46 protein-coding genes and 4 pseudogenes (2 of these 50 cut by a window edge) are annotated in these 57,470 nt (G+C 70.1%); 32 read left to right on the forward strand and 18 right to left on the reverse strand.

Annotated elements, in window-relative coordinates; genetic code table 11:
- Nucleotides 1-866: the 5' portion of a GNAT family N-acetyltransferase gene (locus AB0G20_RS00260; protein WP_361293435.1), read on the reverse strand. Its footprint begins 4 nt before the window's first position; the window shows 866 of its 870 coding nt (coding positions 1-866); its start codon is at nt 864-866; the stop codon falls past the left edge of the window.
- A 75-nt stretch (nt 867-941) separates the two neighbouring features.
- Between AB0G20_RS00260 and AB0G20_RS00265 the strand changes: the two genes are divergently transcribed.
- From AB0G20_RS00265 to AB0G20_RS00285, 5 genes are all read left to right on the forward strand, one after another.
- Nucleotides 942-1,313, forward strand: a complete 372-nt coding sequence (locus AB0G20_RS00265) for a signal peptidase I (RefSeq protein WP_361293438.1) — start codon at nt 942-944, stop codon at nt 1,311-1,313.
- Nucleotides 1,314-1,410: 97 nt separating this feature from the next.
- Complete coding sequence (gene htpX, locus AB0G20_RS00270; protein WP_361293441.1) at nt 1,411-2,328, forward strand: zinc metalloprotease HtpX; 918 nt, start codon at nt 1,411-1,413, stop codon at nt 2,326-2,328.
- A 7-nt stretch (nt 2,329-2,335) separates the two neighbouring features.
- Nucleotides 2,336-2,920, forward strand: a complete 585-nt coding sequence (locus AB0G20_RS00275) for a hypothetical protein (protein WP_361293444.1) — start codon at nt 2,336-2,338, stop codon at nt 2,918-2,920.
- A 41-nt stretch (nt 2,921-2,961) separates the two neighbouring features.
- A complete protein-coding gene (locus AB0G20_RS00280; RefSeq protein WP_361293447.1) occupies nt 2,962-4,584 on the forward strand; it encodes an alpha/beta fold hydrolase in 1,623 nt (540 codons plus the stop codon).
- An 87-nt stretch (nt 4,585-4,671) separates the two neighbouring features.
- Nucleotides 4,672-5,856: a winged helix DNA-binding domain-containing protein gene (locus tag AB0G20_RS00285; RefSeq protein ID WP_361293450.1), complete on the forward strand. Its 1,185-nt coding sequence runs from the start codon at nt 4,672-4,674 to the stop codon at nt 5,854-5,856.
- 242 nt (nt 5,857-6,098) lie between these two features.
- On the opposite strand, the gene AB0G20_RS00290 is transcribed toward AB0G20_RS00285, so the two are convergent.
- Complete coding sequence (locus tag AB0G20_RS00290) at nt 6,099-6,722, reverse strand: TetR/AcrR family transcriptional regulator (RefSeq protein ID WP_361293453.1); 624 nt, start codon at nt 6,720-6,722, stop codon at nt 6,099-6,101.
- Between the two features lie 103 nt (nt 6,723-6,825).
- Here AB0G20_RS00290 and AB0G20_RS00295 point away from each other — a divergent pair, with 103 nt between their 5' ends.
- The gene (locus tag AB0G20_RS00295; protein WP_361293456.1) at nt 6,826-7,881 is read left to right on the forward strand and encodes an aldo/keto reductase; all 1,056 of its coding nucleotides are present in this window, start codon (nt 6,826-6,828) and stop codon (nt 7,879-7,881) included.
- 59 nt (nt 7,882-7,940) lie between these two features.
- Here AB0G20_RS00295 and AB0G20_RS00300 read toward each other — a convergent pair whose 3' ends face one another.
- Nucleotides 7,941-8,255, reverse strand: a complete 315-nt coding sequence (locus AB0G20_RS00300; RefSeq protein WP_361293459.1) for a hypothetical protein — start codon at nt 8,253-8,255, stop codon at nt 7,941-7,943.
- Nucleotides 8,256-8,483: 228 nt separating this feature from the next.
- Here AB0G20_RS00300 and AB0G20_RS00305 point away from each other — a divergent pair, with 228 nt between their 5' ends.
- The 9 genes from AB0G20_RS00305 (at nt 8,484) to AB0G20_RS00345 (ending at nt 17,845) form a co-directional block, all read left to right on the forward strand.
- Nucleotides 8,484-8,843, forward strand: a complete 360-nt coding sequence (locus AB0G20_RS00305; protein WP_361293462.1) for an arsenate reductase family protein — start codon at nt 8,484-8,486, stop codon at nt 8,841-8,843.
- A 127-nt stretch (nt 8,844-8,970) separates the two neighbouring features.
- Nucleotides 8,971-9,663, forward strand: coding sequence for a hypothetical protein (locus AB0G20_RS00310; protein WP_361293465.1), 693 nt, complete (start codon nt 8,971-8,973; stop codon nt 9,661-9,663).
- Nucleotides 9,664-10,021: 358 nt separating this feature from the next.
- A complete protein-coding gene (glnII, locus tag AB0G20_RS00315; protein WP_361293468.1) occupies nt 10,022-11,053 on the forward strand; it encodes a glutamine synthetase in 1,032 nt (343 codons plus the stop codon).
- A gap of 88 nt (nt 11,054-11,141) precedes the next feature.
- A complete protein-coding gene (locus AB0G20_RS00320; protein ID WP_361293471.1) occupies nt 11,142-12,080 on the forward strand; it encodes a hypothetical protein in 939 nt (312 codons plus the stop codon).
- Between the two features lie 330 nt (nt 12,081-12,410).
- A complete protein-coding gene (locus AB0G20_RS00325) occupies nt 12,411-13,001 on the forward strand; it encodes a winged helix-turn-helix domain-containing protein (protein WP_361293474.1) in 591 nt (196 codons plus the stop codon).
- 90 nt (nt 13,002-13,091) lie between these two features.
- A complete protein-coding gene (locus AB0G20_RS00330; RefSeq protein ID WP_361293477.1) occupies nt 13,092-14,102 on the forward strand; it encodes an SDR family oxidoreductase in 1,011 nt (336 codons plus the stop codon).
- A gap of 88 nt (nt 14,103-14,190) precedes the next feature.
- The gene (locus AB0G20_RS00335) at nt 14,191-15,450 is read left to right on the forward strand and encodes a sensor histidine kinase (protein ID WP_361293480.1); all 1,260 of its coding nucleotides are present in this window, start codon (nt 14,191-14,193) and stop codon (nt 15,448-15,450) included.
- Nucleotides 15,441-16,094 carry a response regulator transcription factor gene (locus AB0G20_RS00340; protein ID WP_361293483.1) on the forward strand — a complete coding sequence of 218 codons (654 nt, stop codon included), beginning with the start codon at nt 15,441-15,443 and terminating at the stop codon, nt 16,092-16,094. Before AB0G20_RS00335 ends, AB0G20_RS00340 begins: the two co-directional genes overlap by 10 nt.
- 203 nt (nt 16,095-16,297) lie before the next feature.
- A complete protein-coding gene (locus tag AB0G20_RS00345; protein ID WP_361293486.1) occupies nt 16,298-17,845 on the forward strand; it encodes a DUF1996 domain-containing protein in 1,548 nt (515 codons plus the stop codon).
- Between the two features lie 75 nt (nt 17,846-17,920).
- Here AB0G20_RS00345 and AB0G20_RS00350 read toward each other — a convergent pair whose 3' ends face one another.
- A complete protein-coding gene (locus AB0G20_RS00350; RefSeq protein WP_361293489.1) occupies nt 17,921-18,373 on the reverse strand; it encodes a hypothetical protein in 453 nt (150 codons plus the stop codon).
- Between the two features lie 162 nt (nt 18,374-18,535).
- Here AB0G20_RS00350 and AB0G20_RS00355 point away from each other — a divergent pair, with 162 nt between their 5' ends.
- The 3 genes from AB0G20_RS00355 to AB0G20_RS00365 all read left to right on the forward strand — a co-directional run bounded on the left by AB0G20_RS00355 (nt 18,536) and on the right by AB0G20_RS00365 (nt 21,818).
- Nucleotides 18,536-19,063 (forward strand): tetratricopeptide repeat protein, encoded by a 528-nt coding sequence (locus tag AB0G20_RS00355; RefSeq protein ID WP_361293492.1) that lies wholly within the window; start codon nt 18,536-18,538, stop codon nt 19,061-19,063.
- 48 nt (nt 19,064-19,111) lie between these two features.
- On the forward strand, nt 19,112-21,034 hold the full coding sequence (locus tag AB0G20_RS00360) for a hypothetical protein (protein ID WP_361293495.1): 1,923 nt from the start codon (nt 19,112-19,114) through the stop codon (nt 21,032-21,034).
- A 94-nt stretch (nt 21,035-21,128) separates the two neighbouring features.
- Nucleotides 21,129-21,818, forward strand: a complete 690-nt coding sequence (locus AB0G20_RS00365; protein ID WP_361293498.1) for a TetR/AcrR family transcriptional regulator — start codon at nt 21,129-21,131, stop codon at nt 21,816-21,818.
- A gap of 6 nt (nt 21,819-21,824) precedes the next feature.
- On the opposite strand, the gene AB0G20_RS00370 is transcribed toward AB0G20_RS00365, so the two are convergent.
- From AB0G20_RS00370 to AB0G20_RS00410, 9 genes are all read right to left on the reverse strand, one after another.
- Nucleotides 21,825-22,181 carry a 5-carboxymethyl-2-hydroxymuconate Delta-isomerase gene (locus AB0G20_RS00370; protein WP_361293501.1) on the reverse strand — a complete coding sequence of 119 codons (357 nt, stop codon included), beginning with the start codon at nt 22,179-22,181 and terminating at the stop codon, nt 21,825-21,827.
- A 30-nt stretch (nt 22,182-22,211) separates the two neighbouring features.
- On the reverse strand, nt 22,212-23,831 hold the full coding sequence (locus tag AB0G20_RS00375; protein ID WP_361293504.1) for a fused response regulator/phosphatase: 1,620 nt from the start codon (nt 23,829-23,831) through the stop codon (nt 22,212-22,214).
- A 72-nt stretch (nt 23,832-23,903) separates the two neighbouring features.
- Nucleotides 23,904-29,297 (reverse strand): pullulanase-type alpha-1,6-glucosidase, encoded by a 5,394-nt coding sequence (pulA, locus tag AB0G20_RS00380; RefSeq protein WP_361293507.1) that lies wholly within the window; start codon nt 29,295-29,297, stop codon nt 23,904-23,906.
- A gap of 145 nt (nt 29,298-29,442) precedes the next feature.
- The gene (locus tag AB0G20_RS00385) at nt 29,443-30,861 is read right to left on the reverse strand and encodes a glycoside hydrolase (protein ID WP_361293510.1); all 1,419 of its coding nucleotides are present in this window, start codon (nt 30,859-30,861) and stop codon (nt 29,443-29,445) included.
- Nucleotides 30,862-31,018: 157 nt separating this feature from the next.
- Nucleotides 31,019-32,392: an alpha-amylase family protein gene (locus AB0G20_RS00390; RefSeq protein ID WP_361293513.1), complete on the reverse strand. Its 1,374-nt coding sequence runs from the start codon at nt 32,390-32,392 to the stop codon at nt 31,019-31,021.
- A 119-nt stretch (nt 32,393-32,511) separates the two neighbouring features.
- Nucleotides 32,512-34,212, reverse strand: a complete 1,701-nt coding sequence (locus tag AB0G20_RS00395; RefSeq protein ID WP_361295740.1) for a glycoside hydrolase family 13 protein — start codon at nt 34,210-34,212, stop codon at nt 32,512-32,514.
- 146 nt (nt 34,213-34,358) lie between these two features.
- A complete protein-coding gene (locus AB0G20_RS00400; RefSeq protein WP_361293516.1) occupies nt 34,359-35,267 on the reverse strand; it encodes a carbohydrate ABC transporter permease in 909 nt (302 codons plus the stop codon).
- 14 nt (nt 35,268-35,281) lie between these two features.
- Entirely contained in the window at nt 35,282-36,286 is a 1,005-nt protein-coding gene (locus AB0G20_RS00405; RefSeq protein ID WP_361293519.1) for a sugar ABC transporter permease, read from the reverse strand.
- A gap of 127 nt (nt 36,287-36,413) precedes the next feature.
- Entirely contained in the window at nt 36,414-37,682 is a 1,269-nt protein-coding gene (locus tag AB0G20_RS00410; RefSeq protein ID WP_361293522.1) for an extracellular solute-binding protein, read from the reverse strand.
- Nucleotides 37,683-38,085: 403 nt separating this feature from the next.
- On the opposite strand from AB0G20_RS00410, the gene AB0G20_RS00415 reads away from it, so the two are divergent.
- The gene (locus AB0G20_RS00415) at nt 38,086-39,120 is read left to right on the forward strand and encodes a LacI family DNA-binding transcriptional regulator (RefSeq protein WP_361293525.1); all 1,035 of its coding nucleotides are present in this window, start codon (nt 38,086-38,088) and stop codon (nt 39,118-39,120) included.
- Nucleotides 39,121-39,213: 93 nt separating this feature from the next.
- The gene (locus AB0G20_RS00420) at nt 39,214-40,113 is read left to right on the forward strand and encodes a phosphatase PAP2 family protein (protein WP_361293528.1); all 900 of its coding nucleotides are present in this window, start codon (nt 39,214-39,216) and stop codon (nt 40,111-40,113) included.
- 6 nt (nt 40,114-40,119) lie between these two features.
- Here the strand turns inward: AB0G20_RS00420 and AB0G20_RS00425 are convergent, their stop codons facing one another.
- Complete coding sequence (locus AB0G20_RS00425) at nt 40,120-43,128, reverse strand: bifunctional [glutamine synthetase] adenylyltransferase/[glutamine synthetase]-adenylyl-L-tyrosine phosphorylase (RefSeq protein WP_361293531.1); 3,009 nt, start codon at nt 43,126-43,128, stop codon at nt 40,120-40,122.
- Between the two features lie 117 nt (nt 43,129-43,245).
- Between AB0G20_RS00425 and AB0G20_RS00430 the strand changes: the two are divergent.
- From AB0G20_RS00430 to AB0G20_RS00440, 3 genes and pseudogenes are all read left to right on the forward strand, one after another.
- A pseudogene (locus tag AB0G20_RS00430) lies at nt 43,246-43,425 on the forward strand (pyridoxamine 5'-phosphate oxidase family protein); the annotation flags it as partial.
- A 28-nt stretch (nt 43,426-43,453) separates the two neighbouring features.
- Nucleotides 43,454-43,900 (forward strand): VOC family protein, encoded by a 447-nt coding sequence (locus AB0G20_RS00435; RefSeq protein ID WP_361293534.1) that lies wholly within the window; start codon nt 43,454-43,456, stop codon nt 43,898-43,900.
- A gap of 64 nt (nt 43,901-43,964) precedes the next feature.
- Entirely contained in the window at nt 43,965-44,588 is a 624-nt protein-coding gene (locus AB0G20_RS00440) for a glyoxalase (RefSeq protein WP_361293537.1), read from the forward strand.
- Nucleotides 44,589-44,628: 40 nt separating this feature from the next.
- Here AB0G20_RS00440 and AB0G20_RS00445 read toward each other — a convergent pair whose 3' ends face one another.
- On the reverse strand, nt 44,629-44,745 hold the full coding sequence (locus AB0G20_RS00445; RefSeq protein ID WP_361293540.1) for a glutamine synthetase: 117 nt from the start codon (nt 44,743-44,745) through the stop codon (nt 44,629-44,631).
- Between the two features lie 603 nt (nt 44,746-45,348).
- The gene (locus AB0G20_RS00450; RefSeq protein WP_361293543.1) at nt 45,349-46,665 is read right to left on the reverse strand and encodes an ice-binding family protein; all 1,317 of its coding nucleotides are present in this window, start codon (nt 46,663-46,665) and stop codon (nt 45,349-45,351) included.
- Between the two features lie 673 nt (nt 46,666-47,338).
- Between AB0G20_RS00450 and AB0G20_RS00455 the strand changes: the two genes are divergently transcribed.
- The 7 genes and pseudogenes from AB0G20_RS00455 to AB0G20_RS00485 all read left to right on the forward strand — a co-directional run bounded on the left by AB0G20_RS00455 (nt 47,339) and on the right by AB0G20_RS00485 (nt 54,384).
- Complete coding sequence (locus AB0G20_RS00455) at nt 47,339-48,082, forward strand: IPT/TIG domain-containing protein (protein WP_361293546.1); 744 nt, start codon at nt 47,339-47,341, stop codon at nt 48,080-48,082.
- 213 nt (nt 48,083-48,295) lie between these two features.
- A complete protein-coding gene (locus AB0G20_RS00460) occupies nt 48,296-49,351 on the forward strand; it encodes an IPT/TIG domain-containing protein (RefSeq protein WP_361293549.1) in 1,056 nt (351 codons plus the stop codon).
- Nucleotides 49,352-49,683: 332 nt separating this feature from the next.
- Nucleotides 49,684-50,148 (forward strand): Ig-like domain repeat protein, encoded by a 465-nt coding sequence (locus AB0G20_RS00465; RefSeq protein ID WP_361293552.1) that lies wholly within the window; start codon nt 49,684-49,686, stop codon nt 50,146-50,148.
- A 239-nt stretch (nt 50,149-50,387) separates the two neighbouring features.
- Nucleotides 50,388-51,759: pseudogene (locus AB0G20_RS00470) on the forward strand (IS1380 family transposase).
- Between the two features lie 485 nt (nt 51,760-52,244).
- Complete coding sequence (locus AB0G20_RS00475) at nt 52,245-53,114, forward strand: hypothetical protein (protein ID WP_361293555.1); 870 nt, start codon at nt 52,245-52,247, stop codon at nt 53,112-53,114.
- A gap of 73 nt (nt 53,115-53,187) precedes the next feature.
- Nucleotides 53,188-53,577: a TIR domain-containing protein gene (locus tag AB0G20_RS00480; protein ID WP_361293558.1), complete on the forward strand. Its 390-nt coding sequence runs from the start codon at nt 53,188-53,190 to the stop codon at nt 53,575-53,577.
- Nucleotides 53,578-53,580: 3 nt separating this feature from the next.
- Nucleotides 53,581-54,384, forward strand: coding sequence for a hypothetical protein (locus AB0G20_RS00485; RefSeq protein WP_361293561.1), 804 nt, complete (start codon nt 53,581-53,583; stop codon nt 54,382-54,384).
- Between the two features lie 190 nt (nt 54,385-54,574).
- On the opposite strand, the pseudogene AB0G20_RS00490 reads toward AB0G20_RS00485, so the two are convergent.
- Nucleotides 54,575-55,248: pseudogene (locus AB0G20_RS00490) on the reverse strand (YdcF family protein).
- On the opposite strand from AB0G20_RS00490, the pseudogene AB0G20_RS00495 reads away from it, so the two are divergent.
- Nucleotides 55,243-55,675: pseudogene (locus tag AB0G20_RS00495) on the forward strand (tyrosine-type recombinase/integrase); the annotation flags it as partial. The pseudogenes AB0G20_RS00490 and AB0G20_RS00495 sit on opposite strands and share 6 nt — an antisense overlap.
- A 75-nt stretch (nt 55,676-55,750) precedes the next feature.
- Here AB0G20_RS00495 and glnA read toward each other — a convergent pair.
- On the reverse strand, nt 55,751-57,112 hold the full coding sequence (gene glnA, locus AB0G20_RS00500) for a type I glutamate--ammonia ligase (protein WP_033312643.1): 1,362 nt from the start codon (nt 57,110-57,112) through the stop codon (nt 55,751-55,753).
- Between the two features lie 294 nt (nt 57,113-57,406).
- On the opposite strand from glnA, the gene AB0G20_RS00505 reads away from it, so the two are divergent.
- On the forward strand, nt 57,407-57,470 hold the beginning of the coding sequence (locus AB0G20_RS00505; protein ID WP_361293565.1) for a globin domain-containing protein. The gene runs 1,124 nt beyond the window's last position; only the first 64 of its 1,188 coding nucleotides appear in the window; the start codon lies at nt 57,407-57,409; its stop codon lies off the right edge, out of view.

The raw sequence follows: 57,470 nt of genomic DNA on the forward strand, positions 1-57,470 counted from the left end.
ACGGCGTCGCGTCGGCGGTCACGGATCTCGGGGAGTGGCTCGAAGCCGGCTGCCTTGTAGGTGGCGACGGCGGCGGCGTTGGAGCTCGGGGTGCAGACGAGCGCGCTCGACGAGCCCAGCTCCCCCAGGGAGGCCGCCGCGGCGACGGTGATCGCCCTGCCGTGGCCCTGCCCGCGATGGTCCCGGTGCACGCCCATCGGTTCGATCAGCCCGGGCTTCCCCGGACCGGCCGACCACACCGTCACCGCCGCCACCGCGTCGCCCCGGTCGTCGTACGCGACCAGGCACCGGGCGTCGGCGTACGGCGGTCCGGCCGCCATCGCGTGCCAGTGCGCATCCGTGAACGTCGACCTGTCGAACGACGCCCGCTGCACGGCGGCCCGCACATGCGCCTGCTCCGGCCCGATCACCTCGATCCGCACGCCCGGGTCCTCGACCGGCTCCGTGAGGTCGCGGCGCAGCGGCATCCATGGCTCGTCGGTGTCCCAGCCGTCCTGGAACAGCAGGTCCTGGACCGGTGTGCCGAGAGGCGCCTCGACGTACGCCTTGCCCTCTTTCAGCACGCCGCGCTCCGGTTCGGCCAGGTCCCCCACCAGCCGTTGTGCCAGCTCCTCGTCCTGCTGGGCGTCCGGTGCGATCGTCAGCCGCAGCAGCTCGGGGCCGTCCAGCAGCCCGACGGCGAGGATCCTCCCGTCACGGCTCCAGGTCCGCACCGCCGCGGCCGTCGCCCTTGCACCGAACCGCCAGAACCAGCCCACGTCTCCCGGATGCAGCTGCATCGGCGCCCCGTCGTACTGCCACTCCCGCAGTACGCCCACAGCCTCGCTCAAGTCGTCGATCCCCGGCACGTTCAACACGATCGCCATAGCCCGATCTCACACCACCCCTCCGGCGGTGCGCATGGATATGGCGTCACGCGTCGACTGCTAGCGTCCGACCCCGTGAACGACCGTGTGTACGTGGGCAACGCCGGCAAGGACGCCGCGCTGGACCGGGGATGGATTCTCGGGCATTTCAAGGACGCCGGGGATCCGCGGCACAGCGAGGCCGTGGAGATCAAGTGGGGTGTTCATCCTCCGGGGGACGAGCGGGCGGAGTGGGTGCGCGGGGAGGAGCGCACCGCGCTGCTGGTGCTCGTCAGCGGGCGGTTCCGGGTCGAACTGCCCGGGCGCAGCGTGCTGCTGGAGCGGCAGGGGGACTACGTCGTGTGGGGGCGCGGGGTCGATCACTCGTGGGTCGCGGAGGAGGAGTCGGTCGTACTGACGGTGCGCTGGCCGTCCGTGCCGGGGTACGCGGTGGCCCCAAACGGCTGACGGCTTTGCCGGTCCTGGGGCCGATCGCGACCCGTTCATGGGGAGCCCCGGGTGCACACTGGCTGTGGGACGAGTGCGTGACTGCGGGGTGATGCAGATGCACAGCCGGTTCCGGAGCGATCGGCGGTTGACCACCCGGATGGGGGTCACGCTGTTCCTGCTCGGGTTGCTGTACGTGGCGTTCGTCGCCGCGTTGATCGTGCTGCTGAAGTCGTGGGTGCTGGTCGTGGTGATCGCGGCGGCGCTGCTCGGCGCGCAGTACTGGTTCTCCGACCGGATCGCGTTGTACGCCATGCGCGGGCGGGTCGTGGAGCGCGAGGAGTATCCCGAGCTGCACGCGGTGATCGACCGGCTGTGCGCCCTGGCCGACATGCCGAAGCCGGTGGTGGCCGTGTCCGGTATGGACATGCCGAACGCGTTCGCGACCGGGCGGAACCCCGATCACGCGGTGGTGTGTGTGACGACCGGGCTGCTGCGGCGGCTGGAGCCGGCCGAGCTGGAGGGCGTGCTCGCGCACGAGCTGTCGCACGTGGCGCACAAGGACGTCGCCGTGATCACCGTCGCGTCGTTCCTCGGGGTGCTCGCGGGGCTGATCGTGCGGTTCGCCTTCTACTCGCAGCTGTTCGGCGGGGGCAGGAGGGACCAGAACACGGCTGCCGTCCTCGCCGCGGTGATGGGTGTGGCGGCGGCCGTCTACGCGATCAGCTTCCTGCTGATCCGGGCCCTGTCCCGGTACCGGGAACTGGCCGCGGACCGTGCGGCCGCGCAGCTCACCGGCCGGCCCTCGGCGCTGGCCTCCGCGCTCACCAAGGTCACCGGCGACATCGCCCGCATCCCGACCAAGGACCTGCGCACCGCCCAGGCCTTCAACGCCTTCTACTTCACGCCGGCGCTGGGCCGCGAGCCCGGGATCGCACGGCTCTTCTCGACCCACCCGAGCCTGGAGCAGCGGCTCGGCCAGCTGGGCCGGATCTCCGCCGAACTGGGCGAGGCGGCGGCACCCGGAGGGGCGTGATCGACACATGGGGCTGCTGGACATCCTGCTCGGCCGGACGAAACCGGTCGTGGCGGATCTCGACCGGCTCTTCGCGCTGCCCTCGGCGGCCGTGACGCTGGAGGCCGCCGCGGGCTTCACGCCGACCGGGCAGGGCGCGGTGTGCTTCGCCACCGTCGAGGGCGCGGCCTTCGAGCAGTCTCACCGCGAGGTGCAGGCCCTGCTGGACGCCGACACCGACCGCGACGGCCCGCCGGTGGAGCTGCGGCAGGACGACTACGGCTACTCCTGGCTGGTCTCCCGCCGCGACCCCGGCCGGCTCTCCGCGCTCGTGAACGACCTGCACGCCGTGAACAGCCAGCTGGAGGTCAACGGGTTCGGCCCTCAGCTGCTGTGCTCCCTGGCCGGGTTCGAGGACCTCTCCGGCCGGCGGCTCGCGCTGGTCTACCTCTACAAGCGCGGTACGTTCTACCCGTTCGCGCCCCTGCCGGACGGCACGCAGCGGCGCGACAACGCACTCGAACTCCAGGTGCGGGCCGCGCTCTCCGACGATCTGCGCATCGAGCAGGATCTGAGCCGCTGGTTCCCGGTGTGGGGAGCGCCCGGACTGTGAGCGCCCCTCAGGGGGGCGGGGCCACGTGAGTGAATGGCCGCATGAGTGAGCTGATCCCCTTCACGCACGTCTTCGGCGGCGAACGGCTCAGCGGGCTGTCCAGCGGCGGCGGTGAGCCGGGCCGGGCGACGGTCGTGCTGTTGCACGGCGCGGGCAACGGCTGCAAGGAGCGGCTGGTGCCGCTGCTGGCGGAGTTCGCCGCCCACGGCTGCCACGCCCTCGCCTTCGACTTCTCGGGGCACGGGGAGAGCACCGGCCTGCTGCGGGAACTGAGCCTGCGCCGCCGCTTCGAACAGGCCGTCTCCGTCATCGACGCCCGGGCGCGCGTGGACGGGCCGCTGGTCCTGGTCGGGTTCAGCATGAGCGGCCAGACTGTGGCGGATCTCGTCGGGCACTACGGGGACCGGGTGGCGGCCCTGGGGCTGTGCGCGCCGGCGGTGTACGCGGGCGAGGCGTGGGACGCGCCGTTCGGCGCGGGCGACGGGCGGTTCAGCGAGATCATCCGCAGGCCCGGGAGCTGGCACGCTGCACCCGCGCTCGACGTCCTGCGAGGGTTCGAGGGAAGGGCCGTGCTCGCGGTGCCGGGCACGGACGAGGTCATCCCGCCCGCCGTGACGGAGGCGTTCTCCCAGGCGCTGGCCCGGCGCGCGCAGTTCACCCACTGGGAACTCCCCGACGCCGGGCACCGGTTGGGCGTGTGGTTCCGCGACCATCCCGACGACCGGAGGGAGTTCGTGACCGCCGTCCTGACCGGGCTCGGCGAGCAGGGCTGGACGGCGACCCGCGCATGGGTGGCCAAGCAGCTCCCGGAGGGCCGTACGGTTAGCACGTCGTCCTTTCTGACCGGCGGCTGGAGCGCCCAGATGCGGCGGCTCACCCTCGACGACGGCACCGAACTGGCGCTGCGGACCTTCGTGAAGCCCTTCTTCCGGCGGCATGCGACCGGGCTGCTGGCCCGCGAGGCGGAGATGCTCACGCTGCTGGCGGAGCAGGAGGGCGTGCCGGCCGCCGAGCTGATCGGCGTGGACGCGACCGGCGAACACTGCGACCATCCGTCCCTGTTGATGTCCGTGCTGCCGGGGCGGGTCCGGGTCGACGAGGAGGAACTCGACGCCCGGGTGGACCTGCTGGCGGGTCAACTGGCCCGCATCCACCGGGTCGTCCCCCGGGAGCGCCCGCGCGCGTACCAGGCGTGGACGTCGCCGGCGGCGGTCCCTCCGGGGTGGGAGCGGGCCGTGGATGTCATCCGCCGCGATCCCCCGCCCTACGACGGCTGCTTCCTGCACCGGGACTTCCACCCCGGGAACGTCCTGTTCACGGGTGCGGGGGCCGGTCTGCGGGTCAGTGGTGTCGTCGACTGGGTGGAGACCTCGTGGGGGCCCGCCGACCTGGACGTCGCCCACTGCTCCACGGCACTCGCGCTGCTGCACGGCCCCGAGTACGGCATCGGTTTCCGGGAGCGCTACGAGGCCCGGGGCGGGCGCCGCCTGGCCGACGGCCCGGAGCATCTGTACTGGCGGCTGCTCGACGCCCTGGCCTACGTCCCCGACGCGGCGAAGCTGGCGGGGCCGTGGCGGGAGCTGGGCCGGACCGACCTGACGCCAAAGGTGCTGGGCGGGCGGCTGGAGGCGTATGTGACGGAGCTGCTGGAGCGGTACGCCTGAGGCGTGCAGGCCGGTCGGGGCCGGTTGTCAGTGGCGTCCGCGATGATGAGCGGTGGGGTCGGAGGCACCTGAGGAGTGGAGGCCGGCATGGGCGGGGCGCGGTACATCGGCGTGGCGGAGCGGCGGGCCCGGCTCGCACTGCGTCAGCGGCTGGCCGGGCAGGCTCGGGTGGAGACGCCCGAGGAGGTCGCCGGTGCGCTGGTCGCGCTGCACGGCACGGACCCGGCGACGGTGTATCTGGCCGTGGGCGCGCGGCTCGCGGACCCCGCCGGGACCGTCGAGGAGACGGGGCGGGCCCTGTACGAGGACCGTTCCCTGGTGCGGATGCACGGCATGCGGCACACGGTGTTCGTGTTCCCCACCCGCCTGACGGCCGTCGTGCACGCCTCGACGGGTCTGGCGGTCGCCGCCCGGGAGAGGGCCTCGCTGCTCAAGCACATGGCGACGGCCGGGGCGCCGGACGCGGCCTGGCTGAAGGAGGTCGAGGAATCGACGCTGGCGGCGCTCGCCCGGCGTGGCCAGGCGACGGCGGCCGAACTCGCCCAGGACGAGCCGCGTCTGCGGGAGCAGTTCGTGTACGCGCCCGGGAAGAGCTACGAGGGGACGCACACGGTCTCGACCCGGCTGCTGAGGGTGCTGGGCGTCGAGGGGAAGGTCGTGCGCGGCCGGCCGCTCGGCTCCTGGACGTCCGGCCAGTTCCGCTGGGCCGTGGCACCCGAGCACGCCGAACGGGACACGGCCGAGGCGCAGGCGGAGCTTCTCGGACGGTGGCTCGCCGCGTGCGGCCCGGCGACCGAGGCCGATCTGAAGTGGTGGACGGGCTGGCGCGTGACGGAGGTCCGCAGGGCCCTGACCGCGATCGGAGCGGAGCCGGTGTCGCTGGATGAGGGGACGGGATACGTGGCCGCGGGCGACGCCGGCCCGGCGCCGTCACCCGAGGAGCCCTGGGCCGCGCTGCTGCCCGGCCTCGACCCGACGGCGATGGGGTGGCAGCAGCGCGACTGGTATCTGGCCCCGGAGCTGCGGCCCCGGTTGTTCGACGGCAGCGGCAACGTCGGGCCGACGGTGTGGTGGAACGGGCGGGTGGTCGGCGGCTGGGCCCAGCGGCCCGGCGGGGAGATCACCTGGCGGATCCTCGACGAGGAGGGCATCGGCCGGGAGGCCCGCGCGGCGATCGAGTCGGAGGCGGAGCGGCTCAGCGGCTGGGTGGGGACGACCAGGATCACCCCGCGCTTCCGCACACCACTGGAGAAGGAGCTGGCGGCGGGCTGAGCGGGTCGGCCCGGGCGGGCGGGCCCGAGCACCGGGCATGCACGCGTGACGCGCACGGCACCGGACGGAGGCGTCCGAGGCCGCGGGCGGCGCCGACCGCGCGCACGGGACCCGGGTGATCCCGCACAGACGTCCGAACGAGACCCCGGCAGCACCACGGCCGGGCGACCGCGAAACCCTGCGGCACATCGCCCGGGCGGCCGCGAAACCGGCGGCAGGGCGGGACACGCACGGGACCCGGCCTACACCCCGCCCCCGTCTCGTGCGTACACCCCCGCTCGCGCCGCCGTCACCGCGGCCTCGGCGGCCCGGGTGGCCGTGGTCTCGTCGAGCGGGCCCCCGCTGATCAGCAGGTGGTAGTAGAGCGGGGCGGAGACGGCGCGAACCACCTCGTGCGCGTCGGTGCCCTCGGGTACCTCGCCCCGGTCGACGGCCTGCCGGACACAGGGAGCCCATTCCCTGACTCGGATGTCGTAGAAGCGGTGCAGTGCCGCGGCCGTTCTCGCGTCGCCGGTCGCGGCGGCGATCAGCGCCTTGAACAACGGCCCCTGCCGAGGATCCGTCAACGTGCGTTGGACGAGGCGGGCGTTGGCCGTCAGGTCTCCGAGCAGCGAGCCGGTCTCGGTGCGCGGCGCGGACTGTTCGGCCATGTCCTGGAGGAGGTCGGCCACCAGTGCGGCCACCGTTCCCCAGCGGCGGTAGACCGTCGTCTTGCCCACGCCGGCCCGGCGAGCGACGTCGGCCAGGTCCAGGCCGGTGAGGCCCTGCTCGGTCAGGGCGTCCTCGGCCGCTCGCAGCACCGCCTCCCGCACGCGCGCCGTGCGCCCCCCGGGCCGTACGGTCCCCGGCTCGCCTCCGTCAGCCATAACGGCACTCCTGTTTCATTAGCGACCTCACCCTGCTACCTTAGTGACCACTAACGGAACCATAGACCCATTAGACAGAGGGCGTTCCCGAGAGGGGTCCGAGATGGAATACAGGCGATTGGGCGCGTCGGGGCTCATGGTCCCGGCGCTGAGCTTCGGAGCCGGCACCTTCGGCGGGCGGGGTCCGCTCTTCGGCGCATGGGGCACGACCGACGCGCAGCAGGCGCGCCGCCTGGTGGACATCTGCCTGGACGCCGGGATCACGATGTTCGACACCGCCGACGTCTACTCCGCCGGCGCGTCCGAGGAGGTGCTGGGGGAAGCGATCAAGGGCCGCCGCGACCAGGTGATCCTCTCCACCAAGACGAGCCTGCCGATGGGGGACGGACCGGGCGACGCGGGCTCCTCCCGCTCCCGGCTGATCCGCGCCTGCGAGGACGCCCTGCGCCGGCTCGGCACGGACCACCTCGACCTCTTCCAGCTGCACGCCTTCGACGCCGGGACGCCGGTCGAAGAGGTGCTGGCCGCGCTCGACTCGCTGGTCCAGGCGGGCAAGGTGCGCTACACCGGCGTCTCCAACTTCTCCGGCTGGCAGGTGATGAAGTCCCTCGCGGCCGCCGAGCGGCACGGCCGTCCCCGCTATGTGGCGCACCAGGTGTACTACTCCCTGATCGGCCGCGACTACGAGTGGGAGCTGATGCCGCTCGCCCTCGACCAGGGCCTCGGCGCGATCGTCTGGAGCCCGCTCGGCTGGGGGCGGCTCACCGGCAAGGTCCGCCGCGGCACCCCGATCCCGCCCGGCAGCCGCCTGCACCGCACCGCCGACTACGGCCCGCCCGTCTCCGACGAGCACCTCTACGACGTGGTCGACGCCCTGGACGAGATCGCGCGGGAGACGGGCAAGGCGGTGCCGCAGATCGCCCTCAACTGGCTGCTGCGGCGACCGACCGTGTCCTCCGTCCTCATCGGCGCCCGCGACGAGCGGCAGTTGCGCCAGAACCTCGGCGCCGTCGGCTGGAGCCTCACCCCCGAGCAGGTGGCGAAACTCGACGCGGCGAGCCACCGCCCGGCGCCGTACCCCTACTTCCCCTACGAGCGCCAGGAGGGCTTCGCCCGCCTGAACCCGCCGGCGGTCACGGCGCCCGGCCGGGCCGCATGAGCGAGCGCCGGGCACCCCGCGAAGGGGTACCCGGCGCTCCGGTCGTGGGCTGCCTCGACTCAGCGTGCGTACCGCATGAACGCGCGCACCATGTGGCACGTCGTGTCCGACGGCGGGTGGACGCCGATCAGTTCCGCCGTGTCGCGGATCGTCTCGTTGCGGGCCTGGTTCGGCATGTAGACGCCCGAGTCGAGCAGGGCGATGGCGAGGCGCATCGCCTTGAGGCGGCGGTTGTGCGTCACGTACCACTGGCGCGGCCGGCCCGGCGGCAGCGGCCGCTTCTCCACGGGCACGTACGGCAGGTCGAGCTGGACGGGGCGCTTCGCGGTGGACTGGGTGGGCAACGGCTTCGACTTCAGGGCGGCAGCGGGCACAGGCATCCTCCTGTCGCGGTCGGGCGGCTCACCGAAGACGTCGGCATCCCCGGCGCCACCCTCGAACACTGCTTACAGTTTACCGCCGGGCACTGACAACGGGGAGTCCGCAGAGTCCAGCAAACGCCCAGGTGAGCCGGGGAATTGACGTCACGTCACGGCAGGTCCGGGAGGTGCGGGTGGGGCGTCAGGAAATCGAACAAGCTGGTCGGCGCGTACCGTGCACACATGGAGATCTGGATCAATCCCGCGTGTTCGAAGTGCCGCAGCGCCCTGACGCTGCTCGACGCCGAGGGCGCCGACTACACCGTCCGCCGCTACCTGGAGGACGTGCCGAGCGAGGACGAGATCCGCGGCGTGCTCGAGCGCCTCGGTCTCGACCCCTGGGACATCACCCGCACCCAGGAGGCCGACGCCAAGGAGCTCGGACTCAAGGAGTGGCCGCGGGACGCCGGTTCGCGCGATCGCTGGATCACGGCGCTGGCCGAGCACCCGAAGCTGATCCAGCGCCCGATCATCACCGCGGACGACGGCACGGCAGTGGTCGGCCGCACCGACGAGGCCGTACGGGACGCCCTGTCGCGCTGACGCACTGACGACCCGCCGGCCTGCCTGTGGCACAGGTCACTTGAGTGACTCCTGTAACCGCTGAGTAACCTCGTTCGGTATCTCGTACATAGCGGCGTACGCTCCCCTACCTCTTCAGGAGGCGCGCATGTCGCGCAGGAGAACGCTCGGCACGAAGAAGAAGCTCGCACTGCTGGTGAGTGCGGCGACGGTGGCGGGAGGCGGGGCCTTCGTCATGGCGAGCACGTCGAACGCCGCCCAGACCCCCAAGTCGGCGTCGGAATCGACCGTCTGCCTGGGTCTCGCCACCGCCCTCGGCAACAATCAGAAGTTCATCGCGGACCAGCGGGCCAACCCCGACGCGCAGTCCGAGGCGCGGATCGCCAACCGCGAGGCGGTCGTCGCGGAGATCAAGCGGAAGCAGGAGGCGTCGGGGTGCGCTGTCGGGGAGTCGGCTCAGGACTCCCAGACCGCGCAGCCGTCGCAGCCCGCCCAGTCGGCACAGCCCTCGGACCCCGCCGCATCGGCACAGCCCTCGCAGCCCGCCGAGTCCGCCCCCGCCGCCGACCCCGGTGGCGGTGCCGCGGCTTCGGGGCAGCAGGTGTGCAACGGCTCCACGGTCACGCTCTCCGGCGAGGGCGGTGCGCCCGCCGCGTCCAGCAACCAGTTCCCGGCCGGCACGAAGCTGAAGGTCACCAACCTGGACAACAACAAGTCCACGACGGTGGAGGTCACTTCGGTCTCCGGCAGCTGTGCGCTGCTCAACAACGCGGCCTTCGAACAGGTCCGTGAGCCCGGCAAGTTCCTGATCCGCCGGGCCCTGATCGAGAAGGTGGGGTGAGGCCGTACGACCCGTTGAATCGATGAGGCGGCGGCCACCCCCTCGGCCGCCCCTCGTACGTGTCACCGGTCCTGCTGCCCCCGGCCAGGGGCAGCAGGACCGGCGCGTCCGGAACGTGCGGCGCCGGTCACCGGCTTGACGGAGGGGAGCCGGTGACCGGCGCCGCCTCCGGCAAAAACGCCCTCTCTGCGTGAAGTGCGGCACAGCATCACCAGGTAACACGGGGTTCACATTCGAGCAATGGCCGGGAAATCGCCTGTTGCGAGGCTGCCGGGCGGCAACAGACGCGGCGCCTCGGTGCCGCGGCGCCGCAGCACCCGCGATACGCGCCCAGACACACCCCCGAAGGATGTGGCCCGTGACCTTCAAGGCTGAGTACATCTGGATCGACGGCACCGAGCCGACGGCCAAACTGCGCTCCAAGACCAAGATCATCGCGGGCGCCCCCGCCGGTCTCGACGCGCTGCCGATCTGGGGCTTCGACGGGTCCTCCACCAACCAGGCCGAGGGCCACGCCTCGGACTGTGTGCTCAAGCCGGTCTTCTCCTGCCCGGACCCGATCCGCGGTGGCGACGACATCCTCGTGCTGTGCGAGGTCCTGAACATCGACCTCACCCCGCACGCCAGCAACACCCGTGCGGCGCTGGCCGAGGTCGCGGAGAAGTTCGCGGCGCAGGAGCCGATCTTCGGCATCGAGCAGGAGTACACGTTCTTCAAGGACGGCTACCCGCTCGGCTTCCCCAAGGGCGGCTTCCCGGCCCCCCAGGGCGGCTACTACTGCGGTGTCGGCGCCGATGAGATCTTCGGCCGTGACGTCGTCGAGGCCCACCTGGACAACTGCCTGAAGGCCGGTCTGGCCATCTCCGGCATCAACGCCGAGGTCATGCCCGGCCAGTGGGAGTTCCAGGTCGGCCCGGTCTCCCCGCTGGAGGTCTCCGACCACCTGTGGGTGGCGCGCTGGCTGCTCTACCGCACCGCCGAGGACTTCGACGTCGCCGCCACCCTCGACCCCAAGCCGGTCAAGGGCGACTGGAACGGCGCCGGTGCGCACACCAACTTCTCGACCAAGGCGATGCGCGAGGGCTACGACGCGATCATCACCGCGGCCGAGTCCCTCGGTGAGGGCTCCAAGCCGCTCGACCACGTCAAGAACTACGGCGCCGGCATCGACGACCGCCTGACCGGTCTGCACGAGACCGCCCCGTGGAACGAGTACTCCTACGGCGTCTCCAACCGCGGCGCCTCGGTCCGTATCCCGTGGCAGGTCGAGAAGGACGGCAAGGGCTACATCGAGGACCGCCGTCCGAACGCCAACGTCGACCCGTACGTGGTGACCCGTCTGCTCGTCGACACCTGCTGCTCGGCGCTGGAGAAGGCCGGCCAGGTCTGACCGGCGCGCTTCATCGCTCCCGAGGGGCGCTCACCGTTCGCGGTGGGCGCCCCCTCGCGTTGTCAGTGGGGCGTGCCATGGTGAGGGCATGGAGATGATCGACGGGGGCCTCGCGGTCAAGGTGCTGACGGAGAGCGGGCGGACGTACGCGCGGGTTTCGGCGCGGGAGCTGCGCGAGCTGGTGGAGCGAATCGGCGGTGCCGACGACCACTTCCTCGTCGTGCAGCGCATACCGGACCGGCCACTGGTCTTCATCCAGACGGCCCACGACGAGGGCGGCGTCTACGACCTCCAGCACCGCACGGGCTCCGTCCCGCACCTGTGGGTGGCGCGGGTGACCGACCCCGGCCTCGTCGCCGAGGTGATGGTGCGCTGGGCGCGGCAGGAGGACGGCTGGGACGCCGGAGTCACCTGGGAGCGCGAGGAGTTCGGGCTGCCCGAGAAGCCTCCCGCGCTCGCGCCCGAGGTCGCCGCGCGGGCCGAGGGGTACGTCCGCGGGATGCTCCGGGACGGATACGCGGGCATCGAGGCGCTGATCCGCGAGACCGTGTATCTGATGGAGGACGGGGAGGACTCCTCGCCCATATCCCCGGCGCAGGCCCGCGAGATCGTCGAGCGGCTGTGGGTGGAGCAGGTCGACGAGCAGGAGGCGTGGACCGGGCCGACCGATCCGGACCGGCTGGAGCGGGCCTTCGCGGCCCTGGAGGAGGGCGGGATCATCGCCCGTGAGGACTTCACCTGCTGCCGGGGCTGCGGCATGACGGAGATCGGCGCGGAAGTGGACGACGCGTCGACGGTGCGCGGCTTCGTCTTCTTCCACCGCCAGGGCACCCGCGCGGCGGCGGAGGGCCACGGTCTGTCGCTGTACTACGGGGGGTTCGACGGCTCCGAGCAGACCACCACGGCCGTCGGCCACGAGGTCGTCGCGGCGCTGACGTCGGCCGGCCTGTCCACGGAGTGGGACGGCGACCCCGGCAAGGCCATCGACGTCACCCCGCTGGAGTGGCGCAAGCGCCTGGTGGGATGAGGACCTGACGGGCCTGTCGGCCGGCCGGCAGGTGTCCAAGCAGTGAGAGAAGGCTCCCGGCGGGCGAGCGCCTCTGCTTCAATGGGCCCATGGCCAGCTTCCAGAAGTACACCGCGACGGGTCGCCATGACCTCGAGCCCTTCTGGCCGTCCCGCCAGGACCACGATTTCGACCGGGTGTGTTGCCGCGCGATGAACGCGCGGGCCCTCTAAAGCCGTACACCCCGGCCTTCGGCCAGCGCGAACCGCGTACGTCCCTCGGCGAGCCCGACCACGAATCGCGGCCGTCGACCTCCCCGACGAACTCCTCGCGCGAAAGAGCTGACCTCTCATGGCGACCACTCGTTCTCTGTCCACCGCCGCCCCTCTCAAGGCCCCCGCGCCGCACGGCCCCCGGCATCGGCTGCGCGCCGTCGACCGGGACGAGGTGGTGACGGTCGCGGACCTCCTCCCGCCGGGCGCCACCTGGCTGCCGGCGCCGCAGCACACCCTGCCCACGCTGCCGGGGCAGCCGCCGATGATCGGCTACCTGGTGCTCGTCCCGGCCGACCAGCAGCCGCCGTTCCCGGTGGCGGTGCCCGACCTGCCGCAGGCCGCCGGCCCGGAAACCGCTGCCGAGCCCGGCGGCGAGCCGCTGATCCGCGTCGACACCGTGCAGCGCACCGCCCGGGTGGCCGGGCAGCCGCTCGACCTCACGTACCTGGAGTTCGAGCTGCTGGCGCACCTCGTGGCGCACCCGGGCCGGGTGCACACCCGCGACCAGCTGGTCGGCACGGTGTGGGGCTACGGGCACGTGGGTGACGGCCGCACGGTCGACGTCCACATCGCCCGCCTGCGCCGCAAGCTGGGTGCGGAGCACCGCGACACGATCCGCACCGTGCGCCGCGTGGGCTACAAGTACGTGCCGCCGACGGCGCACTGAGGCGCGCGCCCGTCCCGCCCCCGCTCCGTCCTGTCTGCTGACAGCAGATCACCGTTCCCTCCCCTCGCCCCACCGGGCAGAGTCACCGGCATGAGACTTCTGATGCTGGGTGGTACGGAGTTCGTGGGGCGGGCCGTCGTGGAGGCGGCGCTGGGGCGGGGCTGGGACGTGACCGTCTTCCACCGAGGGCGGCACGACGCGCCGCCGGGCGTGCGGTCGCTGCTCGGCGACCGCACCGCGCCCGGCGGTCTCGCCGCCCTCGCCGACGACCCGGGCGAGTGGGACGTCGTCGTCGACACGTGGTCGGCTGCGCCCCGCGCGGTGCGGGACTCGGCGCGGCTGCTGCGGGGCCGCGCCGGCCGGTACGTGTACGTGTCGAGCTGTTCGGTGTACGCGTGGGCCCCGCCCGCCGGGTACGACGAGAACGCGCCCCTGGCGGAGGGGGCGTCGGCCGACGCGGAGCAGACCGCGTACCCGCAGGACAAGCGGGGCGGTGAACTGGCCGTGCTGGACGCCTTCGGCGCGGACCGGTCGGTGCTCGTACGGTCCGGGCTGATCCTCGGCCCGTACGAGAACATCGGCCGGCTGCCCTGGTGGCTGGGCCGGACGGCGCGCGGCGGTCCGGTGCTGGCGCCGGGCCCGCGTGAACTGCCCCTGCAGTACGTGGACGTCCGCGACCTGGCCGAGTGGATCCTGCTCGCGGCCGAGCGGGAGCTGAGCGGGCCGTACAACCTGGTCAGTCCGCAGGGGCACACCACCATGGGCGAATTGCTCGACGCCTGTGTCCGGGTCACCGGCGGTGACGCCGAGCTCCGCTGGACCGAGCCCGGGGTGATCCTGGAGGCGGGCATCGAGCCGTGGACCGACTTGCCGGTGTGGGTGCCGCCGGGCAGCGACCTGTACGACGCCCTGCACAGCGCGGACGTCTCCCGGGCGGTCGGGGCCGGGCTGGTCTGCCGGCCCGTCGAGGAGACCGTGGCGGACACCTGGCGGTGGCTCCAGGACCTCGGGGGCGTGGTGCCCCAGCGCCCGGACCGGCCGCGCTCGGGCCTCGATCCGGAGGTGGAGGCGAAGGTACTGGCGTCCGGCGCCAGTACCTGAACGACCCGTCCGGGGTGTACCCAGCACCACCCCCGGCCGGGTGTCCCGGCCCCGTGACCCGGCACGTCCGCTCGGCGAGACTGACGCCATGACCATGGACACGAAGAACGGCAACGGGCGGACGACAGGGCGGGGCATCGGGCTCGCCGCGGTGCGGGGGCTCGCGCTGGCCCTCGTCTCCCTGCCGGGGGCGGTGCTGTGCTTCTGCCTGTCCCTGGTCTCGATCGCGCTCATCCCGATCGGGGTCGGGCTCGTCACGACGCCGTACGTACTGACGGGGGTGCGGGCGTTCGCGAACGCCCGGCGGGTGCTCGCGGCGGAGTGGGGCGGGGTGCGGATCCCCCCGGCGTACCGGCCGCTGCCGGAGGACGCCAACCCCTGGGCGCGCACCTTCGGCATGCTGCGCGACCCGGCGACCTGGCGGGACCTGCGGTGGCTGCCGGTCGACATGACCGCCGGGTTCGTCACCGCGCTGCTGCCGGCCGTGCTGCTGCTCTATCCGCTGGAGGGGTTCGCGCTCGCCATCGGGCTGTGGCGGGTCTTCCCCGACGGGTACTGGTACGGGTTCGTGCCGGTGACGGGCCAGGCGTCCGCCTTCGGCGCGGCGGCCCTGGGTCTGGTGCTGCTGTTCCTCGCGCACTTCCTCACCCCGCGCCTGCTGGACGTCCACTTCCGGCTCACCCGGGCCGTGCTCGGCACTGACCAGGGCGAACTGGCCGAGCGGGTGCGGGTGCTGACCGAGACCCGGCGCGACGCCGTCGACGCCTCCGCCGCCGAATTGCGGCGCATCGAGCGGGACCTGCACGACGGGGCCCAGGCCCGGCTGGTCGCCGTCGGCATGGACCTCGGCACCATCGAGGCGCTCCTCGACAAGGACCCGGCGCAGGCCAAGGAGCTGATCGCGCAGACCCGCAAGTCCTCGGTGGAGGCGCTGTCCGAGCTGCGCGAGCTGGTGCGCGGCATCCACCCGCCGGTCCTCGCCGAGCGCGGCCTGGGCGACGCGGTACGGGCGCTGGCGCTGCGGCTGCCGGTGGCCACCGAGGTGAGCGTGGATCTGCCCGGGCGGGCCCAGGCGCCCGTGGAGTCGGCCGCGTACTTCGCCGTGAGCGAGGTGCTCACCAACGCCGTGAAGCACTCGGACGCCGACCGGATCTGGGTCGACCTGCACCAGGCGGACGGCATGCTCCGGGCGACCGTCACGGACAACGGCAAGGGCGGTGCGGTGATCGGGGCCGGTTCGGGACTGGCCGGGGTCGAGCGGCGACTGGGTACATTCGACGGCGTCCTGGCCGTCAGCAGCCCCGTCGGCGGCCCCACCATGGTCACCATGGAGATCCCTTGCGCGTAGTCCTGGCCGAAGACCTCTTCCTGCTGCGCGACGGGCTCGTCCGGCTGCTGCAGGCGCACGGCTTCGAGATCGCGGCGGCCGTCGAGACCGGCCCCGAACTGGCCGCCGCGCTGGCCGAGCTGGACCCGGACGTCGCCGTGGTCGACGTACGCCTGCCGCCCACGCACACCGACGAAGGCCTGCAGTGCGCGCTCGACGCCCGCAGGAAACGGCCCGGACTGCCGGTGCTGGTGCTCTCCCAGCACGTGGAGCAGCTGTACGCGCGTGAGTTGCTCGCCGACGGCAGCGGCGGGGTCGGCTATCTGCTGAAGGACCGGGTGTTCGACGCCGAGCAGTTCGTGGACGCCGTACGACGGGTCGCCGCCGGTGGTACGGCGATGGACCCGCAGGTCATCCAGCAGTTGCTGGCCCGCCGGTCGGGCGACGACCGGCCGCTGGCGCGGCTGACGCCCCGGGAGCGGGAGGTGCTGGAGCTGATGGCGCAGGGCCGGACCAACGCGGCGATCGTCGGGAAACTGGTCGTGACGGAACGGGCGATCGCCAAGCACACCGCCAACATCTTCGCCAAACTGGGGCTGGAGGTCTCGGACGACGACAACCGTCGCGTGCTGGCGGTTCTCGCGTATCTCGACCACGGCCGGTGAAACCGGACCCGCACGTTCACCCAGCGTGGATGATCAACAACTCCCGGTGCTCCAGCGGCTGTTGAGAACACAGAGTCCTCACGAATCTCGCATCAATTTCCGGGACCCCTGAACACCCGTGGGACGCCCTCCGTATGGAAGGGCGCCGCTTCACTCCTGTCGGGCGCCTCGATGCCCCCGAAAAAGGAAGTCAGAGGAGTTCCATGGGACGCAACACAAGAAAACGCCGTACGCCGCTGGCCACCAAGGCCATTGCCGCATCGGCGGCCCTAGCGCTCGGTGGGGGCGGGCTGATCTGGGCGAACTTCTATGCCTCGGCGCATGAGGAGAACTCGGCGAACCAGACGAAGTCCGCGGGCGCACAGATCGCCACGATCCAGTGCCCGGACGTAGGACAGAAGCTGACCGACGTGCCGGACGGTGCTCGCCAGGGGGTGGACAAGGAGCTGGCCAACCTGGACAAGCAGATCAGCGAGGCCTACACCCGTCTCGCCTCCACGCGTCAGGCCCAGGCCGGTGACTCGGGCTTCGTCGACAACGCCATCCTCGGCCCGCTGAAGTCGAAGCGGACCGCGGTCATCGACCGGATCGGCATCAACATCCGGCGGGTGGGCGGACAGGCCCCGGCCAACCTCGAGCAGCTGGCCACGTGCCAGGGCATGGCCGCCGAAGCCAACACCAATGACGGCCAGGCCGGCGGTGATCAGAACCAGGACGGCCAGAACCAGGACGGCCAGAACCAGGACGGCCAGGACCAGGGCGGCCAGGACCAGGGCGGCCAGGACCAGGGCGGTCAGGACCAGGGCGGCAACGGCGGGCAGGCCGACAACGGCCCGGCGGCGGACGACTTCATCAACATCGAGGACGTCCAGCCCAACTCCCGCAACCTGCCGAACGGTCTCGCCGCGAACGGTGACGGCGGTTCCACGGGCTCGTTCACCACGAACTGCGGCACCAACGAGAACGAGAACCGCAACTCGGACAACGTGATCGTCGCGCCCGGTGTCTCCAACGGCGCGCAGCACCAGCACGACTACGTCGGCAACCAGAGCAACGACGCCTTCGCGAGCGACGAGGACCTGGCCAACGCCGAGACGACCTGCCAGAACCAGGGCGACAAGTCGTCGTACTTCTGGCCGGTGCTGCGTATCCAGGACGGTTCGGACGACATCGACGCGGGTCAGCCCGGCGGTGGCCAGGACGGCAACGTCGGCAAGATCGTCGAGCCCGCCGAGGCGCAGCTGAAGTTCGTCGGCAACCGGACGAGCGACGTCGTCGCCATGCCGAAGGCCCTGCGCATCATCACCGGTGACGCCAAGTCCCTCACCAACGGCCTGAACAACGCCAACACCTCCTGGAGCTGCACCGGCTTCGAGGACCGGCAGGTGACGGACAAGTACCCGCTCTGCCCCGAGGGCAGCTCCGTGGTGCGGACGTCCAACTTCCAGAGCTGCTGGGACGGCCAGAACATCGACAGCGCCAACCACCGCACCCACGTCGACTTCGTCGAGGCGGACGGCAGCTGCTCGAACGGCTTCCAGGCCATCCCCCAGCTCCAGGTCCGCCTGGTCTACGACGTCCAGGCGCCGCAGATCAACAACGGGCAGGTGCAGAACGCCTTCGCGGTGGACTCCTTCCCGGAGCAGCTGCACAAGGCGATCACCGACCACAACGACTTCATCAACTTCTTCGACGAGAACGTGATGAACGAGATGGTCCAGTGCATCAACAACGGCGAGGACTGCCAGTAAGTCCGGACCCGATCATGCGGAAAGCCGGCGGTGGGAATTCCCACCGCCGGCTTTCCGCTGTTCCGGACTGCGCGCTCAGCCGTGGTGGCCGCTGCCACCGTCGTGACCGCCCTTGTTGTGGCTGCCACCGGGGTTCATGTGCTCGGAGCCCTCCTCCATGGTCCCGCCGAGGGTGCCCTGCAGCGCCGTGACGGTCTTCTGCTGGCCGACGGCGACCCACTTGCGGCCGACGAGGTAGTAGCCGCCGTAGTCCTTGGCGCTGTTCAGCCACTCGCGCTGGCCGCGGTCGGTGGCGAAGGTCGCGAGGACGTACTTCTCCTTGCCCTTCTTGCAGAGGGCCTGGCGGATGGTGTCGGCATCGGTCTGCATGTTCGGCTTGCAGTCGGCCTCGGCCGCGATGTGCTCCAGGCTGCCGGTCACCGCCTCCGGAACGGCCGCCTCGTCCTTGTCGCCGGATCCGCCGCAGCCGGTCAGCGCCAGTATCGCCACCGCGCCGCTCAGCGCGAGCATCGGTCGGGTCACCCTCATCTGTTCCTCCGGTCCTTGTCGGCACGGTCCTTGTCACGGCACGATCCGGACGCATGCCGCACGGAGCCCCGGCAAGAGGCTCTCGCCTTCGATACGGGTGCGGTGCCCGCCGTGCTCAAAATTCCGCTGACCCGCTGTGCACTCCTGTGCGAGGGTGTCCGAGTGGATCAGGACTGGGAAGACCGTGTGGCCGCCCTGTGGGACCGTTTCGACGACTACGCCGAGACGGAGGAGGACGAGGCCCGCTTCCGCGCCGACGTCGACGCCCTCGTCGCCGAGCTGCCCGAGGGCAGTCCGCTCGGCCCGTTCGAGCAGGCCTGCGCCTGGGACTCCACGGGCCGCTCCGACAAGGCGGTCCCCCTCTACCGGGAGGCGCTGAACAACGGCCTCGCCGACGTCAGCCCCTACAAGGCCCGCCGGACGAAGATCCAGCTCGCCAGCTCCCTGCGGAACATCGGCCGGGCCGAGGAGGCCGTCGCGCTGCTGACGCCCGAGCTGGTCGCGCCGTCCGACGAGCTGGACGACGCCGTACGCGCCTGCCTCGCCCTGTGTCTGTCGAGCCTCGGCCGCGACCGGGAGGCCCTGGCGCTGGCCCTGGGCGCCCTGGCCCCGCATCTGCCGCGCTACCAGCGGTCCATGGCGAACTACGCCCGGCTGCTCGTGGAACCCGGGGAGCACCCGGGGGCGTGACGCTCCGCAGCCAGGTGACCATCCAACGATTCGCTCGTTCTGCTGAACGTGCAGTCACAGGATGTCGCCCAGCGCCCCGCACCACCCTCCCCCGCCGGCCCGGTCGTCGACGTCGAGCAGGCCGAGGCCGCGCTCGTCGAGCACTACCCGCGGCTCGTCCGGCTGGCCTACCTGGTGCTGCCACCCGGTCTGGGCCGTAGCCGCCGCGTCCTGACTGCACACGCCCTCACCCAGCGGGCACTCCCCCGCAACCGCACCCCCGCTCCGGTGATCCCGGCCCAGTCCACCGGCCGGGACGGCGACCCGGGCTACGCCCTGGTCCGCCTCCAGGTGCTGCGCACGGCACTGGAGGCGGGGCTGCCGCTGCGGGCGAAGGCGTGGCCCAAGAGGTCCCAGCTGCCGCCGCTGCTGCCGCACGTGTGGGGCCTGAAGCTGTTCCCGCGCTCCGGCGGCGCCGACGAACTCGCCCTGGACCAGCGGTTGTCCACCCTGTCGGGCCCGGCCCGGGCCGCGTACGCGCTGCGCGGCATGGAGCGGCTCACGGACGACGGGGTGTGCAAGGTCCTCGCGGCGGCGGGCGTCGCCGACCCGGAGGGTGCGGTACTGGAGGCCGACGGGATCCCCGCCCAGTACGGGCTGCTCGACTCCCCCGAGTTCGACCCCTGCTCGCTCCAGGCCCGCCCCACCGACCTGATGCGCCGCCGCCAGCACCTGAAGGCCGCACTGGCCGCCGGTGCCGCCCTGCTGGTCTGCGGGGCACTGCTCGGCCTGCCCGGTGAGGGCTGGGGCCCCGACGGCGCCGCGGCACCTCCGTACGCGCGCAACCCGGCCGCGCAGGCCGCGCTGGACCCGGCGAAGCTGATGCGGGTCCCTCCCCTGGCGTGGCGCAGCTCGGCGCGCACCGACTTCTCCGTGTGGCCGGCCCGCGGCGACCGCACCGGCGACAAGGCCCTGCTGCGCCGCGCCCTGGCCGTGTGGGCCCGCCCCGGCGAGACGGTCCAGGTGTCGGCGACCCCCGGCACCCTCTCCGGCGGCCCGGCCGGGCCGCCCCAGCTGCTGTACGCGGGGACGGTCGACGCGGCGCACGTGGTGATCCTCTACGACGGTCTGCGCATCGCCCGGTACGCCGAGCCGAAGGACGGCACGCAGGGCGCCGCCCTCGACTTCGCCCGGGTCGACGGGGCCGGCCGGGCCGAGGCGGGCGCGGTGGTCCTGGGCCGGTCCGACGGCAACGTCCGCTATCTGACGGCCCCTTGGGTGAAGAAGGCGGGCGAGCGGGACCTGATGAAGCCCAGCTCCGGGGCGATGGACCTCGCGCTCACCGACGGGGTGACCGCACCGCTGGCCAGCCCGGCCCTGCGGTCCGGCCCCTGCACCTCGTGGAACGTGCTCCAGCTGACCGACGGCACCAGGACACGGCTGCTGACCGACCTCGGCGAACTGGTCCCGGCCCGGCTCACCGCCGGACGGCCGGGCTCCCCGGCAGAGGTGTCCGGCGCCGCGGCGCTGCACACCTGGCAGCCGTTCGCCTGCTCGCTCGGCACGGTGCGCTCGGCGGGAGTGCGGAGCGTCAACGCCTGGGCGTTCAACGAGCAGCCGCTGCCCGACGCGAGCGGCTCGGCGGCGTGGGTGTGCACGCGGGCCGAGACCTGGCGGGGCGGCGGGGCGCGGGTGCTGGCGCAGTTCCACACGCCGGGCGGGGCGTACGGGGCGGTGGCGGCCAAGGCCGAGAACGTCCCGTCGTGCGGGCCGCGCGACCCGCATGTGCTGGCCGGGGTGCTGTGGAAGTCGAAGGCCGGTGACTGGTACCTGCTGGCCGCCGGCGGCCGTGAGACCGCGTCGATCCGGGCGACGGGCGGGGTGAACGGGGCGGCGCAGAGCAGCCGGCTGACCGTGCCGGCCGAGCAGGGGGCACAGGCCCAGCTCAAGGGAGCCCTGAAGGACGGGCGTTCGCTCGGCGGACTGCGCTGACGGGGGCGGATCTCGGGTCCGTCCCGTGAGGTCCGTCGAACCCCGCGATCGATCCGGACCGTTCGAGGCCGGAAACGATCGGTAAGGTGTTCGTATGACTATCGGGGTTCGCCGCAGAATGGGAGTCGAGGAGCGGCGGCAGCAGTTGATCGGCGTCGCCCTCGAACTGTTCAGCCGCCGCTCGCCCGACGAGGTCTCCATCGACGAGATAGCGTCGGCCGCGGGCATTTCACGCCCGTTGGTCTACCACTACTTTCCCGGCAAACTCAGCCTGTACGAGGCCGCGTTGCAGCGGGCCTCGGACGACCTCGCGGCCCGTTTCGTGGAGCCTCACGAGGGTCCGCTGGGGGCGCGGCTGCTGCGCGTGATGCACCGCTACTTCGACTTCGTGGACGAGCACGGGCCCGGTTTCTCCGCCCTCATGCGGGGCGGTCCGGCCGTCGGTTCGTCGACGACCAACGCGCTCGTCGACTCCGTACGGCAGGCCGCGTATGTCCAGATCCTTTCGCACCTGGGCGTGACCGATCCGCCCGCGCGCCTCGAACTGGTCGTCCGTTCCTGGATCTCGCTCGCCGAGTCGACGGCACTGATCTGGCTGGACGGCCGGCGCATCCCGCGCGAGGAACTGGAGCCCCAGCTCGTCAACGACTTCGCGGCCCTCGCCGCGGTCAGTGCCGCCTACGACGAGGAGATGGCCGCGCTGCTGCGCGGCATCGTCAAGGACGAGCCGGCCGACGGCCCGTTCGCGTACCTGGCCGGCCGGCTCGTCGCCCTGGCGAGCTGAGCCGACTCAGCTCTCGAACTTCGCGTACGACGGGTCCAGGTCGCGGACCTCGGCGGAGGCGTGCAGCGCGAGCCCTTCGGCGGGCTTCAGGTGGGTCCGCAGCAGCTCCAGCACGGCCTGGGTGAGCCGGGCCTTGGTCTCGTCGGTGCGGCCGGCGAGCAGGGCGATGTGGACATGCACATGGGCGTGCCCCTCGGTTTCGGGGCCGACCACGATGTCCTCGGTCGGGCGGAACCGGGTCTTGCACGCCGGCGGCTTGGCGGCCGCGATCTCGACCGTCGCCTCGTGCAGCGCCTTCGCGAAGCCGGGCCGGTCGAAGCCGTCCGCGAGGTCGGCGGAATAGTCGACGGTGATCTGCGGCATCAGTGCTCCTGTTCTGGGCGGCCAACGGGCTCACCCTAGCCGCAGGGCCAGCATCGCGATGTCGTCCTCCCGGTCGCGGCCGAAACAGCCCAGCAGCACGTCGCAGAGGCTGTCGAGGCCGGACGGGGCGTCGGCGGCGGCCGTGCGGAGCTGCTCCATGGAGGCCGAGAGGGGGATGCCGCGGGTCTCGATGAGGCCGTCGGTGACCATGAGCAGGCGGTCGGTGCGCCGCAGACGGCACTCGGTCGCCGGGGGCCGCTCCAGGCCCAGCCCGAGCAGCGGACCCCAGGCGTCGGCGTACTGGGCGCCGCCCCCGTCGCGCAGGAGCAGCGGCGGGATGTGGCCGGCGTTGGCGATCCGTACCCGCCCGCTGCCGGGGTCGACCAGGGCCAGGCACACGGTGGCCGTGACGTCGGGGTGGTACTCCTGGAGCATCCGGTCGAGCCGCGTGGCCAGCACGACCGGGTCGCTCTCGTCGACGCAGTAGGCGCGCAGGGCGTGGCGGATCTCGACCATGACGGTGGCCGCGTCCAGGGAGTGCCCGACGACGTCCCCGACCGCGGTGAGCACCCCGTCGCGGGTGCGCAGGGCGGCGTAGAAGTCGCCGCCGATCTCGGTCTGCTCGGAGGCGGGCACGTAGCGGACGACGATGTCGACGCCCGGCAGATGTGGCAGCTTGTGCGGCTGCGGCAGGAAGCTGTGCTGGAGGGTGAGGGCGACATGCCGCTCCACCTGGTACATCAGCAGCGGTTCGGCGGCGAGCACGGTGGCCTGGGCGAGGCGGGCCCGCAGCCCGTCGTCCGCGGGGTCGCCGATCGCCGTACGCCGCACGGGCGTGGCGAGGCAGACCGTCGTCCGGCCGTCCTGGGTCGTCGCTACGGTCAGGCGGGCGTCCTCCTCGACGCCGGGCCGGAAGATGCCGGCCGGCCACAGCGGCGCGGGGACGACGGTGGTGTGCACGCCCGTGCGGCCTTCCGCGAGCCGGGTGACCAGCCGGGCCGCCGCCTGATGCCCGGCGCTGTCCGCGGCCGTGGGGTGGCACCTGGCCGTGCCGCGGTACGGCTCGCCGTCCGGGCCGATGACGAACACCACGGCGGGTGAGGCGGTGAGGCGTGCGGTGCCGTCGGCGGCCGCGGCGGCCAGTTCCCGCGGGCAGCGGGCCGACTGCACCGTGATGACGGCCTCGGCCAGCAGCGTCAGCCGGTGGACGACGGTCTCGGCGCCCGTGGTGCGGCGGGCCCCGCGTACGGCGGCCCGGACGACGGCCTGGATCTCGCGCGGTTCGGCGGGCACGGTCAGATAGGCGTCCCCGCCGGCGTCCAGTCCCCGGCACCGGTCGCCGGGTGCGGTGGCGGCGGCGGAGAAGTGCACGACGGGCAGCGCGGCCATGCGCGGCTGGGCCCGGACCCGGCGGCACACTTCGAAGCCGCTCATGTCGGGCAGACCCACGTCGACGAGGGCCACGTCGGGCAGGGTGCCGTCCCGCAGCCGGACGTCGAGTTCGACGAGCGCCTCGCCGCCGCTGGCGACGGGCACGACCCGGTGGCCGGCCCGTTGCAGCACCGCCCCCATGGCGTACCGGCTGGCCGCGACGTCGTCCACGACCAGCACGGTGGTGCCGGGGCTCTGCTGCGTGCCGCTGACGTCCATCTCGACGGCCCCTCGGGGCGTAGGGGGGTGGGGCAGACCGTAAGGCACGGCCTGCCCCACCAACGTAGTGCGCTATCCGGCGGCCCGGGTGAAGACGGCGACCGTGCGCCCCGGAACGGCGAACGTGCCCGATTCGGCCGCGTAGGAGGAGGACTTGACGGTAGAGTCCGCCCCCGCCGCCTGCACCGGATGCAGTCGGTAGCCGGCCCTGGCGAGTGCGGGGACGGGCTGCTCCTGGCGCTGAGGCGTGGCGTTGAAGACGACGACGAGGTCACCGAGCCGCATGGTGATCACGCCGGGTGTCTCGTCCTCGCCGGACAGCGGGAAGGAGAGCCGGGACTGCACCTGCCCGGCCGTGCCGAGGGAGAAGTCCTTCTCGGTGCTCCGGATCCGCAGCAGGTCGCGGTACGCGGCCGAGGTGCCCTCGATCTGCTCGCAGCCCACCTCGACCTTGCTCAGCAGGGGCTTGGAGTACGGCCACTTGTCGGTGTTGTCGGCCGCCATGGGCAGTCCGCGGCCGAAGCCGTTGCCGTCCTCGCACCTCCAGTGGACCGCGTTGAACCAGTCGCCGCTGTCGTAGGAGTTGCGGTCCAGGGACTTGGAGCGCAGCAGGTCGGTGCCCGCCTGGGAGAGGGCCGGGCCCTGCGAGAGGGTGGCCGTCGCCATGGCCAGGACCTGCATCCGGGCCCGGTCGGCCGCGCTCGTCGAAGCGGGCAGCTTGAAGGCGAGCGCGTCGAACAGGGACTCGTTGTCGTGGGCGTCGGCGTAGGCGAGCGCGTCACCGGGGGCGTCGGCGTAGCCGGCGGGGGCGCCGTTGTAGTCGACCTCGGAGCCCTTGACCTCCTTGCCGCCGGTGTCGGTGAAGCGGTAGCCGGCGAGGTTGCCGGAGAGCCCGACCTTGATGAGGTCCTGGTAGTGGAGCAGGCGGGCCTTCTGCTCGGCGGGAGTGCCGTTGTTCTTCGAGGAGTTGGGGTCGGTGTACAGGCCGGAGGCGAAGCCCTGGACGCCGGGGTCCTCGTCGAAGGGGCCGCCGCCGCGCACCGCGTCGCGGGCACGGTCGGAGAAGGTGGCGATGCCGGTGCCGGCCATGTTCTTCTGCGTGGCCTGCGTGAAGCGGGCGTCGTCCGCGATCTCGCCGAAGTTCCAGCCCTCCCCGTAGAGGATGATCTTCTTGCCGTCGACGCCGTCCTTCTCGGGGGTCAGCGCGTCGAGGGCCTTCCTGACCGCGAGGATGTTGGCCTTCGGGTGGTGGCCCATGAGGTCGAAGCGGAAGCCGTCGACCTTGTACTCCCGGGCCCAGGTGACGATCGAGTCGACGACGAGCTTGCCCATCATGGCGTTCTCGGTGGCGGTGTTGGCGCAGCAGGTGCTGTTCGCGACCGAGCCGTCGGCGAGGAGGCGCTGGTAGTAGCCGGGCACGATCCGGTCAAGAACGCTCGTCCTCTCCTGGCCGCTCGCGGCGGTGTGGTTGTAGACGACGTCCATGACGACCCGCAGCCCGTCGTCGTTGAGGGCCTTGACCATCCTGCGGAACTCGACCGTGCGGGCGGTGCCGTCCGGGTCGGTGGCGTAGGAGCCCTCGGGGACCGTGTAGTGGAACGGGTCGTAGCCCCAGTTGTAGGCGTCCTTCGCGGCGATCTTCCCGACGCACTCCTGCTGCCGGTCGGAGTCGGCGGGGAAGGAGGCCAGGTCGCAGTCGGTCTTCGCCTGGTCGGCCTTCTTCTCCGGGATGGTGGCGATGTCGAACGCGGGCAGCAGATGCACGTACGAGGTGCCGGCCTTCGCCAGCTCGCGCAGGTGCTTGCTGCCGTCACTGTCCTTGTCGGTGAAGGCGAGGTAGGTGCCGGGGTGCTTCGCCGTGCGGTCCTCGACGGAGAAGTCCCGGATGTGCAGCTCCTGGATCTGCGCGTCCCTGAGCGGTACGGCCTTGGGCTTGGTGTACGCCGACCAGCCGGAGGGCTTGAGGGCCTTGTCGTCCAGGTCGACCACGAGGCTGCGCTTCGAGTCGGCGGTGAGGGCGAGGGCGTAGGGGTCGGTGACCTTGTTGGTGACGACCTTGCGGACGCTGGGCGCCCAGACCTTCACCACGTACCGGTAGGGCTTGCCCTTCCAGGACTTCGGGCCGGTGACGGACCAGACGCCGGTGCCGGCGTCGCGTTTCATCGGGGCGGTGGTGTCACCGATCTCCAGGGACACCTGCTGTGCGGTGGGTGCCCACACGGACAGCGTGGGGCGGCCCTTGGAGAACGTCGGTCCCAGGTCGGCCTGCGTCGCGTCGTACAGGTCGTCGAGGACTCCGGCGATCTGGACGCCGGTCGCCGCGAGCACAGCCCCGTTCGCGGCGTGCTGGGTGGCGACGACCTGGCCGCGCAGGGCCTCGCGGACCCGGTCGCGGTCGCGCGGGTCGACGGTCCAGGCGTCGTACTCCTTCAGATGCGGGAACTTCGCCTTCTGGGCGTCGGTCAGCTCGCTCTTCGACAGGCGCAGCCACTTCGCGTCCCCGGTCAGGGCGCCGTCCTGTACCGCGATGGAGCCGTCGCGGGCGTACAGCAGCTGAGTGGAGGCGGCGGCGTCGGAACCGTTCCAGGCGAGGGTGTTCCGGTCGATCCAGACCGCCTTGGAGGTGGTCGGGTCGAGGGCGGCCGCGCTGCCCGCGGGCTGCGGGAGCAGGTACTTCTCCTGGCCGTTCACCAGCCACACCTCGTGGCCGTTCGCCTTGAGGTCGAGCGACTGGTCGGTGGGCAGGTCCTTCTCGTCACCCTTGTGCAGGATGTAGCTGAGGCTGGTGGCTCCGTCGGTGAGCGGTACCTCGAAGACTGCGCCATAGGAATCAGTCTTGACCGGTTCGAGGGGCTTCGACCACTCGGTGGGGTTCGCGGCGCCGGTCCAGACGTGCAGGCCCCAGCCGTCGTAGTTGCCGTCGGCCCGGTGGTAGTGCAGGACGGCCTTGCTCTTGTCGGGCGCCGGATACGCGGGGCGCTCGGTGGTGACGGTGTCCTTGCCCTGCTCGATCCAGATCTCGCCGGTCTTGGTGACGTCGATCGTGCGGTCGGTGGAGACGTCCTTGGTGCCGTCCTTGTCGATGACGAGGAAACCGACGTTCGAGGCGCCGGGCTTCAGCTTCACCCAGGCGAAGGCTCCGTAGGCGTCGCGGCCGGTGAACGGGTGGCTCTCCGGCCACTCGGTGGCCTCGCCCTCGGCGAGGTCGCCCCAGGCGTACAGACCCCAGTCGGCGTAGTCCCCGTCGGCGCGCTTGTAGTGGACGATCGCGTAGTCGCGGGAGGACGCGGTGGGCGGCTCCTCGGCGGGCGGGGTGCCGGTGGTGGAGGCGGCCAGGGCGCTCGCGGTGCGGCCGGCCGAGTCGATGACGACGGCCTTGTAGCGCAGGGCGGTGCCGGGCGCCACGTTCTTCCCGATGGTGTGGGTGACCTTGTACGGGGCGTGGTCGGCGGAGCCGAGGACCTGCCACTTTCCGTTTCCGGTCTGTGCGGCGAAGACGACCCGGTTCAGCTGCCCGCCGTCGACGTCGGCGGTGAGCTCGACGGTGCCGGTGGCGCCGGCCGCCGGGGCCTTCAGGGTGAGCGTCGGCGCGGTGGCGGACTCGGCGAGCCTGGCGGACGCCTTGAGGACGATCGCCGAGCCGGCCGGGACGGTGACGGTGAGCTTCTTGTCGCCGTCGCTCTTCGGGGAGGCGTCGGTGCCGTGGATGCCCTTGAACGTCATGCCGGCGGAGCCGGTCGGGAAGGTCGCCGTCTTCGCCTCGCCCGCGTTGTTGAAGGCGACGACGTACTCGGTGCCGTTCTTGACGTCGGTGCGGGAGAAGGCGTAGACGCCCGGGCCGTCGGCCGCGTACCGCTGCTGCTGGACGCCGTCGGTCAGGGCCGGGTTGGCCTTGCGGAGCTTGGCGAGCGTACTGATTTCCCGGTAGAGCGGTGCCTTCGTGTCGTAGGCGTCCTCGGCGTGGGTGCGGTCGGTGCCGATGCGGTCGTCGTCGAGGTAGTCGGCGGTACGCGAGGCGAACATGCTCTGCCGGGCGTCCTTGTCACCGCCCGGGCCGGTGAAGCCCTGCTCGTCGCCGTAGTAGACGACGGGGTTGCCGCGGCTGAGGAACATCAGCTCGTTGGCGAGCTTGTCCTTCCTCAGCAGTTCGGCGTCGGTGGCCTTCGGGTCGTCCTGGTTCAGGAAGGACCCGATCCGGCCCATGTCGTGGTTGCCGAGGAAGGTGACCTGCTCGTACGCGTTGGCCTTGCCTGTCGTGTACTTGTAGTCGTCGCCGAAGACGCCGGCGAGCTTCTGCGCGCTGCCGCCCTGCGAGGCGTACTGCCGGGCCGCCTCCTGGAAGGGGAAGTCGAGCGTGGCGTCGAGCCGGCCCTGGGTGACGTACGGCGAGGTGACGGACGTGTCGGCCGAGTACACCTCGCCGAACATGAAGAAGTCGTCCCGGCCCTGCCTGGCCGCGTAGGCGTCGAGGGCGGTGGCCCACTGCGTCCAGAACTCCATGTTGACGTGCTTCACGGTGTCGATCCGGAAGCCGTCGACGTCGAAGTCGCGCACCCAGCGCTGGTAGATCTTCTCCATGCCCTCGACGACCTCGGGCCGCTCGGTCCACAGGTCGTCCAGGCCGGAGAAGTCGCCGTGCGCGGAGCTCTCACCGGCGAAGGTGGAGTCGCCGCGGTTGTGGTACATCGTCGGGTCGTTGAGCCACGAGGGGACCTTGTTCTTCCCGGCCACCACGGGAGTGCGCGGGAAGGAGCCGGTGTCGACCTCCGGGAAGTCCCGTCGCCCGTCCGCGTAGTCCGCGTCGTCGAAGGGTTCGCCGTCCTTCGTCAGGTACGGGAAGGCGCCCTTGGAGAGGTAGTCGTACGACTTCTCCTCGTAGTCGACGACGTCCGCCGTGTGGTTGGTGATGACGTCGAAGAAGACCTTCATGCCCTTGGCGTGGGCCTTGTCGATGAGGGTCTGAAGGTCCTTGTTGGTGCCGAAGTGCGGGTCGACCTGGGTGAAGTCCGTGATCCAGTAACCGTGGTAGCCGGCCGAGGCGTTCGCCCCGGTGCCCTGCACGGGCTGGTTCTTGAAGATCGGGGCCATCCAGAGGGCGGTGGTGCCCAGGCCCTTGATGTAGTCGAGCCGCTTGGTCAGGCCCTTGAGGTCGCCGCCCTGGTAGAAGCCCTTGTCGGCGGGGTCGTAGCCGGTGGCGAGGCGGGAACCGGTCAGGCCGCCCTTGTCGTTGCGCGGGTCGCCGTTGGCGAAACGGTCCGGCAGGACGAAGTAGAACTGCTCACGGGTGGCGTCGTGGCGGGCGGGCTCTGCGGCGAGCTTCGCGTCGGACGGGGGCGCCGGCAGGGTGGCCGCCCCGGCGGCGAGCGGCTGGACGAGTGCTGCGGCCAGCGCGGTGGCGGTGACCGCGGCGACCCGTCCGGCACGGGCGGTTCGGCGCCTTGCGGGCGCACGCCATCTCGGTATCACTGACGTGGACTCCTTGCATTGCGGCTCTCTCGGGTCCGACCCCGCGCGACCGTATCGCCGCCGAAACGCTTACAGCAAGAGTCTTGAAACTGTTGGTAAGAACTTTCAGGACCTCGGCAGGCCGAGCACAACTACACCGTGCCTCCTAGCGCGTGAGGGTGTAGGTGACGAGCGAGCGGGCCGGAACCGTGGCCTTCAGCGACCCGCCGGTGACCGGCACGGCCGGCTGCCGGGCGGTGCCGTGGGAGCCGTCGGTGAGGTACGGGGTCGCCGTTCCGGCGGTGAAGCCGAGGTTCCGGAGGCCGAACGAGACCGGGGTGGCACTGCCGGCCGCGTTGAGCGCCACGACCGTCACGGTGCCGTCGGGGTTGCGGAACGCCGACAGCTTCAGGCCGGCGTCGGAGGTGGTGGCGCCGATGCGGGTCGCGCCGGGCCGGATGAAGCGGCTGTAGTTCGCCAGCGCCCACAGGCGTTTGGAGACGTGGTAGTTCGCACCGTCCATCTGTATGAGTCCGCGGGTCGCACCGGTCGAGGCGCCGTACCAGTAGACGTAGCCGCTGGTGTTGCCCTTGGTCAGGGCGTCGTGCACGGCGGAGGCGACGGTGAACCCGTCGTAGCCGCCGCCGTCGTCCCAGGCCTCGTTCCAGGTGGTGCCGTCGGGTGACCACTCCGACATCCAGGTCCGTTTGCCGGTCGGCAGCGGACCGTCGACCTTGCTGGCGTACGTGTGGCCGGCGTGGGTGTCCACGAAGCCGCGGGCGGTCGCGTCGGCCTCGATCGCGCGCGTGTAGGCCTTCTGCTGGTTCCAGCCGAACGAGTCGCAGCAGACGATCTTGTAGCCGCCCGCCCTGGCCACGGGCCCGAAGACCTTGGTGAACTCGACCGCCTGGGCGGGTGTGAGCCGCATGGAGTCGTAGGTGGCGGTCCAGTCGGGCTCGTTGGTGAATCCGAGGTCGTTGATCCTGATGCCCTCCTGGGCGTAGAACTTCGCGTACTGGACGAGGTAGTTCGCGTACGCCTTGCGCCAGTCGCCGCTCGCGCAGGCGGCTCCGGACAGGCCGCACAGGGTGCCGCCGTTCGCGTCGGTGCCGTTGGTCTTCATGTAACCGGGCGCGGTCCAGGCGTCGGCGTAGAAGCGGTTCACGCCGTACGCCTTGGCCTGCTGGGCGAGCCACACCTGGCCCTTGTCGTCGCGGTCCCACACGTACTTCGGGGTCGCGCCGGGTCCGCCGGGGTCGGTCGGCTGGATGCCCGAGTCGATGCCGAGGCGCAGGATGCTCAGCCCGACGCCGGTGCTCCGGCTGAACAGCAGGTCGAGGATCTCGCGTTGGCGTTCGGCGGGCAGGCCCTGCGAGCCCCGCATGATCTCGGCCCGGCCGAAGTGCTCGGAGATGCCGAAGCCGTCGATGGGCTGGTGCCGGGTGGAGCCGTCGATGGTCGCGGAGGCGTCCGCCCGGACGTCCGCCGGTACGGCCTCGGCGGTGACTCCGGCGGTCGCGAGGAGTACCGCGAGGGAGGTGACCGTCCACGTTCTGATCGTGCGCAGCGTGATCCGTCCCGTCATGGGAGCGCTCCCTGTGGTATGCGGTCGCCCCTCGGGGTGCCGAGGGGCGAGTGTGCGAGATGCTGAACAGCGTTCAGGGAGTTGCCACTGGGGAGGGAACGTAGGGCAGCGTTCCGCAAGCGTCAATCCCGCCCGCACCGCACCAGGAGGGCCGGGGTCAGCAGGTGGGCTTGCCCGACTGGAGGGCGAGGGCCGTGTTCGCGCCGAGCGTCGCGGTGAACTGACCGCCGGAGTTCACGGTCACGGTCGTGTTGTTCTGCAGGTTGCAGTACGTCCCCGCCGGCAGCGACGTCTGGTACGTCCGGGTCAGCGGCCCCGACTCGTGGTTGATGGCCACGAAGCCCTTGCCGCCCCGGCCGAAGGCGATGGCGTCGCCGCCGTTGTCCCACCAGTCGGTGACCGCCTGGCCCCGGGTGGCGTTGCGGAAGCCGACCATGGACTTGATCTCCGGCCAGTTGTGCTGGCACTTCCAGCCGTCCTGCCAGCAGGCGTTGACCTGGCCGCCGTTCGGCGGGCCGACGTCGTGGTCGCTGAACTCGTAGCCGGAGTTGATGTCGGGGGCGCCGTACGGCCAGGCCAGCATGAAGACGTTGGCCAGGGTGTAGGTGGCGTTGTCCTTGTAGCTGAGGGTCGAGCCGTTGCGCTCGGTGTCGTGGTTGTCGACGAAGACACCGGCGACACCGCTGTTCAGGTAGCCCCAGCCCGCGCCGTAGTTCTTCAGGTAGGCGAGGTTCTCGTTGTTGAAGACCCGCTTGAGGTCGTAGGCGTAGCGGAACTCCTGGACGTCGCCGTTACTCGTGTATTCGGTCGACTGGACGGCCTCGCCGGAGCCGTGGATGACCTCCTGCTTCCAGTACACCGACGGGTTGCTCAGCCGGGACTTGACGTTGGCGAGGTCGGCGGCGTCCATGTGCTTGGCGGCGTCGATGCGGAAGCCGTCGACGCCGAGGGAGAGCAGGTCGTTCATGTAGCCGGCGATCGCGCCGCGGACGTAGCTCTCGCCCGTGTCGAGGTCGGAGAGGCCGACCAGTTCGCAGTGCTGGACGTTCCAGCGGTCCTGGTAGTTGCCGATCTGGCCCGTGCAGTCGTCGAAGTCGGGCGCGGAGTACAGGCCGGGGTAGTTGTACTTGCTGTACGACGAGCCGCCGGTGCCGGTGCCGCTGCCGGCCGCCATGTGGTTGACGACGGTGTCGACGACGACCTTCACACCGGCCGCGTGGCAGGTGTTCACCATGTTCTGGAACGCCGTGCGGTCGCCGAGCCGGCCGGCGATCTTGTAGCTGACCGGCTGGTACGAGGTCCACCACTGCGGGCCCTGTATGTGCTCCGCGGGCGGGGAGACCTGGACGAAGCCGTATCCGGCGGGCCCGAGGGTGTTCGTGCATGCGCGGGCGACCGAGGCGAAGTTCCACTCGAAGAGGACGGCGGTGACGTCCTTGGTGCCAGGTGGGGAGGCCTGCGCACCAGTCGGGTTCATGACAACCGAAGCGGCGGCGAGCGCGACGGCGGTGGCGAGGTGTCTGCGTGCCATGTGGGGTTTCCTTCTTCGTTGAAGGTTCTTGCTGCAAGGTTCAGAAACCTTGCGGTGACGCAGATAGTAAAGGCCCGCCGCCCGAAAGGGCAGCGGGCCGTGCGAAATTCAACGGAAAATCAGGCGCGGGCGCCCGCGGTCGCGGTGGTCCACCACACCGTGGTGTCGGCCGGCACCTTCGCCTCGTCGTCGACCTCGACGATCTCGCCGCTCGCCACCAGCACCCGGCCGTACGCCGGCATCGCCACCGACTCGCCGGTGGTGTTCGCGACGCACACGAACTCCCCGCGCCGGAAGGCCAGCACGCCCTCGGGCGCGCGCAGCCACTCCACGGACGTGCCGGCGCCGAGGTCGGCCTGCTCGCGGCGCACCGCGAGCGCGGCCCGGTACAGCTCCAGGGTCGAGCCGGGCTCCCCGGTCTGCGCCTCGACGCTCAGCTCACCCCACCCGTCGGGCTGCGGCAGCCAGCTGCCGCCGTCACCGAAGCCGTACGACGATCCCGTCCGGGTCCACGGGATCGGCACCCGGCAGCCGTCGCGGAAGCCGTCCTGGCCCGCGCCCCGGAAGTACGCCGGGTCCTGGCGCACCTCGTCCGGCAGGTCGACGACGTCGGGCAGGCCGAGCTCCTCGCCCTGGTAGACGTACGCCGAGCCGGGCAGCGCCAGCATCAGCAGGCTCGCGGCCCGGGCCCTGCGCAGCCCCAGGTCGCGGTCGCCGGCCAGGCGGATCTGGGTGCCGAGGCCGGGCGGGTTGGCGAACCGGGTGGCGTGCCGGGTCACGTCGTGGTTGGACAGCACCCAGGTGGCGGGGGCGCCGACCGGGCGCATCGCCTCCAGGGTGCGGTCGATGACCTCGCGCATCTCCTCGGCGTCCCAGTGAGTGCTGAGGTACTGGAAGTTGAAGGCCTGGTGCAGCTCGTCGGGGCGGACGTAGTGGGCCGTGCGTTCGATGGTCGGCGTCCACGCCTCCGCGACGAAGATGCGCTCACCCGAGTACTCGTCGAGGATCAGCCGCCACTGCCGGTAGATCTCGTGCACGCCCTCCTGGTCGAAGAACGGCATGACATCGTTGCCCAGCAGCTTCACCTGGTCGTGGGATCCAAGGTCGGGCAGCCCCTCCGCCTTCACCAGACCGTGGGCGACGTCGATGCGGAAGCCGTCGACGCCCATGTCCAGCCAGAAGCGCAGGATGGAGCGGAACTCGTCGCCGACCGCCGGGTGCTCCCAGTTGAAGTCGGGCTGCTCGGGGGCGAAGAGGTGCAGGTACCACTCGCCGGGCGTGCCGTCGGGCTCGGTGACGCGGGTCCAGGCCGGGCCGCCGAAGATCGACTCCCAGTCGTTGGGCGGCAGTTCGCCGTTCTCCCCCTTGCCGGGGCGGAAGTGGTAGCGCTCCCGCAGCGAGGAGCCCGGGCCCTCGGCGACGGCCCGCTTGAACCACTCGTGCTGGTCGGAGGAGTGGTTGGGGACCAGGTCGACGATGATCCTCAGGCTCAGCTCGTGGGCGTCGCGGATCAGCGCGTCGGCGTCCAGGAGGTTGCCGAACATGGGGTCGACGGCGCGGTAGTCGGCGACGTCGTAGCCGGCGTCGGCCTGCGGCGAGGCGTAGAAGGGGCTGAGCCACACGGCGTCCACGCCGAGGTCGCGCAGGTACGGCAGACGGGTGCGGACACCCTCCAGGTCGCCCATGCCGTCACCGTTGCTGTCGGCGAAGCTGCGCGGGTACACCTGGTAGATCACCGCGTCCCGCCACCAGTCGCGGCGCTTGGCGACGGCCACTGCGGACGTGGGGGTGGGGGCAGGTGCAGCTGAGTGCTGGCTCATGTCGTCCTTGATGCGTAACAGGTGGTCGGTCATGGAAGGCGTGGGTGGGGTGACGAGGCGGCCGCGGCACAGCGGGGTCGGATGGGCACCGCGGCCGCCTCGGGCTTGGTGAAGTGCGGTTCGGCAGTGCCCCGAGGGGCGCGGGGTCACCCCTTCGTGCCACCGGCGGTGAGCCCGGTCACCAGGTTCTTCTGCACGAGGTAGAAGAACAGGGCGGCCGGTATCGCGATCAGCACAGCCGTCGCGGCCATCAGGTTGCGCTGCGCGTCGTGCTCGCTCACGAACGTCTGCAGACCGACGGCGAAGGTGTACTTGTCGTCGCTCAGCATGAACGTCGAGGCGAACGCGACCTCACCGAAGGCCGTGAGGAAGCTGTAGAACGCCGCGACCGCGAGGCCCGGCTTGGCGAGCGGCAGGATGAGCCGCGCGAACGTGCCGAAGGGGGTCAGCCCGTCGACGCGCCCGGCCTCGTCGATCTCGAACGGGATGGTGTCGAAATAGCCCTTCATCAGCCAGGCGCAGTACGGCACGATCGTGGTGCAGTTGACAAGGATGAGACCAAGGTAGCTGTCGATGAGCTGGAGATCCGACAGGATCTGGTACATCGGCACGATCAGTACCGCGATGGGGAACATCTGGGTGACGAGCAGCACCCACATCAGCTTCCGGTAGCCGGGGAACCGCATGCGGGAGACGGCGTAGCCGGTGGACGCGGCGACGACGACGCCGATGAGCGTCGTGCCCAGCACCACGACCAGCGTGCTCTTCAGCCAGTCGAAGAAGCTGGTGTCCTGCAGGACGAAGGCGTAATTGTCGAGCGTCATCTTGCCCCAGATGCGCCCGGGGTGGAGGTAGTCGTCCTTGTCCGGGCCGAGGGACAGGAAGACCAGCCAGGCGACCGGGAAGAGCGCGGTAAGGCTCGCGCCGATCAGCACGGCGTGCGAGGCGAGGGAGGCTCCGCGGCTGCGTTCGCCGCGGCGGCGGACCTTGCCCGGGGTGGGCGCGGGGCGCCGCTCGCCGGCCGGGGCGGAGCTCTCGACGGTGGTCGTACTCATGGGGAACTCCTGCCTCAGATCGCGAGCTGCTGCTCGTTGCGGTTCAGCCAGCGGCGGTAGAACGAGGTGAAGACGATCAGGATGGACAGCAGCAGGATTCCGTAGGCGGCGGACTGGGCGTAGTCGCGCGGCTGCTGCCCGAAGCCCAGCTGGTAGGCCCAGGTGACGAGGATCTGGGCGTCCGGGGCGGTGTTGCCGAACAGCAGGAAGATGATGGCGAACTGGTTGAAGGTCCAGATGACACCGAGGAGTACGACCGTCGTGCTGACGGACCTCAGACCGGGCAGGGTGACGTAGCGGAACCGCTGCCAGGCGTTGGCGCCGTCCATCTCGGAGGCCTCGTACAGGCTCGCGTCGATCGACTGCAGGCCGCCGAGCAGCGAGACCATCATGAACGGCACACCGCACCAGGTGTTGACCATGATCGCGGCGAACCGCTGCCAGAAGGTGTCCTCCAGCCACAGCGGTGACGGCAGCCCCAGCATGTCCAGGCCGCTGTTGATGATGCCGCCGTCGGCGAGCATGAACCGCCAGCCGAAGACGGTGACGAAGGTCGGCACCGCCCAGGGCAGCACCAGCAGCATCCGGTAGAGGGTGCGGCCGCGCAGCTTCTGGTTGAGCAGCAGGGCGAGGCCGAGGCCGATGCCGTAGTGCAGGGCGACACAGGCCGCCGTCCAGAAGACCGTCCACGTGAAGTGCGACCAGAAGCGGTCGTACGCCGTGGGGCCCCACAGGATGTCGGCGTAGTTGTCCAGGCCGATGAACTTGTAGGTGGCGTCGATCTCGTTGACGCCGATCGTGCGTGCCGTGTTCAGGCTGGTGGCGTCGGTGAGGGTCAGATACAGGCCGTACGCCAGCGGGTACAGCACGAGGACGCCGAGGACGATCGCCACCGGGGCGATCATCGCGTAGGCGTACCAGTGCTTGTGGAGGCCGTTCTTCAGCCGCTGCACCGGTCCGGGCTTCGGTTCCCGCTCACCGCGCCGCTTGCCGGTCGCTCGGTCGATGGCGACTGTCATGGTTCGACACCTTCTGGAGGTTCAAGGAGGTCAAGGGAGAGCCCCTGAGGGCTGCCGGGCGGCAGGCTCGGCCCGGTGGCCGCCGGATCCCCTCCCCGTGCCAGGGGATCCGGCGGCCACGCGGCGGTCACTTGGAGAAGTCGGGCACCAGCTTGGCGATCGCGGTCTCGGCGTTGCCGAGGCCCTTGTCCAGGGACACCTTGCCGCCGGCGATCTTGATCAGCTCGTCGTCGAGGGGGCCCCACAGGGAGCTGTACTCGGGCAGCGCCGGGCGCGGCTGGGCGGCGGCGAGCACGCCCTGGTAGCCGGCGATGCCCGGGTCGGCCTTGACCTTCGCGGTGTAGGCGTCCTCGCGCGTGGGGAGCGTGGAGTTCTTCAGCGCGATGGTCTCCTGGGCCTTCGCCGAGGTCATGAAGTTCACGAACTTCAGCGAGGCCTCCTGGTGAGCCTTGTCCGAGCCCGCGTACACCGAGAGGTTGTGGCCGCCCGTCGGGGCGCCGGCCTTGCCGGCGGAGCCGGCCGGGACGGTGGCGATGCCGAGGTTGTTCTTGTCCTTGAAGGCCGAGCCCTTGTAGAAGTTCGTGATCTCCCACGGGCCCTGGACGATCGAGGCGACCTTGCCGCTGACGAACGCCTCCTGGATGTGCGCGTAGGCGTCGGCGGTGGTGTCGGCCTTGTGCAGGCCCTTGCCCTTGAACAGGCCCTGCCAGGTGCCGTAGGCCTTCTTGGCCTCGGGCGAGGTGACGGTGATCTTCTTGGCGTCGGCGTCGACGGTGTCGGTGCCCTCGCCGTAGAGGAAGGACTGGGCGTAGTAGGCCTGGGTGGAGCCCCAGTAGCCGTCGACGCCGGTCTTGTCCTTGATGGTGGCGGCGGCCTTCTTCAGGTCGTCCCAGGTCTTGGGGGCTTCGATGCCGGCCTTCTTGAACAGGGCCTTGTTGTAGACGAGGGCGAGGGTGTCCGTGGTGAAGGGGACGCCGTAGGTCTTGCCCTCGTACGTGGCCTGCTCGATCAGGCTGTGCTGGAACTTGTCCTGCTCGGCGAGGGCCTCGGTGCCGTCCAGCGGCGCGAAGAAGCCCTTCTTGGCGAAGGCGGGGGTCCAGCCGACCTCGGAGCGCAGCACGTCGGGGGCACCCTTGGAACCGGCGGCGGTGTCGAACTTGTTCTGCGCCTGGTCGAAGGGGACGTTGACGTAGTTGACCTTGATGTCCTTGTGGGCGGCCTCGAACTCCTTGACCAGGGCCTGGTACGTCGGCGCCTCGTTGGTCGCGTTGGAGGTGTCCCACCAGGTGATGGTGACCGGGCCGCCGGCCTCGTCACCGCTGTCGCTTCCGCCGCAGGCCGTCGCCGCCAGGGCGAGGGACGCCACCAGCGCGGTGGCCGCTATGCCACGCCGCATGAGTTCTCCTTGAGGGTGAAAGCCCGTTCGTGCTGCCGACTGCGCCGTTGGCGGCCGGGCGTCGGTGACATTAACCGCGCCGCAACGGGTTGCGAAAGACCTTGCAGCAAAAAGTTGCAAGAGGTGCGGATGGTTATCCCGCCGTGACCTCTCGCCGACCGCGTCCCCACTGGCCCGCAGCCCGGATTTCCTGCTGTTCGACAGGGAGTCGGACAGCTGTGCAAGACTCTGCAAGCACTTGCCATCCGCGTCCGCCGGGGGAATCATCCGTTGCGGATCGGACGCCGACCACGAGTTTCGAGGGACCGCGATGACCAAGCCACCCGCAGCGGGCCGTGCGACGGCGCGCATCAGGCGTCCCGTCGGTGTGCAACGTGAACCCCGGCCGCTACAGTCCAGTGCTGTGACCACACGGCTTGCCGACATCGCTTTGCAGGCGGGGGTGAGCGAAGCGACCGTCAGCCGCGTCCTCAACGGGAAGCCGGGCGTCGCCGCCACCACCCGCCAGTCCGTGCTGGCCGCTCTCGACGTGCTGGGCTACGAGCGCCCGGTGCGCCTGCGCCAGCGCAGCGAGGGGCTGGTGGGGCTGATCACCCCGGAGCTGGAGAACCCGATCTTCCCGGCCCTGGCGCAGGTCATCGGCCAGGCACTGACGCGGCAGGGCTACACGCCGGTGCTGGCCACCCAGACCCCGGGCGGCTCGACCGAGGACGAGCTCACGGAGATGCTCGTGGACCGCGGGGTCGCCGGCATCATCTACGTCTCCGGCCTGCACGCGGACACCACCGCCGACATGCAGCGCTACGACCGGCTGCGCGCCCAGGGCGTGCCCTACGTGCTGGTCGACGGCTTCTCGCCGAAGGTGCAGGCGCCGTTCATCTCCCCCGACGACCGCGCGGCGATGAACCTCGCGGTCACGCACCTGGTGTCCCTGGGGCACACCCGGATCGGCCTGGCCCTCGGGCCCAAGCGGTTCGTGCCGGTGCAGCGCAAGATCGAGGGGTTCGTGCGTACGGTGCAGGACCAGTTGGGTCTGAGCGCCGCGACCGTCGAGTCGGAGCTGGTGCAGCACTCCCTGTACACCCTTGAGGGTGGTCAGGCGGCGACCACGGCACTGATCGAGCGGAACTGCACGGCCGTGGTGTGCGCCAGCGACATGATGGCGCTGGGCGCGATCCGGGCGGCCCGGCAGCTCGGCCTGGACGTGCCGAAGGACATCTCCGTGGTCGGCTTCGACGACTCCCCGCTGATCGCCTTCACCGACCCGCCCCTGACCACGATCCGCAAGCCGGTCCCGGCGATGGGGCAGGCGGCCGTGCGCACGCTGCTGGAGGAGATCGGCGGGACGCCCGCGCCGCACAGCGAGTTCGTGTTCATGCCGGAACTGGTGGTGCGCGGTTCGACCGCTTCGGCTCCCGGGGAACGCGGCCGCTCCTGAGGCCCGCGGCCTGATTTCGCCGTAGGACATGCGGCTCGCACCGGGCCGCGGGATGATCGGTGGGGAAGTCCTTTTCTGGCAAACTCTGTGCCTATGGGTGAGACGACCGTGACGACGCTGGAAGGGCGGAAAACGCCCCTTCCGCACCCCGCCACGGCCGCGACGGGGACGGGTCCGCTGCGCCGGCTGCGCGCCCCGCGCCGGCCCCGGTTCTGGTTCGAGATCCTGCTGATCGCGGTGAGTTACTGGACGTACTCGCTCATCCGCAACGCCGTGCCCGAGCAGAAGACCGAGGCGCTGCACAACGCCGGCTGGATCTGGCGGGTCGAGCACCATCTGGGCATCGCCGTCGAGGAGTCGGTCAACCACGCCGTGAACTCGGTGCATTGGCTCATCGTCGGGATGAACTACTACTACGCGACGCTCCATTTCATCGTCACGCTGGGTGTTCTGGTGTGGCTGTACCGTCGCCATCCCGGCCGTTACGCGGCCACCCGCCTGGTGCTGTTCGCGACCACCGCCGTCGCCCTCGTCGGTTACTACCTGTATCCGCTGGCGCCCCCGCGGCTGATGAACGGCGGCGGCTTCATCGACACGGTCATGGTCCACCAGACCTGGGGTTCGATGGCGTCCGGCGATCTGAAGCACATGTCCAACCAGTACGCCGCGATGCCGTCGATGCACATCGGCTGGTCCGTGTGGTGCGGGCTGACGATCTTCGCCCTGGCGAGGGTCCCCTGGGCGCGGGTGCTGGGGCTGTTGTACCCGGCGCTGACGCTGGTGGTCATCGTCGCGACGGCCAACCACTTCTGGCTGGATGCGGTCGGTGGCGTGCTGTGCCTGGCCTTCGGGTTCACGGTCGCGCGGCTCTGGTACGGGAGGCAGCCGTACGCGCTGCCGCAGACGGTGCCGGCGCGCACACGGGCGTCGGTCTCCCGGGAGCAGCACGGGCCTGATGCGAACAGCGGGCGTCAGCGCTCGGCCGCCCCGTAGAACAGCTCAGCGCTCGGCCGCCCCGTAGAACAGCTCCTCCACCACGCCCCGCGCCCGGCGAGCGGTCCGCCGGTACCCGTCGAGCATGTCGCCGACATGTCCGGGGCCGTAGCCCAAGTACCGCCCCACGGCGGCCAGTTCCCGGGGATCCGAGGGGAAGGTGTCGGCGGCCCGGCCGCGGACCAGCATCACCGCGTTGCGGACGCGGGTCGCGAGGACCCAGGCCTCGTCGAGGGTCGCCGCGTCCTCGTCCGTGATCAGCCCGGCGGTGCGGGCCGCGGCCAGGGCCTCGCGGGTGCGGGTGGTGCGCAGGCCCGGCTCCGCCGAGCCGTGCCGCAGCTGCATGAGCTGCACGGTCCACTCCACGTCGGACAGACCGCCCGGCCCGAGCTTGGCGTGCAGCTTGGGGTCGGCGCCGCGCGGCAGCCGCTCGGACTCCATGCGGGCCTTCAGCCGCCGGATGTCGCGGACGGCCTCGTCGGCGAGCCCGTCCGCCGGGTAGCGCAGCGGGTCGATCAACTCGATGAAACGGCGGCCCAGCTCCTCGTCGCCGGCGACGGGTTCGGCCCGCAGCAGCGCGTGCGACTCCCAGGTCAGGGACCACCGGCGGTAGTACGCCGCGTACGAGGTGAGGGTGCGGACCAGCGGCCCGGACTTGCCCTCCGGGCGCAGATCGGCGTCGATGAGCAGGGGCGGGTCGGCGCTGGGGAGCTGGAGCAGGCGGCGCATCTCGGAGACGACCTTGCTGGCCGCCTCGGCGGCTTCCCGCTCGTCGACGCCGTCGCGCGGCTCGTGCACGAACAGGACGTCCGCGTCGGAGCCGTAGCCCAGCTCGTGGCCGCCGAACCGGCCCATGCCGATGATCGCGAACCGGGTGGGCAGGTCGTCCCCCCAGCCGTCCCGCACGACCGCGCGGAGCGTGCCGGCCAGCGTCGCGGAGGTCAGGTCCGACACCGCGCCGCCGACCCGGTCCACCAGGGCGCCCTGGTCGGCCTCGGCGGGCTGCTCCTCGGTGCCGTAGGAGCCGACGATGTCGGCGGCGGCCGTGCGGAACAGCTCGCGGCGGCGCACACCGCGGGCGGCCGTGACCGCCTGGGCGCCGCCGTCGGCGCGTTTCACCGCGGCGAGTATCTCCTGCTCCAGATGGGCGCGCGACCGTGGCTCCAGGCCGCCGCCGTCCCCGTCGCCGAGCAGCGCGACCGCCTCCGGGGCGCGCATCAGCAGGTCGGGCGCGAGCCGGCCGGCGGACAGCACACGGGCGAGGTTCTGCGCGGCGGCGCCCTCGTCCCGGAGCAGCCGCAGGTACCAGGGGGTCTTGCCGAGCGCGTCCGAGACCTTGCGGAAGTTGAGCAGGCCCGCGTCCGGGTCGGCCGAGTCGGCGAACCAGCCGAGCAGCACGGGCAGCAGGGTGCGCTGGATGGCGGCCTTGCGGGTGACGCCGGAGGCCAGCGCCTCCAGGTGGCGCAGGGCGGAGGCCGGGTCGGCGTACCCGAGGGCGACCATGCGTTCCCGGGCCGCCTCGGTGCTGAGCCGGGCCTCGCCGGTGGCGAGCTGGGCGACCGCGTCGAGCAGCGGCCGGTAGAAGAGCTTCTCGTGCAGACGGCGTACGACGCCCGCGTGCCGCCGCCACTCGCGGTGCAGGTCGGCGACCGGGTCCTTGCGCAGTCCGAGGGAGCGGCCGATGCGGCGCAGCTCGGCCTCGTCCTCGGGGACGAGGTGGGTGCGCCGCAGCCGGAACAGCTGGATGCGGTGCTCCATGGAGCGCAGGAAGCGGTAGGCCTCGTCGAGCTGGGCCGCGTCGGCCCGGCCGACGTAGCCGCCGGCGGCGAGGGCCTTCAGCGCGTCCAGGGTCGTACCGCTGCGCAGGGAGGTGTCGGCCCGGCCGTGCACCAGCTGGAGCAGTTGCACGGCGAACTCGACGTCCCTCAGGCCGCCCGGGCCCAGCTTCAGCTGGCGGTCGACCTCGGCGACGGGGATGTTCTCCACGACCCGGCGGCGCATCTTCTGCACGTCGGGGACGAAGTTCTCGCGCTCGGCGGCCTTCCACACCAGGGGCTGGACGGCGGCGACGTACTCCTCGCCGAGGTCGAGGTCGCCGGCCACCGGGCGGGCCTTGAGCAGCGCCTGGAACTCCCAGGTCTTGGCCCAGCGCTGGTAGTAGGCGAGGTGGCTGGAGAGGGTCCGCACGAGCGGGCCGTTCCTGCCCTCGGGCCGCAGGTTGGCGTCGACGGGCCAGATGGAGCCCTCGACCGTCGTCTCGGAGCAGATCCGCATCATGTGCGAGGCGAGCCGGGTCGCGGCGCGCACGGCCTTGGTCTCGTCGGTCCCCTCGGTGGCCTCCCCGACGAAGATGACGTCCACGTCGGAGACGTAGTTCAGCTCGTGGCCGCCGCACTTGCCCATCGCGATGACCGCGAGCCGGCACAGGGCGGCGTCCTCGGGCGCGGCCGCCTCGGCGATACCGAGGGCGGCGCGCAGGGTGGCGGTGGCGAGGTCGGCGAGCTCGGCGGCGGACTCGGCGAGACCGGTGGTGCCGCACACGTCCCGGGCGGCGATGGACAGCAGGCAGCGCCGGTAGGCGACGCGCAGGGAGACCGGGTCGGTGGCTTCCGCGAGGCAGGCCTCGAACTCCTCCACCCCGGGGTGCAGGTCGTGCGCCTCGTACATGACGAGTGCCTGCCAGTCGTCCGGGTGCCGGGTGAGGTGGTCGGCGAGGGCGGTGGAGGCGCCCAGGACACCCAGCAGCCGGTCGCGCAGCGGCTTGGAGGAGATCAGGGTGTCGAGCAGTTCCCGGCGGGCGCCGGGGCTCTGCTGGGCCTCCAGCAGCCGGACGAGTCCGAGCAGCGCGAGATCGGGGTCGGCGGTGTCGCCCAGCGACTCCAGCAGGACCGGGTCGTCGCGCAGGGGCGCGAGCTCAGGGCTGTCCAGGAGCCGCTCGGCTGCGGACGCGTCGGTGAAACCGTGCCGCAGCAGCCGTGTGAAGGTACTGCTCCTGCGCCCCGGCGCGGCCGTCATCCGGGCCTCCCTCGCACTGTTCCTCGGACGTCCATCGGATCAAGGTCGTACGGCTTTGAGCCTAACCGCACAGGCCGGGGGAAGCGCCGGGGAGTTCGGCAGGCGGACGGGCCGCGCGGGTGGCTACGGGGACTGGCCGCGGCGTGGGAGGCGAGGTACGGCGGTTTCTGGCCACGTGGGGTACGGGAAGGCCATTTCCACCACGGCACGGGCCGTGCGGCCGTCCACTCGGTGGCGCCGCACACCGTTTTCGGCTTCGGTGAGGGGGAGCCGTTCAGCCGGACGAGGCGGCGGTTCGCACGAGGCCGGACGAAGGAGTCACGCCATGGACATCACCCTCGAAGTCATCCCGCTGCCCGTGACCGACATCGACCGCGCCCGGGACTTCTACCGGGACAAGGTCGGCTTCCACGTGGACATCGACCAGGAGGTCATGCCCGGGATGCGGATCATCCAGCTGACCCCTCCGGGTTCCGGCTGCTCGATCGCCCTGGGCGAGTCGATCTGGCAGATGACCCCCGGCCCGACCCCGGCCCCGGGCTCCTACCAGGGCCTTCAGCTGTGCGTCGCCGACATCAAGGCGGCCCACGCGGAGCTGGTCGCCCGCGGCCTCGACGTCTCGGAACCGGTTCAGTACTCCCCGGACGACGGCGCCACGTTCATGCACTTCCAGGACCCGGACGGCAACGGGTGGGCGGTGCAGGAGTACCGGCGGCGGGCCACGGAGCCGCTGCATCAGCTGCTGGCGGACCTGAAGCGGCAGCAGGCCTGAGAACCCGGGGAACCGGTCAGGAATCGAGAAGCACGGGTGCCGGAGCGCGATTAGCGTCGTTGTCATGACTTCCATCGCATCCGTCACCCTCGAGGTGGCCGACCCCGCCGCCGCCGAACACTTCTACGCCGCCGCCTTCGGCCTGGGCGACCGGCTGCGCCTGCGGGCGTCGGAGGCACCGACCTCCGGCTTCCGCGGGTTCACGCTGTCACTCGTGGTCGCCCAGCCGGCCGACGTGGACGCCCTCCTCGACGCGGCCGTGCAGGCCGGGGCGACGACGCTGAAGCCCGCCGCCAAGTCGCTCTGGGGCTACGGGGGCGTCGTACAGGCCCCGGACGGGACGATCTGGCAGCTCGCGTCGTCGTCGAAGAAGAACACCGGCCCGGCGACCCGGCAGGTCGACGAGTTCGTCCTGCTGCTCGGCGTCGAGGACGTGAAGGCCAGCAAGCAGTTCTATGTCGAGCACGGTCTGGCCGTGGGCAAGAGCTTCGGCGGCAAGTACGTCGAGTTCGCCACCGGGGGCCCCGTCAAGCTGGCCCTGTACAAGCGCCGCGGCCTCGCCAAGGTCGCCGGTGTCTCCCCCGACGGCACCGGCTCCCACCGCGTCACGATCGGCAGCGACGCCGGGCCGTTCACCGACCCGGACGGATTCGCGTGGACGACGGCGTCGGAGAACGCGTCGGTGTGAGCGGTGCCGCGGGATGCCCCTCGGCCGAGGCCGGCGGGACCTACAGCGCCGGCAGGTTCTTCCGCAGCTCGAACGCGGTGACCTCGGAGCGGTCCTCCTCCCACTCCTGGCGCTTGTTGCGCGGGAAGTGGTGCGGGGCGGCGGATACCTCGCTCAATCGACGTCAATGGAGCGTTGGTTGTCGGTCAGGGGGTTGTTGATGGTCACCCTGGGCCGCCCTTCGACGGCCCACAGACGGCCCGGCTTTGGGGAACTGCAGATCTACAGTCAGCGCGGTCGTACCGCCCTAACCAGCAGAAACATTCAGGCTGGCCTCGCCTACCCCACGCCAGTCCCACAGGCCTGCCAGGCAAGCTCACGCAGTCCCCCTCTGATCCACGTAGGCAGGCTGCACAGCTCTACGCTCGCCAGTGACTGAGAACCAAGACGCGCACGAGACCGTCATACAAGGCACTCTTCTCTCCCTCCGCCTGGAGTGCCGCATGACAGTAGAGCTACCTCTGAGCTGCAAGGATAGGACTTGCTGAGGGCCCAGTTCGTGGTAGCGGAAGAGACACTTCCCGGGTGAAGGAGAGGAGCCGGCCCTACCCGCCTGTCCGTGTCGAGAGCGGCTGTCGCGCGTGGTTGCCCAGGCTGTTCAGCCGACTGCGAAGCCGTGACGTGTTTCCTGGCACAGCATCCGCCTGCTCCAGCCTCAGTGGGGCAGTGGTGCAGCCCGAGAGTGACGTGCCTGTGGCGGGCACCCGGGCAGGCGTGGTCATCACCAGGGGCGGGTGATGGTGTTGGTGTCGAGGGTGACCGAGCCGTTGATGGCCAGGGCCTGTCCGTGGATGGTTACGCCGGCGTTCACGGTGATGGATGTCAGGGCAAGGATCCTGCCCGCGAAGGCGGTGTCGGTGCCGAGAGTGGCTGAGCTTCCGATTTGCCAGATCACGTTCCTGGCCGTGGCGCCGTTGATGAGGAGCACGCGGCTGGCCGTTGCCGTGGTCAACGTGGATCCGATTTGGAGCACCCATTCGGCGTTGCTGTCGCCCTGGGCGTCCAGGGTGAGCGTGCCGGTGAGGGCGAGGGTCGTGGGGGCGTTGTAGACGCCGGGGGCCAGCGTCAGGCCGCCGAGGTCTCCGGGAATGTCGGCGTCCGGGAGCTGGGCGACGGCGGTGTTGTAGGTGGCGATGAGATCGGCGTGAGCCTGAAGGGCGTCAGCGTCAGTGATGTGGATGGTGCCGTGAACCTGACCGGGCGGGAATCCGGTGACGGACGTTCCCGGGCTCACCCCGAGATCCCCGGTGACTTCGGAGGGGCCGGTGTTGGTGACCGACGCGCCGCCCAGCACCGCGAAGCGTCCCAGATAGGTGTAGGCGTCCGAAGCGGTCACGGTGCCGCCGAGAGTGATGACGGAGACGTCGACCGGGCCGAGTTCTCCTGCTGGGAGCAGGGCGTGGATCTCCGTGTCGGAGGCGATCCGCCAGGACAGGGCGGGCGTGCCACCGAAGGTGACGCCAGTGGTGTAGGAGAACGCGGTTCCGGTGATGACGACGAGATTGCCACCGTCCACCGGCCCTTTGTCCGGGGTGACGGCAGTGATGGACGGCGAGTCGAGATAGGTGTAGATGACCCCACCGGCGGTTCCGCCCCTGGTTCGCACGGTGATCGTGACCGGACCTGCGGACGCAGCCGCAGGGACGGTGACGGTGAGTTGACCGTCGGAGTCGACGGTGAAGGCGGCGGCCTGCGCACCGAAGAGGACCTCGTACGTGGTGTAGAGGCCGAGTCCTGTGAGGGTCGCCGTGTTGCCGCCGGTCAAGGGGCCGGCGGGTGGCGGAAGGAGGCGGAAGGAGGGTGGCGGCAGGTAGTAGAAGCTTCCGACGACGCCCGTTCCGCCGGGGGTGGTGACCGAGACCGGAACGGCGCCGTGGCCGGAGGGGGTGGCGGTGGCGGTGGTGGAGTCGCTGAGGACCGTGAAACTCGCAGCCTGGCGGGAGTCGTAGAGCACGCTGGTGGTGCCGGTGAAGTGGCTGCCGGTGAGCGTCACCGCGTCGCCCCCACCCGTGGATCCCTGGTTCGGTATGACCGCCATGGGGCGCTCCCTGAGTCTGTCGGCCGATCGGCGGGCTGCGTCGTCGGCCGGTCCCTGCACCGATGACCGCAGTGGTTCCCCTCTTCGGAGTAGCCCACTGGCCCACGCACCTGACAAGAGTTGAGGGCATATGTCACCCAAATGGGGTACGTGTTCGCAGGCGCGTATCCAGCCGACACCGCGTGCCGCGCGGCGACTGCTTCCGTGGCAGAGTGCGACGTTCCCCGGGCCCGTGGCTTCGTCACCGCAACAATCTCGGATGCTGCAACGAATTGGCATATAAACAGATCGTCAGCAATACGCTGCCGATGTGCCCCGTTTTCACGCCGTGGCGCTCACCTGAACGGCTGATTCTGCGGCGAAAGCCTTGTCGGCCTGTCACTCGGCTGGGTTGATGCTCGTGTCAGTATCAGCGGCATTCGAGTCCGCAAACAGACACGGGCAAGCCCCTGATTCAGGCTGCAGTTGACGCCTGACGGGCTGTACTTCTCGACAGGCCCTGCGCGCAGCGCCGACGGCTGCAGACCGTCGACCGGGCATCGGCGCAAGGCCATCGAGATGCCACTTGGCCAGTGGACACGAGAGCAGGCTCGCCCTCATCCGGGACGTAAGCGGACTGAACGCCCCATCACTGCTCGGCAATGTACCGCATTCCGAGCGAGGAGGAACGCTCATGCCTATCAGCCCGAACCAGGGATCCAGCGGCGGCGGCACACTCGTCACGATCACCGGCAGCAACCTCACCGGCACCACAGCGGTGCGCTTCGGTACGCGACTCGCCACCTCCGTCACCAACGTCTCGCCCACCCAGGTCACCGCCGTCTCTCCCTCCGGCACCGGAGCGGTCGGCGTCACCGTGACCACCCCGGGAGGGACGAGCAACCCGATCCCGTTCTACTACGTCGGGGCGCCGTTCAAGCAGTCCCTCAGCCCGTCCTTCGGGTCGACCGCGGGCGGCGACACCATCACCATCAACGGCACCGGATTCTCCAGTGCCACCAGCGTCTCCTTCGGTGCCAACACCGCGGTGCCGACGGTGGTGTCCGACAGCCAGCTCACGGTCGTCGCACCGGCCGGCGCGGCCGGGTCGGTCGGCGTCAGCGTCACCACGGCCGGCGGCACCAACAACGGGCTCTCGTACACCTACGTCGCCGCCCCGACGGTGACGTCGGTCGTCCCGACGCAGGGACCGGAGTCCGGCGGCACCGCGGTGACCCTGACCGGCACCGGCTTCACCAGCACCAACCAGGTCACCTTCGACGGCAACCCGGCACCCTTCACCGTGATCTCCGACACCTCGCTGTCGGCCGTCACGCCTCCCGGCACCGGCGGTCCCGTCGACGTCGTCGTGACCAACGACGCAGGCAGCGCCATCCTCGCGGACGCGTTCACCTACATCGCCGGCCCCGGCATCTGACCGCCCCTCAGGGGCCGGCCCGTCAGCGGCCGGCCCGTCCGGAGCGGACGCCAAGGCCCATCAGGGCCCGTCCGCCCCCCCCCCCCAAGCCCCCGGCCCGGAAACCCCACCCGGGCCGGGGGCCCGCCCGCCCGCCAAGAGGCAGGGGCAGGGCAAGCCCGTTAGCTCTCTCCTCGGCCCTCCCGGGCCCGCCCGACACTCTACGGAGACACCGTGAAAGACAGCGCCCCCGCGGCGGGAGCGGTCCGGCCCACCGCCGTCATCGCCGCCGTACCCGTTCTCACCGCGGTCGTACCCAGCACGGGCCCTGCGGCAGGCAGCAACAACGTGGTCCTGAACGGCAGCGGTTTCGTCGGAATCACCGCCGTCATGTTCGGCACCAAAGCGGCCCTCGGCTACACGGTCAACTCCCCCACGCAGATCACCGCAGTAGCCCCGTCCGGAACCGGCACCGTTGCCGTGACCGTCAAAACGCCCGGCGGAAGCAGCAACTCGGTCCCCTATACCTACGCGGCACAACCCTCCCTGACCGCCGCCTCGCCGAGCCAGGGACCGTCTTCGGGCGGCACCACCGTCATCCTCACCGGGACCGGCCTCACCGGGGCCACGGCAGTCACCTTCGGCAGCACACCCGCCACCAGCTACACCGTCAACTCACCCACCCAGATCACCGCCATCGCCCCCGCAGGGACAAGCGCCGTACCCATCACCGTCACCACGCCCGGCGGTACGACCGGTCCCGTCTACTTCTTCTACCTCAACGCGCCCACCGTCACCACCGTGTCGCCGAGCCAGGGACCGTCCTCGGGCGGCACCACCGTCCTTCTCACCGGGGCCGACCTCACCGGGGCCACGGCAGTCACCTTCGGCAGCACACCCGCCACCAGCTACACCGTCAACTCACCCACCCGGATCACCGCCGTCACCCCCGCAGGAGCGGGCTCCGTAGCCGTGACCGTCACCGGCCCGGGCGGCATCAGCAACTCCGTCATCTACACCTACGTGACTCCACCGGTCCTCGGCTCCCTCACCCCCGCCCAGGGGCCCACCGACGCCGGAGCCGGCGTCACTCTCACCGGCAGCGGTCTGACCACCACGACCGCCGTCCGCTTCGGTGCCACACCCGCGGCCTTCAACGTGCTGTCCGACACCACGGTTGCGGCGACCGCCCCAGCGGGGGCACCCGGCCCTGTTTCCGTCAACGTGACCACGATCGGCGGCACCAGCAACTCCCTCACCTACACACGTGTCGCCTCTCCCTCGATCTAGATCGGCACTCCAGACCGCTTGGACGACACGAGTGCCGACCCTTTTCCCCGGAGGCTCTTCGCCGGTTTTCGTTTCTGGTTTGGGCGCGAATGCTTCGACGCCGGGCAAGTCTGCCGACACACAAGGGGACCGTTGCGCATCACCGTCCGTGAATCCGCGAAACCGTGCTCCCCACCCCGCCACGCCTCTGGCCCAAGCGGGTTGACTAGGCCCAAGCCTCCCAGGAATGCGAGAACCTGCGACGTAACGTGACGCTCCCCGACCAGTCATGGCGGACCTCCGCCCGGATCGATCAAGGAGCCGAAACCGTGAGACGTTGGCAAGGCCGAAGAATGTGGAAGACCGGCACCATCCTGGCGCTGGCCGCCGTAGTGGGCCTCGCTTCACCGGCAGCGGCAGCTGTCAACTCGACGACGACGGTCACAGCGTCACCCCCAGCAGCAAACGTCGGGGTACCCGTGACACTGACCGCGACCGTCACCTGTGCGGCCGACCCCACTGGAGGTCTCGGTGTGACGTTCTTCGACGGCGGCGACATCCTGAACACCGTGCCCGTCGGCGCGGACGGACAAGCGGAGCACACGACCTCCTTCACGACCACCGGCACTCACACAATCACGGCCGCATACAACGGGAACGAAAACTGCTTCGCTTCGAGCAACACGACCGCCGTCGTGGTCTCAGCGGCGCCCGCACCCGTCCCCCCCACGCCACCTGCGAACGGGTTCTGCCTACTCGCCTGCGGCGGCCTGATCAATTTCACGGTCGGTGACATCAACAACATCGAAGTGCACTGACTTCCCTGACGGCTCAGCGGCACTGGCCCGGCACGGTCACGCGTTCTCTCCTGCTACGCAGGACGCTACGCCGGACACCTTCCCACCTGCAGCGAGCACAGGGTCACCGCAGGCAAGGGCCAACCTCGCGCTTTCACGTGCGCCCACGCCTTGATCAAATAAACGGGGAGTGCTTCTGACCTGCAACGATGGGACTTGTCTAGGGTCCCGTTAGCTGCACGGAAAGAAGCACTCTCCAGGTGAGCAAGCGTATCGGGTTGTACCCGCGTGTCCGCGTCGAAGGCGGTGGCAGCAGGGCGGTCTCACAGGCCGGGGCGGTGCTGCTGGTCGAGACGCTCCGCAAGTCCGGGCTGGACACCGCGATGTCGGTGGCAATGACACCATGGCGCAAGCCGCGGACGGTGCACGACCCGGGCAAGGTCCTGCTGGATGTCGCGCTCACGGTTGCACTGGGGGGGACTGCCTGGCCGATGTGAGCATGTTGCGGGCGGAGCCGGCCGTGTTCGGGCCGGTGGCCTCCGACCCGACGGTCCCCCGCCGGATCGGCCGACTGGCCGCAGGAGGGAAGCAGGTTCTGGCCGCGCTTCGCATGGCCCGGGCCGAAGTACGCGAACACGTCTGGAAGTTGGCCGGTGACGCGGCGCCGGATGCGGGCGAGTAGGTGATCGTGGACATCGACGGCGTCCTCGTCCTGGCACATTCCGAGAAGCAGGACGCCGCCGCGACCTGGAAGAAGACGTTCGGGCACCACCCGCTGATGGGGTTCGTCGACCACGGCCGAGGCGGGTCCGGTGAGCCGGTCGTGGGCCTGCTGCGGCCTGGCAACGCGGGTTCCAACACCGCCGCGGACCACATCGAGGCCACGACGCTGGCCCTGGCCCAGCTGCCGAAACGGTTGCGGCGGAGACGGCAGACGCTAATCCGTACCGACTCCGGCGGTGGCACCCACGAGTTCGTCGCCTGGCTCGCCCGGCGCGGGCGATGGCTGTCGTACTCGGTCGGCATGACCATCACCGACGCCATCCACCAGGCCGTTCTCAAGGTGCCGGCCTCGGCCTGGACACCGGCCGTCGAACCCGACGGCGACATCCGCGACGGCGCCTGGGTCGCCGAACTCGCCGGCGACTGCCTGACCGGCTGGCCGAAGGGGCTGCGGCTGATCGTGCGGAAGGAACGGCCGCACCCCGGAGCCCAGTTGCGCTTCACCGACGCCGACGGAATGCGCTTGACCTGCTTCGCCACCAACACCATCCACGCGCCGATCGCGGAACTGGAACTGCGCCACCGCCAGCGGGCACGGGCCGAGGACCGTATCCGCGCCGCCCGCGCCACCGGCCTGCGCAACCTCCCCTCCACGACACCGCGCAGAACCAGATATGGCTGGAGATAGTCCAGATCGCGCTCGACCTCCTCTCCTGGATGCCCCTGCTCGCCCTGACGGGCAGGGCCCGGCTCTGGGAGCCCCGCCGCCTGCGGCTTCGGTAGTTCTCCACCGCCCAGCTCGTCACCACCGGCCGCCGCCGCTACCTCCGCCTCGCGGAGCACTGGCCCTGGACCGACGTAATCACGGATGCCCTGGACCGGCTCCACGCTCTCCCGAACCCCGGCTGACCAGCACCTTCCCACCCCTTCGAACAGCAACACCAAAACCGGAGCCGTGGAACCCGGCGCCCACCCGACGCGACAGGCGGGCAGTCGGCCTGTCCACCATCAGGCACAGAGCGCGAAACGGTCTGCCAACTCCGTCGGCAGACCGTCACGAAAGATCGAGGCTAGTGGGCATCACTTCAGAGGTTCCGTCCCAGCAAGCGCTGGCAGGTGTGGGGAAGTCTCGGTCAGTCGAGCCGATCGGCCTGCGTCGGCACAGTTCCGGGCCGCGAGTGTCGCTCTCGTATGCCGTCGTTGCCGTCAGTACTGCCGGACGCTTCGTGCGGCCTAGAGAAAGCCCAAGCCGACGTGCCGCGGGTGAGTAGGCGTCGACCATGGAGCGCCTCCTGACCAGGCTGTCAGCCAACTGCAACAGGTTGTCGAACCGGGTGCCTCGCTGACCTCAACTATGGCAATCTTTCTCGTGCGCCAGAGTGAAGGGGGAGCCCATGGCATACCAGGCCACAACGCTGCACTTGCTGATCTCCTGCCCGGGTGACGTCACCAAAGAAGACCGAGAAGTAATCCATCGATCAGTAAATCGATGGAACGTCAACTATGGGCAGCATTTTCAGCTAACGATTCTACCTATCTGGTGGGGGGAGCATGCTTCTGGAGGATTTGGTGAGCATCCTCAGGACACCATCAATCGACAACTCATTGACGGTGCAGACATGGCCCTTGCTATCTTTTGGACGCGTTTGGGAACAGGATCGGACCGGGCAGTCTCGGGCACTGCCGAAGAAATTGAGCGCATGGCTCGCGCTGGCAAATCAGTGACCATTTTGCACTGCACCCGAGCGGTGTCCAACAGCGACCTTGATCAGCAAATTGCTTTGCGTGCATACCTCAGAAGTCTAGAATCGAAAGCCTTGGTGATGAGTTATGCCGACGAGACCGAACTGGCGAGCAGAATCGATAATCTTTTGAGCAGGCAGGCAACGCTTTTTATGGCGAGGGCTTCCGGCGCAAGAACCCATACACCAGAGGAAGATCCCGGAGTATGGCCGAGTGTGGACTTCAGGGAAAGAGTAGAGACAGACTCAAAAGGAAGGGTCCGCACTCGCCGGTCTCACTTTATCGTGCTCACAAACAAGGGGCGCACTCCAGCAAGGAAAGTAACCTTTTCCATCGAGCCGGACGATGACATGGCCCTACGCGACGACGACCAAGCGATCGATGCGATCGCCCCCGACTCGGAGATTCGGTTCCCACTCGCACTAACCATGGGCAGCCCTAGCCAATTCAACTGCACCGTCAGGTGGCAGGGTCCAGACGGAGGGGAAAGGGAAAACATGGCTACCCTGCGCCCTGTTTAGCTTTGAGATTTTGCCGCAACTGCCCGTTCTATGCACACAGTGTTAGAATACTCGCCACCAGGAGAGGCGAGGTATGAACATGGAACGCCCGAGGGCGTTTATCAGTTTCCGCATGGAAGATCACTGGGCCCGGGACTTTCTGAAGGAACGAGCACGAAACGCGCAAAATCAAGTGGAGTTCATCGACTACTCGATTCAAGACCCTTTCGACTCGTCATGGAAAAAGCAGTGCAAGCGCAGGATTTCCGAGACGAAGGGAACTATCGTTCTGATTGGGGCAACTACATACCAGTCGGAGCCGGTGGAATGGGAGATCAGGGAAACCCTTGAGCAAGGCCATCAACTCTTCGGAATTCAGGTGAATGATGGAGAAACGCACCCGATTCCGAATGGCCTCCCTCCCGAGAGCGTGATTCGATGGGACTTCACTCAGATCTCTTCATGGCTCTCAACATGGGTGTGATGGATGAACTATCTTGAGCAAGTGGCCGCTGACATTCGGGCTGAGATTCCAGCCTCCGTCTTACCTCACGTCAACGTGGATGACTTGCTCAATATGTATGCGGCACTCGCTCTCGCCAAGGGCGTTGACGTAACCGCTTCAGACGTGCATGACGTCTGGAGTGCCTGGCAGATGAAGCATGACCCCTCCCACGCCCATCTTCTTCCGTACGACCAACTTCCATCATCGGTGCAGCAGCAGGACGCACCTTTCGTGCTGGCCATTCGGAAGGTGGCCGAGCGGTTGTCGGGCCAGGATCGGGTCACCCAGGCCCTGGTTCCGTACGGCCCCCCAGCGACAGAAGAGGATAAGGAGCGGCTTTTTGAGCTATACAAACTCATGGTTCAGAGCTCAGAAGGGCTTGTAGGTCGCCGCCAGGGCGTGAATACTTTCTTCATAACCGCGAATGGCGTGATCCTGACAGGGCTCGGATTCTTCATCAAGGCAGGAGGAAGCCAAGTACTCAAATCCATTGGTGTCCTCGTGATCGCACTGACAGGACTCATCCTCGCCCACGCATGGAAGAGCCTCATCGTTTCGTTTGGGCAACTTAATACAGGGAAGTTTGCGGTAATCAATCGCCTTGAACGCTTCCTTCCTGCCGCAATCTTCTATTCCGAATGGGAGGCTCTAGAGCGGGGCCAGAATCCCAAGGTATACCGCTCTTCCACATCGCGTGAAATCTGGGCACCACATCTGCTAACCGCTCTGTATGCCCTTGCGGCTACAGGCGCCTCCCTAGTTGCCGTCGGTCTCTGGAAACCGTGAACTGATGGCCGACGAGACGGGCGATCTTGAGGTCTTGATCCATTACGCTCGCCAGAAAGGTGTTATCAAATACCGTGGGGCCGACCGCCCCAGTCGCAGAGGCTTTCTCCCCGAATGCCCGCGCACCCGCGCCGCGCGCGGGGCCTTGGAGAGGCAGGCAAAATCAGGGTGAACTGCTGCCTGCCTGGCCTCACTTGCCGGAGCGGGCAGCAACGTCAGCCGGCATGAGTCGACTCGTGAAGCCTTCGACGCACAGCCGCTCAAAGGCGGCTACAACGGTGTCTGGCACGTCCTGCTCGATGGCCAGGCCCACCCTTTGGAAAACAAGCACTCGTTGCAGGGCGCCCACGGTCATGTCGATCACCATACGAGCGTCGCCGATGGAGTCGGCGTACTCCTCCAAGCCCATCAGCGTGGACGCGCACACCACTTAGACGTCGGGCCAGAGCTTCCGCATCATGGCGTACGAGCGTCGCTCTTCGTACGGCTTGCTCACAAGCAGGCGGACGAGACGTTGACGCCGGCCTCTGCCAGCAGCGCTTTCGTGAACTCGATGTTTTCGCTGGTATTCGTTGCACGCGGTTCCAGGAGTACCGCGGACTCGGGCACCCCCAAGTGCAACGCCCGCTCGCGGTAGTGGACGGCCTCACCGCGCGGCATGCGCGCCCGGGTCGTGGGGCTAGTGGCCCCGGTGAAGACGACGACCGGCGCCATGCCCTGGTGATACAGCTCCGCTGTCACGTCGGCCACACCGAGGTCGTGACTGCCCAACCCCACCGCCACCGAACACGGTCGTTGAGCATGGTGCATGAAGTGGTAGTCCCACAGGAGTCGAGCATCCGCCCATGCCTGTGCCGAGATCATCCCCCAGTGGAGATCACGCTGCCGTGGCTCCGGGCGGACGGTCCGCCTGTCACGAAACGGCTGGTGTTCACCCGCCTCGACGGCACCGGCGCCGTTCGGCGTACCGACTTCGACGACCGCGCATGGAAGCCTGCTCTGGTGGCTGCTGGGGTCATCCCCGCGACGATGCCCGGAGAGCCGTCACCAGGCCGCCCGCCAACACGGCATGCACGCCCTCAGGCACTTCTACGCGTCCGTCCTGCTGGACGCCGGCGAGAACGTGAAGGCGTTGAGTGCCTACCTCGGCCACAACGACCCCGGATTCACGCTCCGGGTCTACACACACCTCATGCCGAGCAGCGACGCACGGGCCCGGAAGGCCGTGGACGTCCTGTACGAGGGCACCGATCCGGCACCGGACGGCCCAGAGACGGCCCAGGGGCTGTGAGACGCCATGGGGCCGACGGTCGGCGACCGTCGGCCCCATCCGCTGAATCGGCGGGAAACCTGCTTTGACCTGCGCCTACAGCGCCGGAAGGTTCTTCCGCAGCTCGAACGCCGTGACCTCCGAGCGGTACTCCTCCCACTCCTGCCGCTTGTTGCGCAGGAAGAAGTCGAAGACGTGCTCGCCGAGGGTCTCGGCGACGAGGTCGCTGCGTTCCATGAGGGTCAGGGCCTCGCCGAGGTTCTGGGGGAGCGGCTCGATGCCCATGGCGCGGCGCTCCGCGTCGGAGAGGGCCCAGACGTCGTCCTCGGCGCCGGGCGGGAGCTCGTAGCCCTCCTCGATGCCCTTGAGGCCGGCGGCCAGCAGCAGCGCGTACGCCAGGTACGGGTTGGCGCCGGAGTCGAGGGAGCGGACCTCGACCCGGGCCGAGCCCGTCTTGCCGGGCTTGTACATGGGGACGCGGACGAGCGCCGAGCGGTTGTTGTGGCCCCAGCAGATGTACGAGGGGGCTTCGCCGCCCGCGCCCGCGGTGCGCTCCGCGCCGCCCCAGATGCGCTTGTAGGAGTTGACCCACTGGTTGGTGACGGCGGAGATCTCCGCCGCGTGCCGCAGCAGGCCCGCGATGAAGGAGCGGCCCACCTTGGAGAGCTGGTACTCCGAGCCCGACTCGTAGAAGGCGTTGCGGTCGCCCTCGAAGAGCGACAGGTGCGTGTGCATGCCGCTGCCGGGGTGCTCGGAGAAGGGCTTCGGCATGAACGTGGCGTGCACGCCCTGCTCCAGGGCCACCTGCTTCATGACGAGGCGGAACGTCATGACGTTGTCGGCCGTGGACAGCGCGTCGGCGTAGCGGAGGTCGATCTCCTGCTGGCCGGGGGCGCCCTCGTGGTGGGAGAACTCGACCGAGATGCCCATCGACTCCAGCATGGTGATCGCCTGGCGGCGGAAGTCCATGCCGACGTTGGTCGGGGTGTGGTCGAAGTAGCCGGAATTGTCGGCGGGCGTCGGACGGCTGCCGTCCAGCGGGCGGTCCTTCAGCAGGAAGAACTCGATCTCCGGGTGGGTGTAGAAGGTGAAGCCCAGGTCGGAGGTGCGGGCGAGGGCGCGCTTGAGCACGTAGCGCGGGTCGGCGAAGGACGGGGAGCCGTCCGGCATGAGGATGTCGCAGAACATGCGGGCCGTGCCCGGGGCCTCCGCACGCCAGGGCAGGATCTGGAAGGTCGACGGGTCCGGCTTGGCGATCATGTCGGACTCGTAGACCCGGGCGAAGCCCTCGATCGCGGAGCCGTCGAAGCCGATGCCCTCGTCGAAGGCCTGCTCCAGTTCGGCCGGGGCCACGGCGACGGACTTGAGGAAGCCCAGCACGTCCGTGAACCACAGGCGTACGAACCGGATGTCGCGCTCCTCCAACGTCCGGAGCACGAACTCCTGCTGCTTGTCCATCTTCCGCTTCCCCATCCTTGCTGGTCAGGCCGCCTGTCTTCCGTACCACGGGAGGCGGTCGGGCACCAGAGCATCAGACCACACCACCATTTCGTGCGCGTTGCGGACCATGATCGCCCGGCCGGCCTGGGGTCGAACGCCTCACGCACGGCAGGTGAACTGCTCTTCCGCCCATAGTGCCTGCTCGCACCGACATCCGTAACGGCCGGTTCCCCTCCCTGCGCCACGCGCTTAATTTGCATCTCAGATGCAAGTTTAAATACCGTGCGCACAGTCGAGCCCTGAGGAGCCCTGATGCTGTCCGAGCAGTCCGCCGCCACCGTCCGCGCCACACTCCCCGCCGTCGGCGCGGCCCTCG

It is taken from the genome of Streptomyces sp. NPDC024017, from assembly GCF_040638895.1.
In the GTDB taxonomy this organism is placed as follows: domain Bacteria; phylum Actinomycetota; class Actinomycetes; order Streptomycetales; family Streptomycetaceae; genus Streptomyces.

Excerpts from the sequence above, each read along its gene's own strand:
- htpX (WP_361293441.1), top strand. The coding sequence starts at position 1,411 with ATGCACAGCCGGTTCCGGAGCGATCGGCGGTTGACCACCCGGATGGGG.
- AB0G20_RS00275 (WP_361293444.1), top strand. The coding sequence starts at position 2,336 with ATGGGGCTGCTGGACATCCTGCTCGGCCGGACGAAACCGGTCGTGGCG.
- AB0G20_RS00280 (WP_361293447.1), top strand. The coding sequence starts at position 2,962 with ATGAGTGAGCTGATCCCCTTCACGCACGTCTTCGGCGGCGAACGGCTC.
- AB0G20_RS00285 (WP_361293450.1), top strand. The coding sequence starts at position 4,672 with ATGGGCGGGGCGCGGTACATCGGCGTGGCGGAGCGGCGGGCCCGGCTC.
- AB0G20_RS00290 (WP_361293453.1), bottom strand. The coding sequence starts at position 6,722 with ATGGCTGACGGAGGCGAGCCGGGGACCGTACGGCCCGGGGGGCGCACG.
- AB0G20_RS00295 (WP_361293456.1), top strand. The coding sequence starts at position 6,826 with ATGGAATACAGGCGATTGGGCGCGTCGGGGCTCATGGTCCCGGCGCTG.
- AB0G20_RS00305 (WP_361293462.1), top strand. The coding sequence starts at position 8,484 with ATGGAGATCTGGATCAATCCCGCGTGTTCGAAGTGCCGCAGCGCCCTG.
- AB0G20_RS00310 (WP_361293465.1), top strand. The coding sequence starts at position 8,971 with ATGTCGCGCAGGAGAACGCTCGGCACGAAGAAGAAGCTCGCACTGCTG.
- AB0G20_RS00320 (WP_361293471.1), top strand. The coding sequence starts at position 11,142 with ATGGAGATGATCGACGGGGGCCTCGCGGTCAAGGTGCTGACGGAGAGC.
- AB0G20_RS00325 (WP_361293474.1), top strand. The coding sequence starts at position 12,411 with ATGGCGACCACTCGTTCTCTGTCCACCGCCGCCCCTCTCAAGGCCCCC.
- AB0G20_RS00330 (WP_361293477.1), top strand. The coding sequence starts at position 13,092 with ATGAGACTTCTGATGCTGGGTGGTACGGAGTTCGTGGGGCGGGCCGTC.
- AB0G20_RS00335 (WP_361293480.1), top strand. The coding sequence starts at position 14,191 with ATGACCATGGACACGAAGAACGGCAACGGGCGGACGACAGGGCGGGGC.
- AB0G20_RS00345 (WP_361293486.1), top strand. The coding sequence starts at position 16,298 with ATGGGACGCAACACAAGAAAACGCCGTACGCCGCTGGCCACCAAGGCC.
- AB0G20_RS00350 (WP_361293489.1), bottom strand. The coding sequence starts at position 18,373 with ATGAGGGTGACCCGACCGATGCTCGCGCTGAGCGGCGCGGTGGCGATA.
- AB0G20_RS00365 (WP_361293498.1), top strand. The coding sequence starts at position 21,129 with ATGACTATCGGGGTTCGCCGCAGAATGGGAGTCGAGGAGCGGCGGCAG.
- AB0G20_RS00370 (WP_361293501.1), bottom strand. The coding sequence starts at position 22,181 with ATGCCGCAGATCACCGTCGACTATTCCGCCGACCTCGCGGACGGCTTC.
- AB0G20_RS00375 (WP_361293504.1), bottom strand. The coding sequence starts at position 23,831 with ATGGACGTCAGCGGCACGCAGCAGAGCCCCGGCACCACCGTGCTGGTC.
- AB0G20_RS00385 (WP_361293510.1), bottom strand. The coding sequence starts at position 30,861 with ATGACGGGACGGATCACGCTGCGCACGATCAGAACGTGGACGGTCACC.
- AB0G20_RS00390 (WP_361293513.1), bottom strand. The coding sequence starts at position 32,392 with ATGGCACGCAGACACCTCGCCACCGCCGTCGCGCTCGCCGCCGCTTCG.
- AB0G20_RS00395 (WP_361295740.1), bottom strand. The coding sequence starts at position 34,212 with ATGAGCCAGCACTCAGCTGCACCTGCCCCCACCCCCACGTCCGCAGTG.
- AB0G20_RS00400 (WP_361293516.1), bottom strand. The coding sequence starts at position 35,267 with ATGAGTACGACCACCGTCGAGAGCTCCGCCCCGGCCGGCGAGCGGCGC.
- AB0G20_RS00405 (WP_361293519.1), bottom strand. The coding sequence starts at position 36,286 with ATGACAGTCGCCATCGACCGAGCGACCGGCAAGCGGCGCGGTGAGCGG.
- AB0G20_RS00410 (WP_361293522.1), bottom strand. The coding sequence starts at position 37,682 with ATGCGGCGTGGCATAGCGGCCACCGCGCTGGTGGCGTCCCTCGCCCTG.
- AB0G20_RS00420 (WP_361293528.1), top strand. The coding sequence starts at position 39,214 with ATGGGTGAGACGACCGTGACGACGCTGGAAGGGCGGAAAACGCCCCTT.
- AB0G20_RS00425 (WP_361293531.1), bottom strand. The coding sequence starts at position 43,128 with ATGACGGCCGCGCCGGGGCGCAGGAGCAGTACCTTCACACGGCTGCTG.
- AB0G20_RS00435 (WP_361293534.1), top strand. The coding sequence starts at position 43,454 with ATGGACATCACCCTCGAAGTCATCCCGCTGCCCGTGACCGACATCGAC.
- AB0G20_RS00440 (WP_361293537.1), top strand. The coding sequence starts at position 43,965 with ATGACTTCCATCGCATCCGTCACCCTCGAGGTGGCCGACCCCGCCGCC.
- AB0G20_RS00450 (WP_361293543.1), bottom strand. The coding sequence starts at position 46,665 with ATGGCGGTCATACCGAACCAGGGATCCACGGGTGGGGGCGACGCGGTG.
- AB0G20_RS00455 (WP_361293546.1), top strand. The coding sequence starts at position 47,339 with ATGCCTATCAGCCCGAACCAGGGATCCAGCGGCGGCGGCACACTCGTC.
- AB0G20_RS00465 (WP_361293552.1), top strand. The coding sequence starts at position 49,684 with ATGTGGAAGACCGGCACCATCCTGGCGCTGGCCGCCGTAGTGGGCCTC.
- AB0G20_RS00475 (WP_361293555.1), top strand. The coding sequence starts at position 52,245 with ATGGCATACCAGGCCACAACGCTGCACTTGCTGATCTCCTGCCCGGGT.
- AB0G20_RS00480 (WP_361293558.1), top strand. The coding sequence starts at position 53,188 with ATGAACATGGAACGCCCGAGGGCGTTTATCAGTTTCCGCATGGAAGAT.
- AB0G20_RS00485 (WP_361293561.1), top strand. The coding sequence starts at position 53,581 with ATGAACTATCTTGAGCAAGTGGCCGCTGACATTCGGGCTGAGATTCCA.
- glnA (WP_033312643.1), bottom strand. The coding sequence starts at position 57,112 with ATGGACAAGCAGCAGGAGTTCGTGCTCCGGACGTTGGAGGAGCGCGAC.